39 protein-coding genes are annotated in these 47,196 nt (G+C 55.3%); 20 read left to right on the forward strand and 19 right to left on the reverse strand.

What is annotated here, in order from left to right; translation table 11 throughout:
* Positions 1-250, forward strand: a 250-nt coding sequence (locus tag HW561_RS23745) for a hypothetical protein (RefSeq protein ID WP_211198722.1), incomplete at its 5' end; no start/stop codon positions are given.
* Positions 251-726: 476 nt separating this feature from the next.
* Here HW561_RS23745 and HW561_RS21090 read toward each other — a convergent pair.
* From HW561_RS21090 to HW561_RS21120, 7 genes are all read right to left on the reverse strand, one after another.
* A complete protein-coding gene (locus HW561_RS21090) occupies positions 727-1,383 on the reverse strand; it encodes a L,D-transpeptidase (RefSeq protein ID WP_176867329.1) in 657 nt (218 codons plus the stop codon).
* A 162-nt stretch (positions 1,384-1,545) separates the two neighbouring features.
* Complete coding sequence (locus tag HW561_RS21095) at positions 1,546-2,223, reverse strand: aspartate/glutamate racemase family protein (RefSeq protein WP_176867330.1); 678 nt, start codon at positions 2,221-2,223, stop codon at positions 1,546-1,548.
* Positions 2,224-2,230: 7 nt separating this feature from the next.
* Positions 2,231-2,953, reverse strand: a complete 723-nt coding sequence (locus HW561_RS21100) for an ABC transporter ATP-binding protein (protein ID WP_176867331.1) — start codon at positions 2,951-2,953, stop codon at positions 2,231-2,233.
* Positions 2,954-2,956: 3 nt separating this feature from the next.
* Entirely contained in the window at positions 2,957-3,739 is a 783-nt protein-coding gene (locus HW561_RS21105) for an ABC transporter ATP-binding protein (RefSeq protein ID WP_176867332.1), read from the reverse strand.
* A complete protein-coding gene (locus HW561_RS21110; RefSeq protein WP_176867363.1) occupies positions 3,736-4,707 on the reverse strand; it encodes a branched-chain amino acid ABC transporter permease in 972 nt (323 codons plus the stop codon). The genes HW561_RS21105 and HW561_RS21110 overlap by 4 nt, the downstream gene beginning before the upstream one ends.
* 19 nt (positions 4,708-4,726) lie before the next feature.
* Positions 4,727-5,596 (reverse strand): branched-chain amino acid ABC transporter permease, encoded by an 870-nt coding sequence (locus HW561_RS21115; RefSeq protein WP_176867333.1) that lies wholly within the window; start codon positions 5,594-5,596, stop codon positions 4,727-4,729.
* 95 nt (positions 5,597-5,691) lie between these two features.
* Positions 5,692-6,879, reverse strand: a complete 1,188-nt coding sequence (locus HW561_RS21120; RefSeq protein ID WP_176867334.1) for an ABC transporter substrate-binding protein — start codon at positions 6,877-6,879, stop codon at positions 5,692-5,694.
* A gap of 180 nt (positions 6,880-7,059) precedes the next feature.
* On the opposite strand from HW561_RS21120, the gene HW561_RS21125 reads away from it, so the two are divergent.
* Together HW561_RS21125 and HW561_RS21130 are read left to right on the forward strand one after the other, a co-directional pair.
* On the forward strand, positions 7,060-7,821 hold the full coding sequence (locus tag HW561_RS21125; RefSeq protein WP_235963020.1) for a GntR family transcriptional regulator: 762 nt from the start codon (positions 7,060-7,062) through the stop codon (positions 7,819-7,821).
* Between the two features lie 236 nt (positions 7,822-8,057).
* Positions 8,058-9,743 (forward strand): hypothetical protein, encoded by a 1,686-nt coding sequence (locus HW561_RS21130; RefSeq protein WP_176867335.1) that lies wholly within the window; start codon positions 8,058-8,060, stop codon positions 9,741-9,743.
* A gap of 199 nt (positions 9,744-9,942) precedes the next feature.
* Here HW561_RS21130 and HW561_RS21135 read toward each other — a convergent pair whose 3' ends face one another.
* Positions 9,943-11,298, reverse strand: coding sequence for an MmgE/PrpD family protein (locus tag HW561_RS21135; protein ID WP_176867336.1), 1,356 nt, complete (start codon positions 11,296-11,298; stop codon positions 9,943-9,945).
* A 224-nt stretch (positions 11,299-11,522) separates the two neighbouring features.
* Between HW561_RS21135 and HW561_RS21140 the strand changes: the two genes are divergently transcribed.
* Positions 11,523-12,410: a LysR substrate-binding domain-containing protein gene (locus tag HW561_RS21140; protein WP_176867337.1), complete on the forward strand. Its 888-nt coding sequence runs from the start codon at positions 11,523-11,525 to the stop codon at positions 12,408-12,410.
* A 13-nt stretch (positions 12,411-12,423) separates the two neighbouring features.
* Here HW561_RS21140 and HW561_RS21145 read toward each other — a convergent pair whose 3' ends face one another.
* Both HW561_RS21145 and HW561_RS21150 read right to left on the reverse strand, forming a co-directional pair.
* Positions 12,424-14,871, reverse strand: a complete 2,448-nt coding sequence (locus HW561_RS21145; RefSeq protein WP_176867338.1) for a GcvT family protein — start codon at positions 14,869-14,871, stop codon at positions 12,424-12,426.
* 27 nt (positions 14,872-14,898) lie between these two features.
* A complete protein-coding gene (locus HW561_RS21150) occupies positions 14,899-16,149 on the reverse strand; it encodes an aminotransferase class V-fold PLP-dependent enzyme (RefSeq protein ID WP_176867339.1) in 1,251 nt (416 codons plus the stop codon).
* 264 nt (positions 16,150-16,413) lie between these two features.
* On the opposite strand from HW561_RS21150, the gene queC reads away from it, so the two are divergent.
* The 5 genes from queC (at position 16,414) to HW561_RS21175 (ending at position 21,418) form a co-directional block, all read left to right on the forward strand.
* Positions 16,414-17,115 (forward strand): 7-cyano-7-deazaguanine synthase QueC, encoded by a 702-nt coding sequence (gene queC / locus HW561_RS21155; RefSeq protein WP_176867340.1) that lies wholly within the window; start codon positions 16,414-16,416, stop codon positions 17,113-17,115.
* A complete protein-coding gene (gene queD / locus HW561_RS21160; RefSeq protein WP_176867341.1) occupies positions 17,115-17,468 on the forward strand; it encodes a 6-carboxytetrahydropterin synthase QueD in 354 nt (117 codons plus the stop codon). Before queC ends, queD begins: the two co-directional genes overlap by 1 nt.
* Positions 17,465-18,175: a 7-carboxy-7-deazaguanine synthase QueE gene (queE, locus tag HW561_RS21165; RefSeq protein WP_176867342.1), complete on the forward strand. Its 711-nt coding sequence runs from the start codon at positions 17,465-17,467 to the stop codon at positions 18,173-18,175. Before queD ends, queE begins: the two co-directional genes overlap by 4 nt.
* Positions 18,176-18,195: 20 nt before the next feature.
* Positions 18,196-18,657, forward strand: a complete 462-nt coding sequence (gene queF / locus HW561_RS21170) for a preQ(1) synthase (protein ID WP_176867343.1) — start codon at positions 18,196-18,198, stop codon at positions 18,655-18,657.
* Positions 18,658-18,982: 325 nt separating this feature from the next.
* On the forward strand, positions 18,983-21,418 hold the full coding sequence (locus HW561_RS21175; RefSeq protein ID WP_176867344.1) for a GcvT family protein: 2,436 nt from the start codon (positions 18,983-18,985) through the stop codon (positions 21,416-21,418).
* 52 nt (positions 21,419-21,470) lie between these two features.
* On the opposite strand, the gene HW561_RS21180 is transcribed toward HW561_RS21175, so the two are convergent.
* The 3 genes from HW561_RS21180 to HW561_RS21190 all read right to left on the reverse strand — a co-directional run bounded on the left by HW561_RS21180 (position 21,471) and on the right by HW561_RS21190 (position 24,609).
* On the reverse strand, positions 21,471-22,736 hold the full coding sequence (locus HW561_RS21180; RefSeq protein WP_176867345.1) for an ABC transporter permease: 1,266 nt from the start codon (positions 22,734-22,736) through the stop codon (positions 21,471-21,473).
* Positions 22,733-23,539, reverse strand: a complete 807-nt coding sequence (locus HW561_RS21185) for a taurine ABC transporter ATP-binding protein (RefSeq protein WP_176867346.1) — start codon at positions 23,537-23,539, stop codon at positions 22,733-22,735. Before HW561_RS21185 ends, HW561_RS21180 begins: the two co-directional genes overlap by 4 nt.
* Positions 23,540-23,613: 74 nt before the next feature.
* Positions 23,614-24,609, reverse strand: coding sequence for a taurine ABC transporter substrate-binding protein (locus HW561_RS21190; protein ID WP_176867347.1), 996 nt, complete (start codon positions 24,607-24,609; stop codon positions 23,614-23,616).
* A 177-nt stretch (positions 24,610-24,786) separates the two neighbouring features.
* Between HW561_RS21190 and HW561_RS21195 the strand changes: the two genes are divergently transcribed.
* The 6 genes from HW561_RS21195 (at position 24,787) to HW561_RS21220 (ending at position 33,968) form a co-directional block, all read left to right on the forward strand.
* Positions 24,787-25,761 carry a LysR family transcriptional regulator gene (locus HW561_RS21195; RefSeq protein WP_176867348.1) on the forward strand — a complete coding sequence of 325 codons (975 nt, stop codon included), beginning with the start codon at positions 24,787-24,789 and terminating at the stop codon, positions 25,759-25,761.
* Between the two features lie 914 nt (positions 25,762-26,675).
* Complete coding sequence (locus HW561_RS21200; RefSeq protein WP_176867349.1) at positions 26,676-27,779, forward strand: TIGR03032 family protein; 1,104 nt, start codon at positions 26,676-26,678, stop codon at positions 27,777-27,779.
* 43 nt (positions 27,780-27,822) lie between these two features.
* On the forward strand, positions 27,823-30,636 hold the full coding sequence (locus HW561_RS21205) for a beta strand repeat-containing protein (protein WP_176867350.1): 2,814 nt from the start codon (positions 27,823-27,825) through the stop codon (positions 30,634-30,636).
* Positions 30,623-31,222, forward strand: a complete 600-nt coding sequence (locus HW561_RS21210; RefSeq protein ID WP_176867351.1) for an autotransporter domain-containing protein — start codon at positions 30,623-30,625, stop codon at positions 31,220-31,222. The genes HW561_RS21205 and HW561_RS21210 overlap by 14 nt, the downstream gene beginning before the upstream one ends.
* A 136-nt stretch (positions 31,223-31,358) precedes the next feature.
* Positions 31,359-31,685 carry a hypothetical protein gene (locus HW561_RS21215; protein WP_176867352.1) on the forward strand — a complete coding sequence of 109 codons (327 nt, stop codon included), beginning with the start codon at positions 31,359-31,361 and terminating at the stop codon, positions 31,683-31,685.
* A gap of 225 nt (positions 31,686-31,910) precedes the next feature.
* Positions 31,911-33,968 carry an adenylate/guanylate cyclase domain-containing protein gene (locus HW561_RS21220; protein WP_176867353.1) on the forward strand — a complete coding sequence of 686 codons (2,058 nt, stop codon included), beginning with the start codon at positions 31,911-31,913 and terminating at the stop codon, positions 33,966-33,968.
* A gap of 172 nt (positions 33,969-34,140) precedes the next feature.
* Here HW561_RS21220 and HW561_RS21225 read toward each other — a convergent pair whose 3' ends face one another.
* The 4 genes from HW561_RS21225 to HW561_RS21240 all read right to left on the reverse strand — a co-directional run bounded on the left by HW561_RS21225 (position 34,141) and on the right by HW561_RS21240 (position 41,016).
* Positions 34,141-35,406 carry an O-antigen ligase family protein gene (locus HW561_RS21225; RefSeq protein WP_176867354.1) on the reverse strand — a complete coding sequence of 422 codons (1,266 nt, stop codon included), beginning with the start codon at positions 35,404-35,406 and terminating at the stop codon, positions 34,141-34,143.
* A gap of 73 nt (positions 35,407-35,479) precedes the next feature.
* Positions 35,480-36,664 (reverse strand): hypothetical protein, encoded by a 1,185-nt coding sequence (locus HW561_RS21230; RefSeq protein WP_211198724.1) that lies wholly within the window; start codon positions 36,662-36,664, stop codon positions 35,480-35,482.
* 376 nt (positions 36,665-37,040) lie between these two features.
* A complete protein-coding gene (locus HW561_RS21235; RefSeq protein WP_176867355.1) occupies positions 37,041-38,915 on the reverse strand; it encodes an acyltransferase family protein in 1,875 nt (624 codons plus the stop codon).
* A gap of 256 nt (positions 38,916-39,171) precedes the next feature.
* A complete protein-coding gene (locus HW561_RS21240) occupies positions 39,172-41,016 on the reverse strand; it encodes a GumC family protein (RefSeq protein WP_176867356.1) in 1,845 nt (614 codons plus the stop codon).
* 631 nt (positions 41,017-41,647) lie between these two features.
* Here HW561_RS21240 and HW561_RS21245 point away from each other — a divergent pair.
* Genes HW561_RS21245 through HW561_RS21265 form a run of 5 tightly spaced genes read left to right on the forward strand, consistent with a single transcriptional unit; the run spans position 41,648 to position 45,292 of the window.
* A complete protein-coding gene (locus HW561_RS21245) occupies positions 41,648-42,733 on the forward strand; it encodes a siderophore-interacting protein (protein WP_176867357.1) in 1,086 nt (361 codons plus the stop codon).
* Positions 42,730-43,680 (forward strand): MotA/TolQ/ExbB proton channel family protein, encoded by a 951-nt coding sequence (locus tag HW561_RS21250; RefSeq protein WP_176867358.1) that lies wholly within the window; start codon positions 42,730-42,732, stop codon positions 43,678-43,680. Before HW561_RS21245 ends, HW561_RS21250 begins: the two co-directional genes overlap by 4 nt.
* A 4-nt stretch (positions 43,681-43,684) precedes the next feature.
* Positions 43,685-44,056 (forward strand): ExbD/TolR family protein, encoded by a 372-nt coding sequence (locus HW561_RS21255; RefSeq protein ID WP_176867359.1) that lies wholly within the window; start codon positions 43,685-43,687, stop codon positions 44,054-44,056.
* A gap of 4 nt (positions 44,057-44,060) precedes the next feature.
* Positions 44,061-44,444: an ExbD/TolR family protein gene (locus HW561_RS21260; RefSeq protein WP_176867360.1), complete on the forward strand. Its 384-nt coding sequence runs from the start codon at positions 44,061-44,063 to the stop codon at positions 44,442-44,444.
* A complete protein-coding gene (locus tag HW561_RS21265) occupies positions 44,441-45,292 on the forward strand; it encodes an energy transducer TonB (RefSeq protein WP_176867361.1) in 852 nt (283 codons plus the stop codon). The genes HW561_RS21260 and HW561_RS21265 overlap by 4 nt, the downstream gene beginning before the upstream one ends.
* A gap of 156 nt (positions 45,293-45,448) precedes the next feature.
* Here HW561_RS21265 and HW561_RS21270 read toward each other — a convergent pair whose 3' ends face one another.
* Together HW561_RS21270 and HW561_RS21275 are read right to left on the reverse strand one after the other, a co-directional pair.
* On the reverse strand, positions 45,449-45,709 hold the full coding sequence (locus HW561_RS21270; protein WP_235963021.1) for a cupin domain-containing protein: 261 nt from the start codon (positions 45,707-45,709) through the stop codon (positions 45,449-45,451).
* 279 nt (positions 45,710-45,988) lie between these two features.
* Entirely contained in the window at positions 45,989-47,032 is a 1,044-nt protein-coding gene (locus HW561_RS21275; RefSeq protein WP_408015406.1) for a YeiH family protein, read from the reverse strand.
* Positions 47,033-47,196 lie beyond the last annotated feature (164 nt).

The raw sequence follows: 47,196 nt of genomic DNA on the forward strand, positions 1-47,196 counted from the left end.
CCGCAACCTAATCACGAGAAAGAAACAGGAACGGAGTACTAACACCTCAATGGCCCGGATCAAGGGGCTGGGTCAGTCTGTATTATCTGTCTGGACCTTCAACAGACGCAGCGTATTGGCCACAATCAGCAAGGGCATGCCAATATCCGCTGCGATGCTTGCCCTGATTGGCATCTTGTTGGTGATCGTGGCGATGGCTTTCGGATGGTATGATAGGACCTCAAGATTCCCTGCGGTCCAATGCAAGTAACTCTTACAACAACCAGGGCCTTAAGACCCGTTGTTCAATTTGTTAGCGAAATACAGCGCTGCTCTGCTAAACTAATCTGCGCCATTGAAGCCTGTGGGATAGCAACACTATTGCGAACCTCGCGACAACACGTCGTAATCAAAATTGGACAGAGTATATGCAAATACGAATTTTAACCGTCCTCGCGGCGCTGTCAGTCACAGCCGGGTGTTCCGAGCAACTGTCGGGGGCTGGCAATGCGGCAAACCGGATTGGGAATCTTCCTGAATCCGTTCAAGCCCTGGCCGCACCGGGGCAAAATTTGGCCACCGCGCGGCTTCTACCGCAAGACAACTGTTATTGGTACGAATACAGCGGACCCGTTGAGACTACCTTGATCCCCCTACGTGCAACGAATGGTGGTCCAATCTGCGTCGCGCGTGAGGCATAAGCATCAAGGCGGGCAATCAATCGACCGCCCGGCCCAATGGCGCTTTTCAGCCAGTAACTGTGTCCTCGGCAGAATACAGATAAGCCGTCGAGCCCACTTTGACATTTGGGTAAAGGTCGTTGATGTGGGCCATGATCATGCGGACGCAGCCCGAGCTGGCCCGGCCGCCAATACTTTTGGGTTGCGGCGTCCCATGAATCCTCAGGTAAGTATCGCGGTTCCCGACGTATAGGTACAATGCACGAGAGCCCAAGGCGTTGGTCGGACCGGGCTCCATTCCGTCTTTGAATTGCGCATACTCCGGATTGCGCTCGATCATGGACGCCGTTGGCGTCCAGCGTGGCCATTCGACCTTGCGCCGGATGGTGTAAGTTCCCGGCTCGTACAGATTTCCACGTGCTATGGCGACGCCATAACGCATCGCCGTACCGCCGTCTTCGATATGATAAAGATAGCGCGCTACCGCATCGACATGAATGTCGCCTGGGATCAGCCCATCATTCGCCTGGACCCGTCGAGGCAGAAAGCGTTCGTGCACCCCCCATGGGTTGGACGTAGCAGCATCATATCCAAGTGGCGTGACCCTGGCGTCCCAACTGGCCTTCTGCGAACCCGTGGGCCAGGTGTTGGCCAATACCGGGCCGGACACCGATGCTGAAAACAGCGCAGTGGTTGTCTGGATGAAATGACGTCTCGTCAGCATAATCCCGATCCTGATTCACAATCATGTTGTGCTGGTGGCATGGTCCAGCCATCAGTATCGACTCATAATGCCCCTGATAGCTTGAGCATCAAGAGGTTTCTGATCACGATTGATGCATCCGATCAGCCCTGTGACAAATAACTGTCGGTCAATCGCTGCCTGTCACGCATAAGAACACAACTTGGATGTCGTCAGTTTGGCTTTCACCAACGCTTCGGCAAAGGTGACCGCGCATGCGACGCCGTCAACGACAGGCAGGCCGAATTCTCCCGAAAGCTGCGACATCAAATCGGTCATGCCCGCACAGCCCAGAACAATAGCCTCGGCTCGATCCTCATCAATGGCCGCGCGGATCTCTGCCCGGATCTTGTCGATGGTCTGAGGGTCGTTTTCCTCAAGCTTCAGAACAGGGACATCCGAGGCCCGGACCCGGACACAGCGGCGATCCAGACCATAGCGCAACAGATTGGCCTCTAATCCCGCCAGTGACCGCGATAACGTGGTTATGACGCTGAATTTTGGACTAATCATTGACGCCGCGTGATAGGCCGCCTCGCCTACTCCGATCACCGGCGCCGAGGTGACGCAGCGCACCGCATCGACCCCTGTGTCATCGAAACAGGCAACGACGATTGCATCCACATCCGGATAAGCCGCCACCGTATCCAACAACCCCGGAACGCAGGTGGACACGTCCAGATAGCCCTGAATGCTGGGTGGTCCCTCTTGCGAGTTCGTGGCGATAACCTCGGTTTCGGGATGCGCGACGGCACGCGCCGCTGCTTCAATCTTTCGGGTCATGGAACTGGTGGTATTGGGATTGACGACGAGCAGTTTCACAACATCCTCACACTTCTCCGCCCAGATAGGCGGCTTTGATCCGGGGGTCGGTCAGAAGTTCTTTGGAATTTCCTGAGATCACCACATTTCCGGTGGTCAATGCATAGGCGCGGTGGGAAATGGACAGCGCCATACGCGAGTTCTGTTCGACGAGCAGAACCGAGACACCTTCGTCGCGGTTGATGGCAACAATGGATCGGGCAATGTCCTGCACCAGCTTGGGCGCAATCCCCAACGACGGCTCATCCAACAGCAGCAACCGCGGTTTGGCCATCAACGCGCGCCCGATCACCATCATCTGCTGTTCGCCACCCGACAGGGTTCCGGCCGACTGAGAATAACGTTCCTTCAGGCGCGGAAATCTTGCCAGCACCGAGTCCAGCGTTTGCTGAATGCCTGCCTTGTCTGACCGGGTAAACGCCCCCATCAGCAGGTTGTCCTTCACTGTCATGTAAGGAAAAACGCGCCGTCCTTCTGGCACCATGGCGATGCCTTTGGACACGATCTCGGCAGGGTTGGCCCCGTCTATCTGCTCGCCCTCAAACGCAACCGAACCAGATTTGACCTTGGCCAGCCCTGTGATTGCCCGCAGAATTGAACTTTTGCCCGCCCCATTTGCACCGATCAGGGCAACTGTTTCACCTTGCTCCAGATCGATCGACACACCTTTCAGCGCATAGACGTGATCGTAGTAAAGCTCGACATCCTTGAATTCCAACATCTTTGTCATGGCTCAGATCCCGATCTCGTCATCTGCGCTGCCTAGATAGGCTTCGATGACCTTTTCGTTGTTCTGGATTTCCGCGGGCGTGCCTTCGGCGATCATTTCGCCAAAATTCAGTACCACGATCCTGTCAGAGATATTCATCACCGCTGGCATGTCGTGTTCCACCAACAGCACGGTAACGCCCCTGTCGTCGCGGACTTTGCGCACCAGATTGACCATTTTCATGGTCTCGTCGTGGTTCATACCGGCAAAAGGCTCATCCAGCAGCAGGACCTTGGGATCAGTGGCAAGGCCGATGGCAATCCCCAGCGCCCGCAAATTGCCCTGCGGCAGGTTTGAGGCTTGCTCATTGGCAATCTCGGTCATGCCAAGGAATTCAATCAGATCGTCGGCATATCGCCCAAAGCTGTCGACATCCTCATGCGCCATCCTCGAGCCCCAGAAATACCCCGCCAGAGAGGCGCGGGCCCGCAAATGCTGGGCGACGATGATGCTTTCGCGCACGGTCATCGACTTGAAGATCGTGGTTTCCTGAAACGTTCGAACAACACCCTTGCGTGCCACCACATGCGGTTTCAGGTTCGAGATACGCTCGCCCTTGAACAGTACCTCGCCGGTGGTCGTGGGCAGGAAGGACGAGATCATCTTGAACAGCGTGCTCTTCCCCGCCCCATTTGGCCCGATCACCGAGAGGATTTCGTTTTCATTCACGTTGAACGAGATATCGCTGTTGGCTGTCAAACCGCCGAATTTCCTGGTGACATGCCGGACTTCCAGAAGATGGCTCATCTGTCCGCTCCTTTCTTGCCCGGCAGCCGCAGGCTAAGCAGCCCGTTGGGCAGAAACAGCATCAGGATGATCAGCAGGCTGGAATAGGCCAGCAATTGAAAGCGACCAAGTTCGAACAACAGGTCCCAGCCGAAATACAGCACCAGCGTGCCCAGCATCGGACCAAACACATATCCCAGACCACCAAGGAAGCAGTTCAGCATAAAGTTCACACTGTCCGCGACCTGAAAGCTGGAGGGATAGACCGACTGCGCGATCGATCCAAACATGGCGCCGCCAATGCCGCCCAGAAAGGACGAAATCGAAAACACGATGACGCGGATATACGAGATGTTGACGCCAATGGAACTTGCCAGTTCCTCGTTCTGTTGCATCGACCGACACAGGTGGCCAAGCCGCGAGTTCACCAGCCGGTACATGGCCGCGAAGGTCAACACCATCAGCACGCAGGCCGCGTAGTAAAAGGCCAGCCTGGGGTTTTCCAGCGTTGCAAAATCCGGGATCAGCGTCAGGCCAAAGATTGAGATACCACCTGGCAGCGGGATCGAGGTGATGCCCTTTGCCCCATTGGTAATTGGCAGAGCCAAAGCGGTCAGCGTGACCACCTGCGTCAGCACCAGTGAGATCATGGCGAAGTAGACACCACGCAAGCGCAGGATCGGCACACCGATCACAATCGCCACGGCGGCTGCGAACAACCCGGCCAGTGGCAACGACAGCCAGAAAGACATGCCCGCTTTTGTCACCAGAATGGCCGAGACATAGGCTCCGATCAGGGCAAAGGCACCCTGACCGATATTGATACGACCGATATAGAAGGTCAGCCAGACGCCCGCGCTGGCGATGGACAGCAGCGCCACTGAGGTCAGTGTATAGTACAAATCGGATCTGCCCGAGGCCACGACGAAGGCAGGCACTGCGATAAAGATCGCCAGCAGAAACACCGCCAGCCCGGCCCATTGGATCATATTCAGTTTTGGCACGGCTCTAACCCCACGGCTTGCCCATCAGCCCCTGCGGGCGGATGGCAAGGAAAATCATCAGCGATACAAAGATCAGCAGGTAGGTGATGTCGCCATATTGCGACAAAACTGCCAAACCGATGGCTTCCATAAAGCCAAGGATGATTCCACCCGCAATCGCGCCGGAAATCACCCCCGCACCACCGATCATCACCATCATGAACGCTTTGATCGAGGTCGGTCCGCCCATACCCAGATTGACCCCCGTGATAGTCACCAGCAATCCGCCAACCAGCCCGGCCAGCATCGCGCCCAACGCAAACCCGATCATCGAATAGCGCGCGACATTGACGCCCATCAGCTGCGCTGCGGTTCTGTCCTGTGCCAGCGCGCGCAGGGCGCGACCGGTTTTGGAATATTGCATGAACAGGATGAATGAGACGATCGACAGTATGGCCAAAACGCAGATCAGAATGCGGTCATACGGCATGATCAACTTGAAATCCCAGTTGAAAACCCCGTCGACGATCTTGGGCACACCACGTTGTTTTTCGCCAAAAACCAGCAAGATCACCGCATCGAAGAAAAAGGCCAGTCCCGCCGCCAGCAGCATTGTGCTTTCCTCGCGGTTGGACCTTCGGATGACGGGTGCGAACAGAAATCTCTCGATCAGCGCGCCGAGGACGGCAAGCGTGATGCACGAAGCCAACAACGCCAGCACAAACGGCCAACCCAGTTGCCCATAAAACGTATAAGTGACGAATCCACCCAGAACGTACATTTGCCCGTGGGCAAAGTTCAGCACATTCATCAGGGCGAAAATCAGCGTCAAACCCAGGGCGATCATCGCATATTGCGCGCCCAGGTAGATGCCATTTGCTAGTATCTGTTCCATGATTGTCCCGCGTAAGGTTCGCGTGCCCCGGGCCGTTTATCGGCCCGGGGAGTGAGTTGCTCGTTAGGCTTTGCCCTGTGTCTGGGAGTCTTACCTCAGTCGACTTCTGCGACGAACAGCGTGTCGAATTTACCGTCCTGGTAGACATTCACCACAAGTGGCACCGCGATCTGACGTTTCTGCCCGAACGATGTAGACCCGACATATCGCATCTTTGCGTCACCATTCATAAAGGGGTTGGGCGCTTCGAATGTATCCATGGTGGTTTGGAACGCGCTGACATCGTCAATGCCGGCGGGGTTCGCGTTCAACGTCGCCAGAATGTACTCCAGCGCATAGACCTTGGTGTTCGACTCGTCGTTGTATTCGCCGAACATATCGGTATAGCGCTTGACGAATTCCTTCATGTCATCGGATGCGATTTCCGGTGTCGAGGCGCCGCCGACAGAGATGAACCCGTTGGCCAGGTCCCCTGCCCCTTCGCGCAATACCGTTGCGTCCTGCGCGGTTTCGGTCGAGATGACGCCCTGGAACCCAAGCTCGCGCGCTGAACGGATCAGCTGCGGTGCGTTGGCTGGGGAAACCCCGGACAGAACCAGCAGGTCGGGCTGGGTGCGCATAACAGGCGTCAGGACCGGCGTGAAATCTGTGGTATCCACCTGATACGTGACGTTGTCAGAAACGACCTCTAGCCCAAGTGCGTTGGCGGCCTCGATGCCTCCGTCGCGCTGACTCAGTGGATCGGATTCGTTCGCGGCCACGAAAGCGACTGTCTGAACGCCTTTCTCATCGCGCAGATACTTATAGATTGCCGGACCGGACTGATAGTTTGCGACCATGCCCAGAACCGCATTCGACGCGGGCGCCGTGTACAGTTCTTTTGGGAAAGCATAGGGGAAATACATGATGCCCTGCGCTTCGGCTACGGGGCGCACCGCAGCGGCCCCGTCATCAACGTTGGGCCCAACCACATAGTGGATGCCCTCTTGCGCCATCTTTTCCATACCGGCAATGGCGCGCTTGGGGTCTTTTTGATCATCGAACGAGACGATCTCGATGTCATAAGTGGTGTCCCCGATCTTGTAGCCGCCGGATTCATTGATCCAGTCGGCGCGGGCCTCCATCGAGCGTTGATTGGAGATTCCCCAAGCTGCGGCCGGACCCGATGTCACCCCTACAAATCCGATCTTGAGAACCGGGTTTTCGGCCCATACAGCCGATGCCATTGCGGAAACCGACACGGCCAGCGCAACGGACGTTTTCATCAAAGTTCTGCGTTTCATTTTATCCTCCCTACTGAGGGTTCCACGCCTCTGCCGGACGTTTTTGATCAATTTGCACCATCAGTCGAATCTCGACGTGCAGTTCAATTACCATTTTGTTAACAATCTTTGTCAACACTTTTTATCGACACGATTGTTGCCATTGTCGACGAGGCGCTCATATATTGTCAGAACAGGGCCTTGCAGATATTAGCAATCGTCCAGCCCTTTCTGCCAATATGGATCGAGATGACGAACGACGCCCAACAAAAGCTCAACACCATGCAAACCGACCCCGATGAACAGATGATCGTCGACCGCATCTACTCGGCAGTCATGGAACAAAAGCTCGCTCCGAGAACCAAGTTGAGCGAAGCAGCGTTGTGCGAGACGTTTGGTGTTGGCCGCATGCGTGTCCGCCGCGCCCTGCTGCTGCTAGACAGTCAGGGCATCGTTGATTTACGATCCAATCGGGGTGCGTATGTCGCCTGCCCCAGCGCGGATGAGGCTCGCGAGGTCTTTGCCGCCAGATTGATGATTGAAACCGGCATTGTCCGTGAATTGGCACGCGGCGTCAGCGATACCGGGCTAAGCGCCCTACGACGACATATCGAACAGGAAGACATCGCCCGCACAAAGGATGACCGCACCGAAATGATCCGGCTTTCGGGGGCTTTTCACGTGGAATTGGCCCGATGTCACGACAATACGGTTCTCACGCGTGTCGTCCGAGAGCTGGTGACACGGTCGTCATTGATCGTTGCCCTGTTCGGAGCCAACCGAAGCTCCACCTGTCCCGATGACGAACATGCGTCGATTATCGAAGCAATCGCCGATGGTGACCCACAGGCGGCAGAGGACTCTATCCGGCATCACATCCTTCACGTTCAGAACGGCCTCGATCTTGAACAAAGCCAAAAGGCCGAACCTGACCTGGCAAAGATACTCACCGGCCGCATGTAGGACACGGGCTCCGGGTCTTTCGCAAAGGTCTTGGAGTGTCAGGGCAGACAAGAATGTCGCTGGGCAAAGAGCGTGATGTGCAACACCGATAGTACGCGGACGCCGAACGACGCCTGCTTCCCGAGATTTTCCCGCCCCCAGCCAACCCCGATCTCGTGCCCTTGCAGCGGGATTGCCAACCGATTGTCAAAGTTTGCGACCAACTCCGGTGGAGCGTGCAGCCGCTTCCACGTTCAGTGCCCATCGCCGGTCGACATTTCGTCATTCACAGTATGACAAACATCAAGTGTTGCAGTTCTACGTCACCACCTGAGTTCGGGTGGCGCTCACCTTCATTATTCCATTGTACTGTTGAGGTTTGCGCCCTTTGTTGCTTTTCTTGCGGCTCTCATTGTCAGACCGGTGTTTTCGCTCTTCATGTTAAGGTACTGCATATGATCCGTGATCTTGTGTTTCCGGCCTTGGTTTTGATCTGCGCTACATTTTTGTTGTCTGGGTCGCTGTTGAATCACGATGTCAGTTGGTATCTGATTTCCACGCGGTGGTGGCTAGACGGCACACCCATTTACGAAGAAATCCTTGAGCTTAATCCTCCGCTGACATTTTACCTTACGGTTCCACCTGTTTGGTTGGCAAAAAGCTTTGATCTGTCGCCGACAGCAACCTTCCAAACCTACGTCTTGATCCTGTCCGGAGTCTCGCTTGTGCTTTCGCAGCGTGTTCTGCGTCAGGACAAATCAGTGCCGGATTGGATGCGGATCGGCTTTCTGACTTGCGGGGCAATTGCACTAGCCATTGTTCCGCTGAAAGATTTTGGGCAGCGAGAGCATCTCTTCGTGGTCTTCCTGTTGCCCTACCTTACTTTGGCATTGGTAGACTATGAATGCCCGCGCAGGCAGCGGATAATCATTGCAATCTGGGCTACCTTTGGCATTGCCATCAAACACTATTTTGTACTGGTGCCGTTAGCCTTGGCGTTGCATCGCATGTTTGTCGAAAAATCGTTCCGTTGTGTTTCAAAGGCTGAACACAGCGTGCCAGTCATATTGATGGTCGCCTATGTTGTTGCCGCTCGCTTGCTGCACCCTGCATACTTTAACGACGTGATCCCGCTGGCGATGCAAGTTTATGGGGGCTACGAATCCGAGGTTTGGGCCGTTTTGAGGAAACTGACAGTGCTGCCAGTTTTCTTCGGTTTGATTGTACTTATGGTTTTAGGAAACCACGGAGGAACGCGCGCGTCCTGGGCGCTGATCGCGGTTGTTTGTGCGGCCTTCGCGATCTACGTGCTCCAATCAAAAGGCTGGAGCTATCATCGAGTCCCGCTTGTGGCGGGTCTGTTCCTCGCGCTGAATTGGGCAACATTCGAATTGGCCCGATCCCAAGCAAGGAAACGGGTCTTCGGACTGATCGGGCTGATCGCCGCCATATTGCTGATCAACCCAATTTTACTCTTTGGGACTTATCGAAACGGCAGTACTGCGTATGTGGCTGATTATTTTACCTGCCCCGACGGTCAAAGGACGGTACAGGTCTTCAGCGCGCGTGTGATTCACGGCTTTCCATTGGCAAATTATGCCAAAGCTCAGCCATCAAACCGTGCCCCAGCGTTGTGGTTGTTTCCCGGGGCCGCGCACCAGCTTAGTCTGACATCCGATCCCGAATCTCGCGCAAAGTACAAAGAGACCCTGGATTTTGCACGCAGCTTGGCGATCTCAGATTTCTTTCGCACGAACCCTCAACTGGTTGTTGTGGATACCAGAAAGGACAAGCGATATTTCAAGGGTACACCTTTCGACTACATTGAATTCTTCTCTCAAATTCCAAAGTTTGCCGACGCATGGCAAGACTATGAAAGGGTTGGTCAAGTGGGTGGCCTGACAGTGTATCGGCGCCCTGGATGTGATACCCCGGCCCTGTGACATCACGCCGAAACAAACTTTCGGCAGGAACCGCAGTTTCCTCAAATAGCGTTTCCGCCTAATTTTGGTCTCTAGTTCAGCTATCTGCTGTGACGGCGACGTGGCTAAGCTTGCCATCAGGATCCCAGACATTGAGTTGAGCAAGACTGTCGCTCATATCCCCGGCGATAGTCGCGGCTGCACTCGTTTTGCCTTGATATCAGGTCCTGCCGGCCGCGTCGTAGATCAGCGCGCCAAGGTCCGAGAATTTCGATCCGGATGCCTGCAGCCCCAGAACCGCGTTGCGAATGGCCGCAGCGCGGGATGCACCAAGCGATGGACTGGCAAATTCCATGAACTTGTTCACCACCTCGTCCTGAGACATCGGCGCCTCGGGTCCGCCGCGCGCATGTACATCCCCCGAGGCGAGCACACGGCCGTCGTTCAGAGTTATGCTGACATCGGCACAACGGCATTTTGGGAAGCGGTCCGAATGGCGCGCAACCTCGGCCACCGAAATACGTTCGACAATTGACGCAACCAGCGGATCAGACAGACCGGCCCCGGTGATGTGTTCGACACCGATCCGCCCATGCGCCGCCATCGTGGCGACAGCAAAAGGCAGCGAGTACTGCGCCTTGGAGGTATCATCCGGCATGCCCTGAAACAGACAGGCGCTTTCGCGGAACGTGTTCACCTGAATCGCTGCGATGCCCTGATGCGTCAGGTCGTTATCGCGGATCAACGCGCGGGTCGCATCAATTGCCGCATGGGCCCAACGGCAGATCGGATATGGTTTCACATATTGATGTTCCATCTGCCAAAACGTACCCAAATCCCGCCAATGCGGCGCGGCCTCCTCAGCCTCGATGGTGATCGCCGGGGCCCCGGTAAAGCCCTTCTCGGCCAGCACCGCCGAGGACACGCCCACCAGCGCGCCCCAACCCGAGCCGTCATGCAACATGGTTGGGTTGGCGATCTCGCGCATCATCTGGCTGCGCGGTCCATGGTATTCAGCAATACCCATGGCTTGGCGCATCTGATCAGCGCTCAGACCCCGCAGACGCGCCGCCATGGCGACAACCCCCAGCGCGTTCCATGCGCCAGACGTATGATAGTCGCTGACCGTGTCATGCAGGGAAATCCCGGCACGACCCGCGACCTCGTATCCGATGGTCACCGCTGCCAGCGCCTCGGGCCCCGAGAAATCACCAATGGTTTCCGCCAGCGCCGCCAGTGCCGGAACCACGACAACCCCGATATGACCCTTGGTCGGGTTATACCCGTCATGACCGTCCAGATTGTCGGTCTGTGTCGCAGCGGCATAAGCCGCGCCCGCGACACTGACTCTGCGGCCATCAAACAGCATTCGGGCACCAAACCCCTGCTCACCTGCGCCATAAAGCGCCGCTGCGCTGTCCCGCGCAATCCGCCCGGCCTGCATCGGACCCGCACCGATGGTGATTCCAAGCGTATCCAGCAGCATAAGCGCGGCCGCCCTGAGCGTGCTGTCAGGAAAATCCTCGACCCGGCTGCCAAGGGTAAAATCTGCAACGGTTTCAAATGTGTCTGTCACGGTGTCCTGCAAATGCTATTTCGGATTTCCGGTATCTGTAGAAAACTAGGCATGTTCCCACAGCGCAGCACGAAAACAATCATGGGGCAATGACCCCGGAATATTTGTGGCTATGACCGCGCCCGTTTTTGCGTATGAATTTGGGAAACGATTCACGCGGGAACATCACTCCGAACACTCGGGGTACTTCTCCGGCTTTGTGCCCTGTCTGAGGAACACCTGTCATGATGAACCTGCCCCACCTGACTTTCCTGCGTTCCTTCGAGGCCGCCGCCCGCCACCTGAATTTTACCAGCGCCGCTGTCGAGCTGAACTGCACCCAATCGGCGGTCAGCAATCATGTCCGCTCGCTTGAAGAATTCATCGGTCGGCCCCTGTTCGTACGCCATGCCCGGTCCCTGTCGCTGACCGATGTGGGTGAGGCCTATCTGCCCTCGGTACGCCATGCGCTACAGGAAATCGACGTGGCCACGCAATCGGTGATTCAGCATTCGCACGCGCGCAAGGTGGTGGTGTCCTGCCCAATCAGCCTGTCTGAGAATTGGTTGCCGGATGTAATCCGGGAATTCAACGCGGTGCACCCGGACATCGATCTGACGGTGCATGGCACTGTCTGGACAGATGTCGAGCCTAACGTTTCAGATATCTCGCTAACGATCAATCATGTCGACGACGTTACAGCGGATATGAAACGTCTGTGGGTCGAGAAACTGGCCGTTGTTTGCGCGCCCGGGTTTCTGGTCGACGGCGCCCCCTTGACCGATCCCAGACAATTGCAGGATGCACCCCTGATCCACATCCTGGGTCGCCCTGCCTATTGGGAGCGCGTAGCGCTGCATTTCGGGCTGACCAATCTGAACCAGAAGGAGGGTTTGCGGACAAATGCTTCGAATTTAGCGATGGAGATGGCGGCCAAATCACTGGGTTGCGTCGCGCTGCCAAGATCACTGGCCAACTCATATGTGCAGCGAGGGTTGTTGATCGAACCTTTCAAATTCGATCTGGAAAGCCCGTGGACCTATTTTGTGCAGCTCAAGGACAAACCCATTACGCCACCGGTCAGACTGTTCCAGGACTGGCTGTTCAAGGCCGCCGCAAACATGAGTGCCTGACCGGTGCATCAGGTTATTCGGCCTCTTCCATAAGCTTTGGTTTGACATCACGCAGCCGGTGGCCGGCAGGATCAAAGGGTGGCTCATTCAGGATCTTCGCTTTATGCGATTTGCCCAGGATAAAGACTTCGACCGTGTCGCCGGGTTGCGCCACCTGCGGGTTCGCATACCCAATCGCCAATGATTTGCCGACCGAATAGCCGTATGCGCCCGAGGTGACCCGACCGACCGATTTGCCATCGGGGGTAAAGATCGGCTCGCCGCCGGTGGCATCGGCGTCTTCCGTTACCACGATCTCAAAGATTGACAGCACCTCGCGCGGGGCGTTGTCCTTGACTGACAGATAGGCGTCCTTGTGCAGGAAGTCCTTGTCCAGCTTGATCAGACCGGCCAGACCAACCTCTTGCGGCCAGTATTCCTGAGAATACTCGCGACCCCATGAGCCATAGCCCTTTTCGATGCGCAGCGATCCCAGCGCACGTCCGCCCACCGGGCCGCCATCCAGTTGTTTGGCCGCATCCAGCAGCGCGGTATATAGCCGGGTCTGGTCTCTTTCGGCGCAGTGCAACTCCCACCCCAGATCACCGGTAAAGCTGACGCGGATGGCAAGGCAGGTCACGCCCGCAACCTCGATGGTGGCCGAGCGCATAAAGCGGAATGCCTCGTTCGACAGGTCCGCGTTGGTCAGGCGCTGCAACAGGTCGCGCGCTTTCGGGCCCGCAACATTGAAGCCCGCGATGCGGTCGGTAGCGACCTCAATCGTTGTGCCCTTCGGCAGATCGACCATATTGAAGAACCGCTGATGATACCGCTCGGCCATGCCGGACCCGATCATCATGTATTCATCGTCGGTGACCTTGGTGATGGTGAAATCGCCAGCTACGCCGCCACGCACCGAGATCAACGGCGTCAGGCAGGAACGTCCGACTTCCGTCGGCACCCGGTTGGCGACCAACCGGTCCAGCCAGCCATACGCTCCGGGGCCCTTGATGATGTAATTGGCAAAGTTCGAGATGTCGATGACGCCGACATTCCCGCGCAGCATCTTCACCTCGCGGCCCACCGGATCAAACCAGTTTTGGCGGGTAAAGCCGTTGGTTTCCTGCGTACCCGGCTGATCCGCGAACCACAATGGGTGTTCCCAACCGCAGTTCAGACCAAAGACGCAGCCCATGTCCTTTTGCATCTCGTAAGCGGGTCGGACACGCGCCGGACGGCCCGCGCTTCGTTCCTCATTCGGGAAGTGGATGGCGAAACGGTGAGTATAAGCGTCTTCGACCCTTGCTTTGGTGAAGGCCTTGTCGGCCCAATCGCCGAACCGCGCCAGATCCCACGCGAACATGTCGTATTGCGGCTCACCCTCGATCATCCATTGTGCGGCCAGCAGTCCCAGACCGCCCGATTGCGAGAAGCCAGGGATGATGCCGGTGCAACAGAAATAATTCCTAAGCTCAGGCATCGGTCCCCAGATCGCGTTCGAATCCGGCGACCAGATCATCGGGCCGTTGATCACTCGCTTGATGCCCGCCGTGGCGGCAACCGGCACCCGCTCGGTCGCGCGGATCACGTTTTCCATGATCCGGTCCAGATCGTCAGGGAAAAGGTCATGGGCAAAATCCAGCGGTGTGCCTTCTTCCGCCCAGAACTTCATCTCTTTCTCATAGGCCCCAATCAGCAGCCCGTTGCCTTCTTGGCGGAAGTAGTATTCTCCATCGCGGTCTGCGATCGAGGGCAGACGGCGGCCCAGATTGGCCACTTCGTCGATGGATTCAGTGACAAAATACTGATGCTCGGTCGGCTGCAACGGCAGGGTAAGCCCCGCCAGGGCGGCAACCTCGCGCCCCCAAAGACCGGCTGCATTCACTACCCATTGGGTGTGAATGTCCCCCTTCGGCGTGCGCACAATCCAACTGCCATCAGGCTGTTGTTCCGTGGCGGTCACAGGACAGAACCGTTCAATCGTGGCCCCCATGGCCCGCGCACCAGCCGCGTAAGCATGTGGCACACCGGACGGGTCCACATTGCCGCCATCGGGTTCGTACATGATGCAGCGGATATCGTCGAACTGCGCCAACGGATGCAGTTCCTTGGCCTGTTCGCGGCTGACCTCATGAAAGTTCAGCCCATAGAACCTGGCCTTGGCCTCTTGCAGGCGCAACTGATGCTCGCGCTCTTCGGTCTGTGCCAGATACAGCGAGCCAGGTTGGAACACGCCACAGCTTTGGCCTGTCTCCTGCTCCAGCTCTTTATACAGGTTCATCGTATAGTGCTGGATGCGGGTGATGTTGTTGTTGTCATGCAGCCCGTGAATATTGGCCGCCGCGTGCCAGGTCGAACCGCTGGTCAGCTCATCGCGTTCCAACAGAATACTGTCGGTCCAGCCGAGTTTGGCGAGGTGATAGAGGATCGAGCAGCCGGCAAGCCCGCCGCCGATCACAACTGCCTGTGCGTGCGTTTTCATGAGGGGGGTCCTCTCCCTGTAAATGCCTCAGGCGGCGATGGTTTTCATTGCGCCGAGAAATTGAGCAACTTCGGCAACGCTGTTGTAATGACACATCGAAACGCGCACGCAGCTGTCCATGCCAAGCGGCGTCAGGATGTTGCCGGAATAATGGTCCGCCTTGCGCAGATGGGTGCGGATGCCCTGCTCATTGAGCTGTTTGACCACATCAACCGAGGGCACGCCCGCGACCACCAGTGACACCAGACCTTCTCGTGCCGGATTGTCGACGCCGCCCAGAATGGTCACTTTCTCCATCTCGGCCAGCCCGGGCAGGTTGCCGGTACCGTGGATCATCGCATCGGTCAGTGCCGTTTCCTGCGCGTAGATCGCCTCACCCGCCGCGACGAACTTCGCCCGGCGATCAGTTGTGTCGCTGACCTGTTCGCCCAGCCATTCGAAGTAACCGACCACATCGGACATCGTGGCATAAGACCCGGTGTCGCGCGTGCCCATCTCCCAGTTATCCGCCGGGCCGTCGATCAGGCTGTTATGCGGCAGCTTGGTCAATCGGTCAGAAATCCACGCCACACCAAAGCCATGGCGCGAGAATACCTTGTAGGGCGAGATCACATAGCCATCGACATCGTAAACCGTTAGGTCGATCCGCCCATGCGCGGCGTGCTGAATACCATCCACGATGATATAGCAATCGGGCGCTACTGCTCGGATCGTCGCGGCGACCGCCGCAACATCCACACCCATGCCGGTGACGGGCGAGGTATGAACGATGGTCGCTACTTTGGTGTCGGGCGTCACCTGAGCGGTATACCCTTCGGCCGCTACGGTGCCGGTTGCGTCGTCATGGGCGACTAAGACGTGGTTCTGCCCGGCAACCCCGGCCCAGCGGGCGCAGGCGCTGCGGGTGGCAGGATGTTCCAGCGTTGTGCCCAGAACCTGCCCCTCACCCGTTCCCAGACAGGCATTCATGATCAGGCGGAACAGCAGCTCGGTGCCGCTTTCGCCGACAAAGAACTGACCCTTTGGCGCGTTCATGAACACGGCCATATCTTCCTTGGCCTTGTTGATCACGCGCATCAGTTCATGGCTGCCCGGATTGTCGCGCCCCTGATTGTCAGGAATGGCGGCATAGGTCTGCGAAGTATCGACTACGGAATTCAGCGTCAGCGCACCGCCCGCGTTCTCGAAGAAGATGCGCGGGCCTTGCTGTGGGCAGTGATCAACCTGAGCAAACCGGTCGCGGATTTGCTCAAGCAGTCGAGTATTGATTTTGGCCATCGGGAACCGTTCATGCAGATATGTCAGTCAGACAAGATATAGTCGGCACCTGGCAAAAGTTCTCACAAAAAAAACGGGGGCATTGCGGCAGAAATTTACTCGGATCATCGGCATATTGCGTGGCACAGGAAATGGTATCGCAGAAGCCATGTCGCCATTGTGATCCCGGATCCGTGACATTGGGTCTTGGCAGGCCCAGGTGTGCAAGGTAACAGGTCCCATCCCGGTCGCAGCCTACCCGGGTAACAAAACAAGGGTTCAAACATGAAAACGATCGTAATCTGCTCGGGCGGGCTGGATTCGGTGTCGCTGGCGCATATGGTTGCGCGCGACCACCAGCTGACAGGCCTGATTTCCTTTGACTACGGCCAGCGCCACCGCAAGGAACTGGACTATGCCGCGCTGTGCGCGCAGCGGCTGGGTGTGCCCCATGACATCATCGACTTGCGCCCGGTCGGGGCGGTTCTGACCGGCTCGGCCCTGACCGACGATGTCAATGTGCCCGACGGGCATTATGCCGAAGACAGCATGCGCGTCACTGTAGTGCCCAACCGCAACGCCATCATGCTAACCGTGGCGTTTGGCGCAGCCGCCGCACGCGGTGCCGATGCGGTAGCCACAGCCGTGCATGGTGGGGATCACTTTATCTATCCCGATTGCCGCCCAGCTTTCACCGAAGCGTTCGCGGCGATGCAGAAACAGGCGCTGGACGGCTATGCCGATGTGTCGCTGTTTACGCCGTTCGTGCATCGCAACAAGGCGGATATCGTCACCGAAGGCGCCCGCTGTGATACGCCCTTCGCGCAGACATGGTCCTGTTACAAAGGTGGCGCGGATCACTGCGGGCGCTGCGGCACCTGCGTCGAACGGCGCGAGGCGTTCCATCTGGCCGGGATCAAGGATCCGACCTGCTACGAAGACCCCGATTTCTGGGTCGCGGCCACAGCGCAGAAGGAACCGGCCTGATGTATCGGATCACCAAAGAGTTCCACTTTTCAGCCTCACATCAATTGGCGCATCTACCCGAAGATCATCAATGCGCGCGGATGCATGGGCATAACTACGTGGTGGTGGTCGAGTTGGCCGCGCCTAATCTGAACACGGACGGTTTTGTACGGGATTATGGCGAGCTCAAACCACTCAAGTCTTATATCGACGATACGTTTGATCACCGGCATCTCAACGATGTGATGAACATACTGACCACAGCGGAAAACATGGCGCGCCATTTCTATGATTGGTGCGCCGCGCGCTGGCCGGAAACCGCTGCCGTCAGGGTCAGCGAGACGCCCAAGACCTGGGCCGAGTATCGCCCATGACCCGTCTGCGCATTGCCGAGATTTTTGGCCCCACGATCCAGGGCGAGGGTGCGCTGATCGGAGAACCCACCATCTTTGTGCGCAGTGGCGGCTGCGATTATCGTTGCAACTGGTGCGATAGCCTGCAAGCGGTCGATCCGGCCTTTCGTCGTGACTGGGCGGCCATGTCGACGGGTACGGTATGGGACCGGGTTCGCGAATTGTCGGGTGGGCGACCGCTGACCGTATCCCTGTCGGGCGGCAACCCAGCCATTCAGGATTTTGGCCCGCTGATCGCGCAAGGCCGGGCCGAAGGGTATCGTTTTACCTGCGAAACCCAAGGGTCGGTTGCCAAGCCATGGTTTAGCGACCTCGATACGTTGGTCCTTAGCCCGAAACCGCCGTCCAGCGGGGAGACTGTCGATTGGGGTAAGTTCACGGACTGTTTGGACGCAGCACAGGAAGGGCCGAAGGTCGTGATGAAGATCGTGATCTTTGACGAGACCGATTACAACTGGGCGCGTGCTGTGGCGGATCGCTATCCGATGCTGCCCCTGTACCTGCAACCGGGCAACCCGGTGGTCGATCCGGATCTGCCCATTGATCCACAAACCTTATCGGACCGGCTGTTGTGGCTGGTGGGCAAGGTCACCGCCGATGGCTGGTTCACCCCTCGGGTTCTGCCACAACTGCACGTCCTGCTTTGGGGCAACAAACGCGGGGTCTGACCCTTAAATAGGAGCACGAGATGGAAACCATTTACAGCGACCTGACCCAACTGGGCGGCAAAACCGAACTGCCCGCCTCGCCCGAAGCGGCCACGCTTGAGCGGGTGCAGAACCCGCAATCAGACACCGATTACTGCGTGCGCTTTACCGCGCCCGAGTTTACCTCGCTTTGCCCGATGACGGGACAACCGGATTTCGCCCATCTGGTGATCGACTATGTGCCGGGCGACTGGCTGGTGGAATCGAAATCCCTGAAACTGTTTCTGGGTTCGTTCCGCAATCACGGTGCCTTTCACGAAGATTGTACTGTGTCCATTGCCCGCCGACTGGTTGAGGTCCTGACGCCCCGGTGGCTGCGGATCGGTGGCTATTGGTATCCACGCGGCGGCATTCCGATTGATGTGTTCTGGCAAACCGGCCCCATGCCGGAACATGTCTGGATACCAGATCAGGGCGTACCGCCCTATCGCGGGCGGGGATAAGCACCTGAGGATAGCACAACGCCGCCGCCATTGTCGTGACGGCGCGTTCCGATCCGCTCAGGGACAACATCATCGGGGTCCAGTGTTGGCTATGGGTTGAGGCCTCGATCAGTAGACACGTGGATCATCAGACATAACGGGAGCGGTGTCTTGCGCGATCAAATAACCGCACCTCACCGGACACGTCGGTCGGATACGCGACCGGGAGGCACAATATTCCCAAATTATCGCAGCTCTCTTTCGATTTTATCTGACACGCGCGCGCGACATTGCAAGGCAGCACGTTTCGCTTGCTAAGTTCAGCAGGGTTTTCGGAGGTACGGTGATGAAATCGCAGACCGGGGTGGTTGTTATCGGCGGCGGCATTGCCGGATGTTCGACATTGTACCACCTGGCACGGGAAGGCTGGACTGATGTGGTTCTGGTCGAGCGGAACGAACTGACCAGCGGGACAACCTGGCACTCGGCGGCTCAAGTTACAAATTTTGGGATGAACCAGACAATGGTGGGTCTGAAAACCCATTCAATCAATCTGTACAAAGAACTGGCCGAGGACCCTGAGTATCCGATCAACTACCATCATGGGGATGGCGGCATCCGTTTGGCCAATACCGAAGCGCAGATGCAGGCCTATCGCCATTTCACCTCAATGGCACGGGGGATGGGCGTTCATTTTGAGGTGATAGACGCCGACGAATGCGCGCGCCGTCACCCGCTGATTTCCACAGAAAACCTGATCGGCGGCCTGTGGGATCCGCTTGATGGGGATATTGATCCTGCCCAACTGTGTCAGGCGCTTGCGCGTCGTGCCCGTAACGCTGGGGCCGAGATCTATCGTAACACCCCGGTTGTTGGCCTGACCCAGCACAAAAACGACACTTGGACCGTGCATACTGAACATGGGGACATTGATTGCGAAATCGTGGTCAATGCCTGCGGCTACCGGGTCAATGAGGTGGGCGCGATGATGGGCGTACACCACCCTGTTGCGTCGATGGAGCATCAGTATTTCCTGACCGAAGAAATTCCGGCGATCAAGGATGCGGACAATCGCATGCCCCTGATCCGCTGTCCGATCAGCGACTACTATTGCCGTCAGGAAAAGAACGGGCTGTTGGTCGGTTTCTACGAACAGGACTGCAAAACCTGGGGCATGGACGGGATTGATCCGAATTTCGTCAACGCCTTGTGTCCCGACGATCTGGACCGCGTGACCGATGTACTGGAGGGCGCTTTTGCCCGGATGCCCGCGCTGATGGATGTTGGTATTCACACCGTAGTTAATGGGCCCATCACCTATACGATTGACGGCGCCCCGCTGGTCGGGCCGATACCTGGCAAGCGCAATGCGTTCTGTATTATTGGCTTGCGCGCTGGTCTGGGAGAAGGCGGTGGTCACGGATGGTTGCTGGCACAGCAGATTGTACACGGTGAGGCCTGTTATGATACCTGGGCTCTGGACCCACGCCGCTTCACGGGACACGCAAATGTGGAACTGACCGCCCTCAAGGCAATTGAAGATTATCAGAACGAGTTCCGCTTTCATTTTCCCCATGAACACCGCCCGGCTGGACGTCCGGCGAAAACAACACCGCTGACTCCGGTACTTGCAGCTGAAGGGGCAGAATTCACTGTTGTGAATGGATGGGAGCGGGTCGACTACATCAAGCCGTCCCCTAACTTTCACCCCTCGCTCAGCTTCAACTTCGACGAGGCCTTTGATGTTGTGGCCGCTGAAGTAAAGGCTGTTCAGGAGGCAGTCGGCCTATGCGAGGTCAACGGATTCAACCGGTTTGAGATTACAGGCGCGGACCGCCTCACCTTTCTTGATCGGATGTTCTGTGGAAATGTCACCAAGCGCCAGGGGCGTGTTGGGCTGGGCTATCTGTTGAACCACCACGGCATGGTCAAGGGCGAAGCAACGGTAGCAAATATTCCTGTTAGCGACAGAGGCCCCAAGCGGGTTTGGTATGGATCAGCGGCAGCCAGCGAATTCCACGACATGGACTGGCTCTGCCAGCATGTTCGCGATGGCGAAGATGTCCGGATCCGATCCCTCACCAACGACCAGACCATTCTGGTACTGGCCGGCCCTCGGGCACGAGATGTGTTGTCATCATGCGCGCGTGGCGATTGGTCGAAAGAGGCTTTCCCATGGCTGAGCGTACGCGAGTGTTTCGTTGGCATCGCCCCCGCCACAGTGATGAGCGTCAGCTTTTCGGGCGAATTGGCTTATGAAATCCATGTTCCGAACGCATCGCTTTACGCTGCCTATCTTGGCCTGCGTCAAGCAGGTGAGGGACATGGGATGAAACTGTTTGGCGCACGCGCAGTAGAGTCGATGAGGATGGAAAAAGGGTTTCTACATTGGAAAGCTGATATCATCACCGAGTTCGACCCGTATGAAACAGGGCTGAGCCGCTTTGTGAAGCTAGACAAACTCGACTTTGTCGGCAAAGAGGCACTGATGAAACGCAAGGCCGAAGGGCCGCGCCGCAAGCTTGTGACACTTCGGATCGACTGCAATCATGCGCCTGCGTACGGCGGCGCGTCTCTCATGCGCGGTGGTCGCGTGGTGGGCACAGTGACATCGGGTGATTGGGGTCATCGCACCGCCATGAATCTGGCTTACGCGTTTGTCGAGCCTGATCTTGCTGAAGCCGGGAGCAGCATGCATTTGGACCTTTGCGGCGACATGGTTTTAGCCCAGGTCATTGCGCCTTCGCCTTATGATCCGGAGTTTATGAAGATCCGCGGTTAAGTAGAAAACCTCGGACGACCGTCCGAAGTTATCTATCTCTTTCAGATCAAGATCAGCTTTGACCCTTCCAGGGGACCAACCAGCTCTCGGCTTTGCGCATCAGGATATCAATGCCATAGCCAATGATCCCAATCATCACGATCCCCATGATGACAATATCCGTCAACTGGAACTTGGACGCTGCGATGATCATCATGCCGGCACCTTTTTGCGCCGCAACAAGTTCCGCCGCAACAACCGTGCCCCAGCAGACCCCCATCGCAACCCGCGCGCCTGTGAAAATCTCGGGCAGCGAATTCGGCATGATCACATACCGCATGATCTGCCACTTCGACGCCCCAAGCGAATAAGCGGCGTGGATCTTTGAGATGTTTACGCCGGACACACCCGCACGTGCAGCGATTGTCATGATCCAAAGAGCCGCGAGGAACAGAAGAACAATCTTGCCGGTTTCCCAGATGCCAAACCAGATGATCACCAAAGGGATCAGCGCGAGTGGTGGAACCGGTCGCATGAACTCGACGATCGGATCGAACCAGCCCCGGAACCAGCCGGACAAGCCCATCGCATAGCCAAGCGGAATACCAACAAGAGCACCGGCCACAAAGCCAGCGACAACCCGCAACAGCGACCATCCAAGATGCTCCCACAGCGAAAAGTTCTGATACCCCTCACTGGCAATTTCAAAGAACCGGGCGACAACGGTTTCAGGCGCCGGCAACCAGATCGGGTTCATCTGCAAACCCTGTTTTGGCGTAAAGCTGATTGCGCCCTTTCCGGTCAATCGGACGGCACCATCCCCCGTATCCACCTTGATGTCAGGACCTATGGGCATACCGTTGATTGCGATAATTTTTGCGCCGTCCTTGCGCTTGGCCTCGTCGTTCTTGTCAAACAGGATCGTCGATGACCGGCCTGCCGGGGCGGCAAAAGCATCATCCTTTGCAAAGCCGCTACCAGGCTCGACCTCGAATTTCTCAGCTTCTTCGCCAAAGGCTGGAACGCGAACGAATACTGTCGCCTCGTCAGTGCTGCCATCAGCGTTTTCCAAGGTGTAGGTGAATTGTGTATCACCCACAAACGGGCCCGGAACATGAATGGGAAACAGCTTGGATCCCGTGAACGCGGCCCAGATCACAAAAATCACCAACACCGATATGATCGACGCGGCCCGGTCGGCACGCACGGCACTTTCGTCGCCGAAAGTCACTGTTTTGAGGCTGGTGAAATCCTTACGGGCATGCAGTCCACGGCGCAAAGTGTAGACGATGAAAAATGCGCCGCCGAACAGTCCGATATAGAAAAGAAGTACAATCATCCCGCCTGCTCCGTCCGACCCATAATTTCTTCTTCCATCTCCCAGATCATCGACAGGATCTCATCGCGCATTTCTGCAAATCCTTCGGATTTCTTGACGTCGCGCAGATCGGCATTCACGCCACGCTCGGCAAAAGGCAGGTTGTATTCGCGGTGTATCCGACCGGGCCGTGGCGCCATCACAATCAGGCGCTCACCCAGCAACAGGGCCTCTTCGACCGAGTGTGTGATCAGGATGATGGTCTTGCCGGTTTCCTTCCAGAGCTTCAGCACCAGACCCTGCATTTTCTCCCGGGTCAGGGCGTCCAACGCGCCAAGGGGTTCGTCCATCAGGATCACGTCCGGCTCGTTCGCCAGACAACGAGCCAGTGCAACACGCTGCTGCATGCCGCCTGACAGCTCGTAAACCGCCTTGTCCTTGAAATCCTGCAGCCCCACCACGTCAAGCAGATGGCCGGAAATCTGATCGCGCTCGGCCTTTGGCATTCCCTTCATGCGTGGGCCGAAATCGACGTTTTCGCGCACGTTCATCCATTCGAACAAAGCACCCTTCTGAAACACCATTCCGCGTTCGGCATCCGGGCCTTTGACCAAATGACCATTAAGTTCAATCTTGCCGGATGTCGGCGCAAGAAATCCCGCCACGATGTTCAACAAGGTTGTCTTGCCACAGCCCGATGGACCTAGAACGGACATCAGCTCACCTTCTTTCAAGTTGAGCGAGACATCCTGAAGCGCCTGCACAGACGAGCCATTGGGCAAGTCAAAGCGCATGGACAAATCTACAATGTCCAATTCAGGCATCTTATTTCCTTCCTGCATGCATAATCGACGACCGGCCCGACTCGGGGCCGGTCGCAATACGTGTCCTGCGTGCCTTAATTCTGCGCGTCAGACAGCGGCTCTGCGTTCACAGCACCATCATAGGAATCCAGCGCGGATTCTATGCTTCCAGCTGTGACGAATACGTTGGCGACACCTTTCATGAATTCCTGTGCGCCACCGCCCAGCCATTTCTCGGACAACTGTTCGTCAACCGATGGGAAGGTGAAAGTTGCGATGGTCGCCTCGGCATCCGCAGGATCCATACCGGCATCCTTGGCGATCACCGGCAGCATTTCGTCCTTGCTGTCACCGGCATTCCATTTTGCGTTCGCATCTGCGGTTACCTTCAGGAACTTGGACAAAAGCTCAGGCTCTTCTGCAATAAAGCCAGATGGCGCACTGGTGACGTCAAACACCAGAATGCCCAACTCTTCTTTCTCCGCACCCGTCAACAAAATGTTGCCGTGTTCGGTCATACGACGTAGCGCGCCACCCCAGCCGCAAACCATATCAAGGTTGCCCTGAGCAAAGGCCGCCGCACCGTCGGCGGGGGCCATATCTACGATCTCCATCGAGCTAACATCGACACCGAAGTGATCCATCTGAGACAGGAAACCATAGTGTGCAGCCGTGCCGATTGGGACTCCGACCTTCTTGCCGCTCAATTCGCCGGCATTGGCTTTGTCGACTTCCAGCGCTTCGGCAACGACGCAGTTGTCATTGTCCGAGTAGCTGACAGCTACATCAACAATCTGGATATCCTGACCTGCCGACGTGGTCACCACGAACGGTGGAACACCTTGACTGACCGCAATCTGAACGTCACCGGACGCCATCGCTGCGGACATTGCCGTGCCAGTATCGAAGGAAACCCAGTTGATTTTTACGCCAAGTTCTTCCTCATAGGTTCCATTGGCCTTTGCATACTGGAATGGCATCGGCCACTCTAGGAAGTATGCGACAGTCAGTTCATCCAGTGCCGCAGCCTGCGAAGCCGAAAGAGCGGTAATCCCGGCACATGCCGTTGTGAGCAGATATTTCTTGATCATTTTGACTATTTTCTCCCTGTTGGTCACGTTTGTTTGTGTGTGACTCTTCCAAGTCTGGATCAGTGCCCAAAAACATAGACGGAGGGCCTGAAAAGAGTGAAACAAATATTTTGTTGCGACGAAAGCGAAACTTTGTTTCGATTTTGACTGAAAGATAACAACTTCGGGAACAGGTCGGTGGCAAAAAAATCGCTCAGCCTAAAATGGCTGGAGATCTTCCAGCTTATTTCGAAACTCGGATCAGTCCAAAAAGTCTCGGCTGAGACGGGTTTGTCCATCAGTACTGTTTCCAATCATCTGCGCAGCCTGGAAAACGCTCTTGACGTCGACTTGGTGGATCATAGTCGCCGTCCGATGGGTTTGACACCTGCCGGCACAGTCTTTGCCAGACATGTTCGTGAAGGGTTAACGGCCCTCAGACGTGGAGAAGCCGAACTTCGTTCGGGCAGCTGGCAACATGCTACGGACCTGCGGCTGGCGCTCATTGACGACTTTGACAATCAGATCGCACCCGAACTTTTCCGCTTTCTGTCTGCAACCTTGCCGCGTTGCAGTTTTCGCCATTTCACGCGCCCAAGTCACGAAATCATTGAAAAGCTTCAGGCGCAGAAGCTGGACGCTGGGGTCGCTACACGGCCCACTGGAAATACTGAAGGGCTTGTCGAGTTCCCGCTTCTGCGAGACCCATTTATTATCGTGCTACCACCCGCGTTTAACGGCGACGTGCAGGATCTGAGCAGCGCCGAATCCCAGTTGCCCTTCCTGCGCTATTCACGGGATTATACCATTGGCAAGCTGATAGAAACGCAACTGACACGAAGCAAAATCAACCTGCCAAACAGGTTTGAACTGGAATGCAATCAGGCAATCATGGGGCTGGTGGCAGAGGGCAGCGGCTGGACGATAACGACAGCCGCCAGCTATTATCGCGCTCGGCGATTCCATGAAATGACCAGGGCGTTACCGTTGCCGGGTAAGAGCTTTGCGCGCACTGTGTCGCTGTTCACATCCAATGTCTATCCGACAACAACCTCGCGGCTGATCCACCAAACTCTGCAAAATCTGATCGATCAGCACTTTGTCGAACCTATGACGACACGGTTCCCTTGGCTCGGCACCGAGTTTCGATCGCTTCCGTCCAAATCGGCTTAACTGAACCACGCCCATCGCTTTGCTGTTCGATTGCGACGGAAGTGCCATATCCTGCTTGAAGACCGGACAGGTTGTTACAACACCAACTACAATCAAAACGGCAACGTGTGTTGCACCGCCTCCAGGGTGTAAGCACAACGAAATTCCCCGGTGGTCACGACATGTCAGCCGAAATGGCGTGTGCCGCAGCAGAGGAACGCGCAGAAGAGCACAATGCCTACACATCTCTGGCAGCTGCTCGATTCCACCGGGCGCCTGAGGGATATGTAAACTGCGCTCGGAAGTTCTGATACTGGTTGGCAGGTTAACAATGCGGGGTTGGAGATTGATCGCGCCTAGGATGGCACGGATCACCTACCCTTAGGATCACCTGCAACACGGCCTATCATTGCGCGCCCAAAATCGCGCAGGCCGTTTCCATCCCACTTGATGAGTATGGTCGAATTGTCAGCGGGCAGGGTTGCGTCTCGTACGCTTAGATCGGAGGGCGCCTGTTTGCACATCAAAACCCAAAGCGTAGCGGTTCTGGAAGTTGGAAACAGACCCAATTGCAGGCTGGTTTATTGCAAGAAACACCTCGCCGAAGCTGGCGCGCAATCTGCAGCGGCCACTTCCTGATTTTTCAAGAGTCCAACTCGCGTAAAATCGTCCGTTTCATAGAGACGTACGCCAGGCACACCGAGTTCATAAGAGATATCACAGCGTCCAATTTCAGGCATTTCCCGGGCCGCTCTGTTGCAATGATTTTTTCGATCGCCGAACTGAAATCAAAAGAGTTTGAGGTTTCAAATGGCTCGTGGCAGTACATTCAAATGTCTCAACGGAATTGCGTTTGCCGATCTGGGTGCGATGCAGCGGTCCCGGCGGTTTCGGCAAAGTAATCTCAAGCCTGACTGTCTCCTGAGAGTTTCACAATGAGTGATGCGACCACTTGGCCTGAACCACTGGATGCTGCGACTCCGGAGACAGAAGCAAAAACGCCGAAGGATCTGGCCAAGACCGATTACTCGGTCTCTGCTGGTTTTTCAGCACGCCTGTCTGGCCTTGGGCTTTCCCTTGCGTTTTCGTCCTACCAATCAGGGTTACTCTACATGGTCGGCGTCAAGCCAGACGGTGGGGTCAACATCCACCAGATGGCGTTTCCTCGCCCCATGGGTCTGCATCGGCATGGAGCGCATGGGCTTTCGTTAGCGGCTGATGATCAAATCCTGCACCTGCAAAACGTGCTGGATCCTCAGGAACGCGTGAACACCCTGTTCGATGCCGCCTTCATGCCTCGGCAGAGTGAATTTACAGGCCAGTTGGATCTGCACGATCTGGGCGTTGACGAAAGCGGCAACTCGATTTTTGTCAACACGCGCTACAATTGCCTTGCAACGCCTGACACCCGTCACAGTTTCCGCGAGGTCTGGCGGCCTCCGTTTATCTCTGCGCTTGTGGATGAGGACCGCTGCCATCTGAACGGGCTGGCTATGCAGGACGGCCAGCCACGCTATGTCACTGCCGTCAGCCGGTCGGATACAATCGACGGGTGGCGCGACCGACGCGCGGATGGCGGGATCGTCATCAACGTCGAGACGGGCGACATCGTGTGTGACGGCCTGTCGATGCCGCATTCACCCCGTCTGCATGGTGGCCGGCTGTGGCTGTTGAATTCCGGGCACGGCGAGTTGGGCACTGTTGAGTTTGACGAGGACAGCAAAGGTCGTTTTCAGCCGCATGTCTTCTGCCCCGGGTTTGCGCGGGGTCTGTCACTGCACGGGCGCTATGCATTCGTCGGCCTATCGAAGCCCCGCTACAAGCGGTTCGAAGGGCTGGCCGAGGCCGACAGCGCACCATGGTGCGGGGTGCAAATCATCGATCTTGAAACGAAGACTTGCGTCGACTGGCTCAGGATCAATGGGGCCACTTCTGAACTTTACGATCTTGAACTTCTTCATGGCCATCTCTGCCCGATGGCAGCCGCTCCCGGCTCGCCCGAGGCGGCAAATCTGATCACCACGCCGAAACCGGCGTGACGTCAAGACACATAAAAATAACAATAAATTTAGTACGGACATCATGACAAAAATAGAGCGCAGCACACGCAGACCGCAAGATCAGGACGTTCTTGTGCGTGGCGGGCGGATGACAAAGCACAAAGGTCAGGTGGCAAGCTTTGCTCCATCACTTGGTCGCGTGCTCTCGGGGGTCTCTGCCGCCGCTCTCGGCACGGCTATTACGTTGGGCAGCAGCACCGCGACTGCAGGAAGTTGCGCCGGTTTGATCGCTGGTTCCGGCAACCTCCTGTGTTCTGGTCCGGCTGATCCGGTCAACGACATCAGCGTGGGGATCATCAGTATCGCGCCTGTTGACGTGGAAACCGCGCCCGGCTTTGGCATCGAACCGTTCAACGCCCACAACGCAATTGACATCTTCAGCAGCACGCAATTGACGTTCACTGACACAAATCAATCTTCTATCACTGGCAAAAGTGATGGCCTTCGCGCTGTGGTCTATAATGGTGGTGATGTTTCAGTGACCACGACCGGTGTGGTCACGGGCGGCAATTTCGGCATCTACGCGCGTAACTATGGTACCTTTTCGACCAGCGGTGACATGACCATTTCGGCGGCAGATGTCACCTCGGGTAGCTCTGATGGGATCTTTGCGCGCAACAACGGAGCCGATCTGACAATCACCACATCCGGAGTGATCTCTGGCGCCAGGCGCGGCATCGAAGCGCGAAATACCGGTACGGGTGCGCTCTCCATTTCGACGGCGAATGTCAACGGGGCCGGAGGAGTGGGCATTTCGGCCACCAACAACGGCACCAATTTGTCGATCACGACCACCGGGACTGTTTCTGGCGGATCCAATGGCATTAACGCGACAAACTATGGCACCGGTGCGCTGACGATATCGGCGGCGGACACCACCGGAACCACCCGTCAAGGGATCAGAGCAACAAACTACGGCACAGATCTTTCAATCACCGCATCGGGAGTGGTGACTGGGGCCCGTGAAGGTATCTACGCGGGCAATCATGGCTCTGGGAATCTTACTCTCACTGTGGAGGATGCGGTTAGTACGACTGACGGGTTTGGCATAAACGCCCGCAACTTTGGTGCGGGTGATCTGACGCTTTCGGCAAATAATGCCACCGGTATTGGTGATTATGCAGGCATTTATGCATCAAACACCGGGAACAACCTTTCGATAACGACGACAGGTGCCGTGAATGGTGATCGCAGGGGGATTTTGACCACCAATAGGGGAAGCGGCACGCTCAATATCTCGGTGCACGATGTAGCAGGTACCAGATTTGAGGGGATCAGCGCACACGGGTTCGGAACAGACCTTTCGATCTCATCTTCCGGGTCGGTCAGTGGCCAGACACGAGGCATCTATACGCAGAACTTCGGTATTGGGTCACAGACAATTTCTGCTTCAAATGTCACGGGAGTAACCGGGGATGGGATAGACGCGCGCAACTTTGCTGACAGCACTAATCTCTCAATTAGGACATCCGGAATGGTTTCGGGGGCTGCTCGGGGTATCTATGCCCGAAACGCAGGCAGCGGCATAACATCGGTTGCTGTATCGGGCGCTGTTTCCGGCGGCACCGGAGCGGGCATCGACACACAAACCAATGCTGGCGGGCTGAGTGTGATCACCCTCAACAGCGGTGCGTCGGTCTCGGCCACATCTGGAGAGGCGATCACCAACAATGAGGGCAACAGTCAGGTTATCCTGGCGGCGGGATCGGCGGTTGCCGGGGCGGTTCGCCTGAATGACGGCGCTGATGCTCTGACGATCAATGGTGGTGCAGATATCAGCGGTGCGACCCTGTTCGACGGCGGTGCGGGCACGCAGGATCAATTGACGCTTTCTGCCTTCAGTGGTGCCATCGACGGAACGCGCTTCACCAATTGGGAAACCACTGTTGCGGACAATGGCAGCGCCCTCACCATCACCGGCACAGCGGCAGATTTTGGCGTGCTGACGGCTCAGAACGGTTCCAGCATCGCTGCGGGTGATGCGAACCTGGCTTTGGGCGGCGCACTGCAGATTGACGCGACCAACAGCTTTAGCGCCGGGTTTGGCGGAACGGGTGCTGTTAGTATCGGAGGCGATACGCTCAGCAATGGCCTTGTCAGACTGGATGACGGTCAGAGCGGTGATCGTTTGACCTTTGGCGGCAATCTCTCGGGGGCGGGAACCGTCGCGCTTGATGTGAACTTTACAACCGGTGCCAATGACCAGATCTTCGTGACTGGCGACAGCGCGGGGGCGCAGCAGGGATTGCAGGTCGAGAAGGCTGGCAACGGCAGCGGCAGAGTGCAGAACTTTACGCTCGCTACCGTCACCGGCACCAGCACCGCCAGCGATTTCCGCCTGGTGGACGGGGACTTCGTGACCAAGAATGGCCAGGATGCAATCAATGAAGGGTCTGTCGCCTATGTCCTGAATTACGACGCGGCAACGGGGGAGTTCATTCTGTCCCCCTTCAATGCAGATGGTGAGGTGAACACCAACCCGGACAGAGCCTTCCTTGCAGCATCGGTGCAACAGTTCAGCGATCAGATCGCCCTGGGCGGAGCGCTGCGCCGCCTGTCAGGCCGCACCGGTTCGTCTGATACCAATACCGTCAGCCGATCCCTGATCGACCTGAGCACAACCAATCAGCCGTTGTTCTGGTTAGAGGCCGAAGGTGGCCGAGATCACTACACCAACGGGGATCGTACCAACGAAACATCCGGCGGCGGTCTGCGTGTTGGTGCCAGCCTGCCGATTGCAGAGCTCGGCAATGGGTCATTGATAGGTGGTCTTGAATTCGGGGCAACGACGCTGTCCACAAACAGCGAAACGTCGCTCGCCAGTGGAACTGGTTGATACGGACGCGTACGACCTGACGGCAAGCGCGCTGTGGCTGGCCGAAAGCCAGCTCTATCTCGACAGTCAGGTCCGTTACGCCTTCTTTGACAGCACAACCCGGCTGGCAGGTGGGCAAGAGGTCGATACCGATGGCGATGGATATGCAGCGTCCATCGAGATTGGTAAGTTCTACCGCCTGAACAACGGTCTGAACATTGTTCCACAGGCGCAGCTTATCTACAGCAGCGTTGATGTCGATGATCTCAATGATGTGACAGGCGGCACTACCGGTACGGTTTCTGACGGCACCACTCTGCGGGCGCGCCTTGGTGTGCGGGTGGAACGGGACTTTGGTGACACCGGAGCTTTGTTTGGCCGGTTTGACTACTACCGCGCCTTTGACAACGAAACCGGCGTTTCATTTGGCGGCGACACAGTCATTACGGAGCGCGGCAAGAACAACCTTGAACTGACGCTTGGCGGTCATCTGGAAATCGCGACACAGACGACGCTGTTTGGCGAAGTATCGGCCCAGAGCGGCTTTGACGGCAGCTCCGATGACTACGGGTTTGCCGGCCAGATCGGATTTGAACTCCGGTTTTAAACCATCATCAACAACACGATAGAGCCAGCGCCCTCCAGAGCGCTGTCTCTTGTGGGTCACCGCACCGCTCACTCACAAATCCCCCTCAAGTCGGTGACCCACAATAATTTTCTGTTCAAACAAAGGACCCAAACCGATGAAAATGACATTCTCAGCACTGTTGGCGCTCGCCGAATTCGCATCCCAGTCCCCGGTCTATGCGGAAGACCTCCAGTTCCGGCTCGTCAATGACAGCAGTTCTGCTCTGGTCGGCTTCAATGTCTCTCCGACGTCTTCCCAGTTTTGGGAAGAAAACCTGCTGGCAGGCGATCACATCGCGCCGGGTTATGAAGCTGGCATTACCATTGCGGACGGGTTGACCACATGCACCTACGATATCCGCGGCAGCTTCGCGGATGACTCCGAGGCTGAGGACTTAGGCTTGGATCTATGTGAGTTGGGCGAATACACCTTTATCGACTGAATAAGCACCGAAGGTCGGACACACGCAAACCAGTGAAAGCTCCAGACATAAATGGCAGAAAGGTTGCGTCATACGGATGCGCGACACGCCTTTGAGAAACAGGATCAACCAGACAACGCAATTGTGTTCGTCTGGCATCAACCAGGGCGCGACATTGAGGTTTCATTTGGCCAGTTGACCGTCTAAACTTCTGGTTCCGGCGCCTACCGCCATTATGGAGACACTATGCGCGTCAGCGTAGGGATCGCTGTTACACTGCTTGTTGCCCTGTCGATCGGCGTGTCGACTTTCGTTGTCCATTCCCTGTGGTGGACAACAGCGCGAGAAAACAGTCGGATGCTTGCGGCCGAAATCAACAGTCAGATCGCCAATACCGTTCGCATCGAAGTCGGACTGACACTCAGGTCGGCAGAAGCAGCCTGGGCTGCGGTCCGCACCATCTTTGTTCAGAACGTTATTGCAACGCGACAAGCCGACAAGCGAGAGTTTGTCTTCCTGTCTCAATTGCAGGCACAACCCAACATTTCATGGATCATCTTCGGCTGGTCAGACGGGAACTTTTTTGCGGCACACCGGCTCGGCGATGGCGGTCTGGAGATGATCGAAATCGACGATGAAATTCGGGATCGGATGCTGCGTACGGATCGATACATCTTTATTCCCGGCGACATCCAATTTGAAGAGCGAGAATTCACGCCCACAACCTTCGATCCGCGTGAACACGCCTGGTTCGGGAATTCGATAGGGCGGAGCACACCGGATTGGATCGAAGCCCGTGACTTGCCGGGTACTCAAAAGACAGTCTACGCGTTTGCCGGGCCGGTTGATGTGAACCGTACGCGGCAGGGCGTATTGGCAGTTGTCATAGAAACGGATCGACTGTCGCGATTTCTTGGTACATTGCGACCGGGCGAATTTGGCGCCGCGTTTATCCTTGATGCTGACGGAAACGTGATCGCAGCGCCTGATCCGAATGCCGATGAGATTACGCCGGCACGGATGGGTGAAGGCAACCTCTATGAGGTAGCCAAAATGTCCGGTGAACAATTGTTGGGAAAGACCGCGACACCTGCGACCATGAACTCGACAACCCGGATTGTTAATGATGGTGTGCCCTATGCCGTGGCACTGACACCGTTGGGTTTTTATGGCTGGCGCGTGGCAACAGTTATCCCGGAATCGGCATTCCTGTCTGGAATCGACAAGACCTTGGTAGATCTGATTTACGTATTGATCGGAGTCGTGATTGTGGCAACCGGATTGGCGATCTGGCTTGTTCGAACGGTCGTAGCCAGACCATTGGCACGCATCGTCGAGGACCTGAGCAAGGTTGAACGCTTCGACATCGAACAGATCGCACGACGGCCATCCAGACTTTCAGAGCTATCGAACCTTTCCGCGGCGACGGCAAACATGGCGGCAGGTCTCTCGGCCTTTCGCAAATACGTCCCTACCGATCTTGTTCGGATGTTGGTTGCCGAGGGTATCGAGACACAGCCCGGTGGGGACATGAAGGTAATCTCGGTCCTGTTTTGCGATGTTGCGGGTTTTACCGGTCTGTCCGAGAAACTCGGACCGAAGATCGTTCAGCTGATGGAACCCTTTTTCGACGCGGCTTCGTCGGCCATCGCACGTCATGACGGAACGATCGACAAGTTCATGGGCGATGCCGTTATGGCATTCTGGGGCGCACCACGTCGGGATGTAAATCACGCCGAGAATGCATGCCGCGCCGCACTGGATCTTGTCGCGGCGGTTGCAGAGGCGGACATCAAGGACGATACCGGAACCCCCCTGGGCATCCGGATCGGATTGAACAGTGGTGAAGCGCTGGTTGGCAACATCGGATCCGAGCAACGGTTGAACTATACGGCAATCGGTGACGTTGTTAATGTCGCAAGCCGTTTGGAAGGGACCAACAAGGCCTATGGCACATCAATCCTGATCGGCCCGGAGACACGGCGTGCAGCTGGCGACACAATCATCGTACGGGAACTGGACACGCTCGCCGTGTTCGGCAGAACCGGTGGGCTTGTCATATACGAGTTGATTGCGATGGCCGATACTCTCGAAGGACCACAGGCTTGGGTTTTGGCCTACGAAGAAGGTCTACGACATTATCGAAACAGACGTTTTGACAAGGCGATCGCCGCTTTTGAGACGGCCGATGAGGCGCGCGGCGGTGATCCGGCTTCAGCCATCATGACAAAACGTGCTTCCACATTCCAAACCAAGCCGCCACCAAGTGACTGGATGGGTGTCGCTATTGCGGACACGAAATGAACTGTCCAAATCCCATAAGTAGGCGCTGTCGTGCTAACCAGGCTCTGAGCGTGTTCGGTAATGACGTTCACAATGTGACGGTAGCTGTAAATGCAATGGCTAATGGACTACCGTCTTGATCCGCCCCAATTTTGTTGGAGAGGATCACGTCCATTTGTGCAGTAAATTCGCCTCAGGTGGATACCTTTTTCAAAGGTAACCGAATGCGACTGTAGTGGGATAATAGCCCTATAGAAACGATCCATGGAACCAAATACGCTCTTTGGTAGACATGGGTAAAGTTCATCGCCAGCGCGGCGAAAGTCAGAGTAATTGTGATGACGGTTGTGCGACCGGCGACCCTGTTCGGTGTCTCGGGGCCGGCAAGTACCGCGCTTGTGACAGCTGCGAGGAAGATCAAGAGCAATCCCATAAGCGCGATAAGACCACCTTCATTCGCCAACAACAGATAAAGATTATGAACTGGCAGGTCGTGCGCACTCAATTCTCGATAGCCCCCGGCACCCATTCCGATCGCAAAGTAGTCCGGCAAGAAGTACCATGCCTCGACCATCAAGTCGGCGCGATCATCGAATGTTCCTGCGTTCTCAATATCACCCTGTTGTATCGGATTGAGAACACGCTCGACGAAGGCTTCAGGGAGAATCTGATCAGCGAAAGTTAACCCGATCCAAAGAATGACCACGAAAATGGTCGACCAGATGAAGAACACGCGAAACTTCCCAAGCAAGAACAGATAAATCACTCCGCAGATAAACGCACCAACCAAACTTGAATTGGAACTGGTGAAAATAAGTGTGATGAACGTGATTCCGAAAAAACTGGCGAAAACAAGCGGGCGGAAAGCCTTAGTTAGTCCCAGATACCAAATCACGGGAAACCAAAGGTCGATGATACCGGCAAGCCCGTTGGGATTATCGGTAAGACCGGCCACCCGCCCGTTCCCGGTCACCAATGCAAATTGTCTGGCATCCCCACCCGAGTGACCTACGGAATATGCTCCCATTCCAACGAGGCAATTGATGACAATCGACAAGACACCAATTTTCGCCAGAGCCACAGCCTCTTCATAAGGGCGGCCCAGTATCGCCAAGGGTAGTAAAACAAATGAAAAGAAATATTGAACAAGTACAATGAACGCCTCACCAGGATCACCGTTAGCTACGCTACCTACCAAAAGCCCGCCGAGGACCATGGCAATTCCAACCCACCAAAGCGATGTTGCTGACTGCAAAGGATACTTTGGAATGCAGCGAATACAGCGAAAAAGCAGTGAAAAAGTAATGAAAAAATCACTGGCCGTGAAAGACGCGATAGGGTGGCGGACGGAAGAAAATGTACTTAGCAGGATGCCGAGGAGCAGGCAGAACATCTCGGCGTTCTCCAGCGACGATCTTGGTCGGGTAATTGTCCCCACTCCCTCCATTTTGTCTGACATCCTTCGACTGATCCGCTAACCGTCCACTGCTTTAGTCCGAAATTTGGCCCTGGCAGATAGAAATTTCTTTCACTTACTTTCCCATACCGGCGCCATCACCAGCCATTTCGTGCAGAAACTCCTCCAGATTGGTCCAGCCGTCTTCGTCCTGGTCATCGATCCCATCGAGCGGGTCACTTGGGTCCAGTCCCCATTTGACTTCCCACTCATCATCCATTCCATCCGTATCAACATCCAGATAAGGTAAAGCAATGCTCAATTCGGGCCATCCCCCTACCTTTTCCGGGTTCCTCTTCAGGACACGGCCGGACCGGTTTCGAACCTCTTCGATAACACGCTGATCGACAACATCCCGCATCGGACGTGTTGCGCCTGCATTTTGAAGAACTGATTCATAAACCGAGGCTACGGGATCGGCATGCACCAACGGAGTAACGACTGGTTCACTAACGACATAATTTCGGTTTTCAGGCGCAAGCACCAAGTCTTCGGGAAGATCGCTGGTCTCACGATTGTCTTCGTCCAGGTTGTCACGCAAGTAAATTTCGAACCCAAATTCTCCGTAGTCGAATAGATGGACAAGCCTGTCTGACGCTATGTCTTTTCCAGTCAACTTTAAATTGCCAATAATGTTGGCGGCAACTTTTCCGCGATTGTTCATCAAGGATACCACATACTGCCATTGCGGCGAGTACATCAGGTTGTTCACAATTTCAGTTGTTGTTCCGGGTGTCTCAGGTGCGATTTGTGGGTTTCGAAAAATACCGTGTGAAAACAGGTTGTGATGCACACTAAAATCGCCCCCGCGCGTCAAAAGCATATTGCGCGCCCGGGTACTTTTCCCCGGGCCGCCACTGTACAATGGCTCACTGAAGATGCTCCACTGTACAGTCAGCCGTTCAGCATATTCCGAGTCCATCGTTTCATCACTGCCCCAGCTGGCTGAAATATGATCAAAAATCACGTCTCGACTTGCGCGCTTGTAAACGCCGATGGCACCAGAGCAGCAAGATTTCAATTCGTGCGGGCCCGGGCGAATACGCAGATGTCTGACAATTACATCATGAGTGTGGATCTCAAGCGACGGCCTGAGCTGTCGTGGGCCATTGCGAATTGCGATACCGCCTCCGGGGGCGGTCTCACCTGCAATTGTCAGGTACGGATTTGACGCGACCAGCGACTGCTTTTCTAACACAATCGTACCACTGACTCTGAAAATACAGGTTCTGGGACCCGCTTGCTGAATACAATCGCGCAATGAACCCGAACCAGCCTCGTTCGTATTTGTCACGTAGATAACCCTACCCCCGCGACCGCCTTTCGCCGCGGCACCGTGGCCTTCGGCCGTCGGAAAGGCCCGCTGCGCCCCATCTGGTAGAAGCGGCGGGAACGCTCTGCTTTCGATCTGGGCATCCGCTGGAATTGCCAGTGAGAAAGCACTGGCAATCAGTAAACTAAAAGTGCGTAGAAACCGCTGCCCTCGACCTGAGATTGAACTGTTCGTCGAGCATCTCGAGCGAACGATGGGGTTACCGGTTCGGGCTGCAATGACGGTCATTGAGAGGTTAACTCCTGAAACATCTTATGCGGATAGATCTAGGGCATTTTCTAAGGATCGTATCATTCACTCATCCTCAGGGGCTAATCTTTAGTGATGATAGGGTGGATTGGAGTCTCACACCTGCCTCTATAGCGCCCTCTTGGGTCAGGTGCTCCCCGTCTACGGACATTAGCAACCCAGAGTCAGTGAAAACCTTACACCGCTCCAGATCCCCGCCACACAAGTCATCCATAATTGGATAATAATACTCATAAGACTTGAGCACATCATCCAGACGATTTGCGATCTGGATTGAATATTCGCGCACCGGTTGCGTGTGCGTAGCCCTGTCCTCGTTGGAGATCGATAGCGCCTTGATAGAGTTCATTGCGCCAAAGTCTTTGTTTCCAAATACTCTTATCGGCTTGCCGTACTTCTGATCCAGATTTTTCAACGACGTGGGCAGCAAATCAACCACCCATTCCTCCCAGGATGAAACCAGCCAAATCTCATCAGCGTTTGTAAGGATGCGATCAAAATCATCACCCTCATAACGGCCAAGCACCTTACAGCGCTCTGCTCTGGCTCTTGGTATATTGACTTGAATTGCATCATAGTCAGTGAGCAACAAGTTTCCGCACTCGGAGTTCACCTGACGTGTGGAAAACTCAAAATCCGTAAACATGCCACTTTCAATCAGTACATTCACGAAATCCTTGGCATAGCTATCTCCAACTATGACCACTTTTCTTTTAGAGTCCGGCGAAAAAGACCTAAATTGCAGTGAGTCAAATTGAACTTGATTATACCCTTTGTAAGAAGCCAACTGGGCAAGAAGTTTTTGATCGGCAACCGCGTATCTGGATGGAAATCCATTTTTGAAAACAATCACACCTCCGAGCGCGACAATAAGAACAGTCCCAACAACGCCATATGTAATGAGCGTTGTCAAATTTACTCTGCGCTTATTGCGAAATGGCTTTTCAACAACGTAGTACGACGTCACTGAAAGAACGATCGTTACGGCTATTAAAATCACTACGTTGTTTTCAAATAAGCTGAGATGGCGAGCCAAGGCGAACAGGGGCTGATGCCACAAATACAACGAAAAGCTTATCAGACCTATGTAAACCACTGCCGATAATGACAAAAGCTTGCGAAGCAGAACAGAATTGGTCGACGAAATTATAAAAATTGCGGTGCCAAGTGTGGGTATCAATGCGTTGACGTAGGGAAATAGTGTTGTGCTGTCAAATGTAAAATATGCAAACGCTATAAAAGCTAACCCAAAAAAACTTAAAGCCTCGGCAAGTGGCTGTGGAATAGAAACTGTTTTACGAAAAAGAAACAACGCGCAAAAAGCGCCAATGAGCAGCTCCCACGCTCTCGTAAAGGGAAAGTAAAAAGCGGTATCAAAATGTATCAATGTTACATAGTAAGACGAAATTAGTGACAAAAGGAAAATCAAGAAGAGAGTCCAAGTCAGATACCTGGACCCAAGCTTGTAAATCAATAGGAGCAATGGGGGAAAGACGATATAAAACTGCTCTTCGACGGCCAGACTCCAGGTGTGCACCAACGGTTTAAGCTCCGTTGCGCCGCCAAAATAACCTCGCTCTGACCAAAAGAAGAAGTTTGAAGAAAAAATTGGTATCGAAATCGCACTTTTTGCCAGAGAAACCAAATCCTCGGGGTAGAGGACAAACATAGAAACAATCAGTGTTGATATCACGACCAAATAGAGAATTGGAAGAATTCGCCGTGCACGTCTTTCGTAAAAGTTGACGATACTAAATTGATCTTTTTCAATTTCCTCAATGAGGATCGTTGTAATCAGGTATCCGCTGATCACAAAAAAAACGTCAACGCCTACAAACCCTCCACTAAACAACTCGAAGCCGGCGTGGAATAGTATGACCGGCACAACTGCAACAGCTCGCAAGCCGTCAATTTCGGCGCGATACTTCAAGTCAGCAATCCCTCAAATGAATGAAAGATGAATTTCTTGCAATGTATACACAAGAGAATTGAATGGCGGAACGGATCATTGCAGAAGTGACTGCCATGATTAAACTGATGGCGTCGGAATAGTCGTTCGATATAATACGCTTGTCCATTTGAGAAACCTAAACTTATTAATCACACACCGTTACAATTGGTTAACTCAGAGACTCTCAAAATATTGCACGTAGAGAGGTAGGTCTCTCGGCGCGTTTTTTCGGAGTCTACTTGTAGTAGTCATAGTGCCCATAGTAACCTTCATACCCAATCCAGCGGAATTTTTTAGGATCCACGTCGTTCAGAACAGTCCCTACGACATGGAATCCAGATTGAGCCAATCGCCTGCTTGCCGTTTGAAGAGCGTCTTGCGGAGTTTTACCCCACCGCGACACCAGAAGTACTGCGTCTACCAAAGCGTCATTTCGAAAAACCTCGTCCATCACCAAAGCTGGCGGGGTGTCGATCACGATGAGATCGTATTGTTTCGACAGAGTCTCTTTTACCCTTTTTAGTTTGGCCTCAGCTGCACTCGTGAGTTCACGCGTAGGAGAAGCGACCGTCATCAGATCCAATGTTCCGGTCGCTTTTTGGGCCATGGGAACAGGTTGAACGACCAGATTATCGGAATATAGATCTGTTTGCTGGAACTTGACTGAATCTGGAACCAACAGCTTGGAAGCACCCCGACGGTAAGTGTCGAGATCAATCATTAACGTGTCCATTCCGTCAGCAGCTGCAGTAGTAGCCAAAACTGAGCTGAGAAATGATTTGCCTTCGTTGGGCAATGCAGACGTGATCAACAGTACCTTGGCATCTTGAAACTTGATGCAGTTGGTCAATATCCCGCGTGCGGCTTCAGCTAATGGTGAGTTGGGATTCTCAATAGGTTCTGCGACCGTAGCTTGGTTTTTAGTGGGTTTGACTTTTTGTTTGACGAAATAACCTAGATTTTGAAGGCCGGTCGCCTTGAATATCTGTTTTTCAGTCTTGACGGTCCGATCAAGCCCTTCCCGCACCAGCGCAAGCACAAAGCCTATAATGACGGACATGGCGCCCGCTAGAAGGACAGCAAGGAGGCGGCTGGGTGCATAGGCTTTGAGTGGAACTCGGGCAACAGATACTTGAGTTGTCCCCGGGTCTTCCTGTCCTATTCTGGTCTCAAGTAGATTAAGTTCGTCGACTGCTGACTGGTAACGAGACCGAAGAAGTTCAGTCTCTCTCTCTTTGGCCAGGAGCGACAGTTCCAAACGAGTCCGCGATTGCAACCGTTGTTCTGCATCCGCCAATTCTTCGCGCATAGCTTTTTCTTCGTCCGGAGGAACCTGCTGTTCCAGTCCAGCCTCCAAGATTGTACGCGCTCGTTCGACGGTGTTTCGCAGTCGATTCAGTTGCTGTTCGTCATCAAGGTTATCATTGCGAATGAATTCTGCCAGCTTGGCTTCGGCTTGTGTAAACTCTTCTCCCAACAGCCCTACCCGGCGGCGCAAGTCACCAATGGATTTTTGCAGCCTGTTAATCCGGTTGTTAAATTCATTATTGATATATACGCTTATGACCGTGTTGGCGAAGGCTGCTGCGAGATCCGGATTGGTTGATCTGCCTTCGACTGTCAAAGCCAAACTTTCACCCTCACGAGTCACGCTATAGGACGCCAACACTTTGTCTGTGACGGCTTGGCGCCGTAATTCCTCACTCACAGGGAGATTTGTTTGAGGATCAATTCCAGAAACGAAACTATCGTCTTCAAACAGGCCCAGTGTTTCCGCAATTTGCTCAGCAAAGTCACGTGACCGAAGTTTTGCCAGTTCAGTTTCAACGCTTGAACGACTCAACTCGAAGGTCTCCAAGTTTCCGGTAGAATCGCTGAAACGGGTTTCGGAAAGCGCCAAAACCATCTGCGCATCGGTACGGTACCTGTCAGGCACCGAGCTCATATACAGTGACGTCAAAAAAACTGCGACTAAAACAAGGATTGCAACAGGAAGCATGTTGCGGCGCAAAAGTAGCCAAATGCTAACGAATTCAGCAGATTCGCTCTGGCTGCTCGTAACGCCATACGTAGATTTCACAGGTATACTCCATACTTGCTAACACAGTCATTGCGACATGAAAAAGGTCCCGGAAACCAACAGGTACCTTAGGCGCAGTTGTATCGTCCCTTTACTCGTCTTGGTAGACTTATCTGGCTTTGTTGCACAAATCTCCTGAAGGCGGGCTTATCCTAAGGGCTCTGTGAAAGGTATGCCAAGTGCGGTGTAACTATTATGCGAGCTTGGATTGCCGCACCCTGTCTGTCGATATCCCTGACCATGAGCGACTGACCGAAGAAGTTTCAGACACCGCTTCTCACACTCTCGTCCCGCACATGGCTCGCAATTGCCGAACCTCGTGCTGCGCTACGACAACGAACTCGGTACGAACAAAGACCAGCTTAACAAGCTCTCTACTGACCCAAGAGCCACCTCTTGGGGGTATAAATTCGGTACGACCACCCGGGTTTCACCCAAACGTCAATGTTGACAAAATCGATTGGGAATTTTACGGCAAGGGTTAAGACGGGCCGAATTCCCTGTCAGCCAGATCGTGCTTCTTCCCTCGAGTTGCCGTGATCCAGCCAAACCTCATGAAAATCAACAGTGCCAATGCGACACAGTACATCCGCAAGGGTGTCGTCCGCTGGCATCTAAGATGGATGGTCCAATGGCGCTTGCAGACCCGGCCAGAGCTAAAGAAGCGGTGACCTTGCACCCTGATTTCCCGCAACGCTCGGAAACCTACATACGCGGCCTGACCTTCAATGCAATCCGAATGCACCTCCGGCACGAGGCCAGCACCCGTGATCTGAAGGTCCACACTGATAGCGACGCAGGCATTACGGTCCAATTGGCGCGCGGGCTGCTGTCCTTTTCACGCGCAGGCGCAGGTGTTCAGGCTCGCGTTCAGGCCCCCCGCCCCGAATGGCTGCAGGTTCTAAAAGAGGGGCTGGTGGAACGGTTGGGTCAGGTAGCCCCGGATTCAGTTGATGGGTTGCGGTGGTCCGGTTCGGACCAAGCCGGCAAACATCCTGCCAACTTCCATTTTGCCCGGGTTCTGTCTGTCACACCGCTGGGTCGTGCTTTTGTGCGTGTGAGGGCATCGGTCAAGGACCTGTCAGGGTTTCAGGACGATGCCATTCATTTCCGTCTGGTCCTACCGCCTGAGGGGGCTACTGCCGTGCAGTGGCCAACTCTTGCTGCGAACGGGACAGCTGTTTGGCCCAAGGGCGATCAAACCCTGCATCGCCCGGTTTACACCGTCCGAATGCTTGATCATGCGACAGGTACACTGGACTTCGACGTATTCCTGCATGAGGGCGGACGTGTCACAAACTGGGTGCATACCGTTCTGCCCGGCGCAACGTTTGGCATTTCAGGGCCGGTCGGCGGCGGCATTCCGCAAACGGCCCGACTGCTGGCTTATGCCGACGAGACCGCCTTTCCCGCTCTTGCCCGTATTCTCGAAAACCTACCGTGCGACTCTGTCGGCCAAGTAACCCTTTTTGCCGACGCAGGCGCGGAATGCGCTTACCCGATCCATTTCCCGGATGGGATATCCGTGAAATGGCACATTCGGGCGGACGGGACGGATCTTGCTGATCTGGCACTGGCTGATCACAGCAAAAGACCAGACCACTTTCTTTGGGTTGCCAGTGAGAAAAGCGAAGTTCAGCGCGTTCGTGCGGCCTTCAAAGACAACAACGGCGATCCCGCCCAAGCCTATATCTCGGCCTATTGGAGCCGCCCATGATCAAGAGACTTACACTTCTGGCTGCCCTTGTCGTGGCCCCCGCTTGCCTTGTTGCGCAGGAAACTCCGTCGCAACCGGCGCCCGAATTGCCCGCGAACAGCCCTGCATTTGCAGACCCCTTGCCATCAATCGAGGAGCCAGAAGGAACGACATCTCCTTTGACGCCCGAGCCTGAGGTTCCGACGGCTGAGACACCGGCTGATCCGATCACCTCAACTGACCTGGCAACGCCCGAAACGCCAGAGGCTTTGCCACCCTCCGAACCTTTGAGCCAGCAGGAAGAACTGATGCTGGCCGCGCAGGATGCGTCGATCAAAGCGACCGAGTTTTTGAAGAACGGTGGACCGTCGATCTGGGCTATTGCAGCCTTGTCAGTGATTACAGTTGCGCTGATCCTGTGGAAAATCTGGCGACTGGCCTTGATCGGCGCGTGGTCACGGGGCAAAGCCGGAAAAGCGTTGGACCTGTTCGAGAACGGTCACACCGATGCCGCCCTGGCCACTGTCATGGATCGCAGAGGTATACGGTCCAAAGTGGTTGCACACGCAATCACCGCGATCCGGCAACTGCCGGAAGAACACGCACGTGAGGAAACCGCCCGGGTCGCAAAGCGCGAAATCGCACAGGCGGGCACCGGGTTGCGAGCGCTGGAATTGATCGCCACCATTGCGCCTTTGTTGGGTCTGCTGGGTACTGTTCTTGGCATGATCGCTGCATTTCAGGCGCTGCAACAAGCTGGCAACCGGGCCGATCCCGCATTGCTGGCAGGCGGCATCTGGGAAGCCCTTTTGACCACGGCGGCCGGTATGGCGGTTGCAATCCCCGCTTCCGCCGCCCTGACATGGTTCGAAGCGGTGATCGATCGCATTCGGCGAGATGTTGAAGACGGGGCAACGCGGTTGTTTGTGGCCCAGAAACCAGACGATCTGAGACTGGTCGCAGAATAGACTCATGCAATTCGCCCCACCCAGCAGACCCCGGCGCAAGCCCAGTCTCACCCCGATGATCGATGTGGTGTTTCTTTTGCTGGTTTTCTTCATGCTGGCATCTCGGTTCGGAGCGGATGCAATTCTGCCGCTGCCACTTGCGTCAACAGGTGGTGAGTACACCGGACCCCCACGCCTGATCGATGTGTATCCTGACATGGTAAGACTGAATGGCATCGAGACGGCTGACCTGCCGCAGGCCCTTGCGCCCCTGATGCAATCCCCGACGGACATGCTGGTGCTGCGCGGCAAGGATGGCGCAAGCCTGCAACGCATTGTTACGGTGACTGAAACCCTACGGCAGGCCGGTTACACCGCGACGGTTTTGGTGGAGTAGCGTGATGGATTTCTCTGCCCCACCCCGCCGACCGCGTTCCGAGTCGATCGTACCGATGATCAACGTGGTGTTCCTGTTGCTTATCTTTTTCCTGATGACATCCAATCTCACCACGCCGGAGCCATTTGATGTCACTCCGCCCAACGCCACGTCTGAAATCGAGCCAGAAATGGAGCGCATCTTATACGTCGATAAAACCGGAAGAATCTCATTTGAGGGAACCGAAGACACCGCTGCCCTGAGCGCGATCACGGCCATCAGTTCGACCGATCAGATCATTCAGATGCGCGCAGATGCCGAGCTGGAAGCCAGCGTACTGGCCGGTTTGCTGCAAAAACTCGCAAGCGCCGGATTGTCCCGGGTCGAGTTGATTGTGACAGCACAATGAAACACGGGATTGAAATCTGCATATTCGTGATCATCGCCATCACGCTGCACGTGTTGGCGTTCGCCCAAGGCCCCCGATCCGGGGTGCAGGCCGGGGGTAGCGGTGGCGATGCGATGGTTTCCATTCAGGCAGCGGCACCCACTGTTGTTGAGATGGTCAAGTCATGGGAGCGCCCACCAGTCGTCACACCAGAAGTTCAAAACGAACTTTCACCACCCGACGTCGTTCCAACTGAATCCCTGACTGTTCCGCAGATCGATCTCACCCTTGCTCCGCGCGCAGAAATACGCGTGGCGATCAAGCAGCCAGATAGTTTTCAGGAAATCGAGATCGATACGACGCCACCCCCTCCTCCACCTCCGACGGACCCTCAGCGTGATACTGAGGATATTCCCGACACGCGCCCTAAACCCAGGCCCGTGCAAGAAAACCCCAAAGAGGGGCTGAAAGCTGAACAGGCATCAACAGGACGGGCTAAAGAAGTCGCGGCAGGCTCTGGCGGGTCGGCGCAGGCCGGTGCCGGACGTAACAAAGTCACAACCGGCGATCCCGGCAAAGCGGCCAAACTTCAGGCGGTTTGGGGCGCTAAAATCCGGGCGCGCATCGAGCGCAACAAGCGCTACCCGCGCGGATCAAAAGCAAGCGGAAATGCAACGATCGAGTTGCGGGTGTCGCGCGACGGTAAACTGGTCAGCTATCGCGTAAAAAAATCGTCTGGTATTCCCGAGCTTGACGACGCCGCGATGAACGCAGTCGCCCGGGCCAAGCGCTTTCCAAAAGCGCCCAAAGATCTTTCGGGCAACAGCTTTAACTTTGCAGTGGCCATCAAACTGTCAGCGCGGCGATAGTCAGCAACCTGTGTCAGGACCGGATCTGCGATGACAAAATGCCCTCGGCCAGTCATGCGCCAATGGGCAAAAGCTGGCAACAAAACCGTTCGCAGGTGTTTCCGCGAATAGCCAGTCCCGAAGCACGCGACCTTTCTTGAATTCAGCCCACATATCTCAATCGACCGGCGTACAGTCGCGGATCACAAAGTGCTTTGTTGTGGTCTCCATGACCTCCCAAAATCCACGAAACCCGTTTGGAATCATAAAGCTGTCCCCGGTCCGAAAGTCTTGCCGAGTCCCGTCTTCGTGGATCAGTGCACAATGCCCTTCGATGATGTAGCAGTATTCGTCCTTGTCCGTGAACGCATGCCATTTGCCGGGTGTTGAAGTCCAAGTGCCAGCCGACAAAGACTCATCCGGGCTGGTAAAGTGCATTCCGATCTTATGGTACGGATCCCCCTCAACAACCCGATCAGGCAGATCAGCAAGTCGCCGCTCGCTTCGGTTTGCCGGTTCATTGAATAAGTTAATGACATGTCCGTTCATTTTGACACCAGTTTAGCTAGGGTTACGATTGTGCCGCACGTCGATTTGCATCATTCCAGTTGGCCCACCTCAATTGCCGTTTCGGTCACAGAAAGGTGGGAACAATCCCTTTCTGTGACCGGACTTTCTTTTTGGGTGGGATGGCCTGCAATTTTACAAAGGCTTCCATCACATATGCAAAAAGTAGACACCTGCCAGCACGAACAGTGCAATAAAGACCGTCTCGGCGACGATCAGGGCAATGGCCTGACCACCGACGTCAAGAATGCGTTTCAGCGAAGTTTTCATCCCTACCGCAGCAATTGAGACAAGCAAAGCCCAGCGGCTAAGGTTCGCCATGCCTTCTGACACCACTGCCGGGATCAACCCAAGTGAATTCAGTATAGCAAAAATCAGAAATCCAACGACAAACATGGGCAGAATTGGCGGTCGTTTGCCTTCATCTTCATCGCTGAACTCAGCGTGACGCCGCACGAGGACCGAGATAATCAAAACCACCGGGGCCAGCATGGCGACGCGGATCAGCTTGACCAACGTAGCGACTTCGCCGGTCTCATCCGAAACCGAAAAGCCCGCACCGACGACCTGAGCCACATCGTGGATCGTACCACCCAGGAAGACCCCGGAAACCTCGTAATCGAAGGCGAATGTTTCGGTGAGGATCGGATAGGCGATCATCGCAACGGTCGACAATACCGTAACCGACAGAACAGTGAAGATCAGGTTGCGCTCCGAATGCTCGTTCTTGGGCAGAATGGCCGACAGCGCCATAGCAGCTGACGCACCGCATATCGCGACTGAACCACCAGTCAAAATGCCAAAACGCCAGCCGCGGCCAAGCAAGCGGGCACCGAGAAGTCCGAACAGGATAGTCAGGATCACACCGAAAATTACGACCGCAATCAACTGCGGGCCTAAACCAACCATTAGTTCGACAGAAATGCGCGCACCCAAAAGTGCGACGCCAAAGCGCAACACAGTCCGAGCGGTGAATTCGATGCCCGCTTTACAATCGCCCTCATCATCTTCTGCAAGAAAATGAAAGGCAATGCCGAGCAACAGCGCCATCAGCATCGCAGGGGCGCCATAGTGTTCCGACAAAAACTGCGCGGCAGCAGCCACAACCACGGACACCAGGAATCCATGACCATTTTTGCGCACGAAAGAGCGCGCCCAGGACATGGGCGATTGAGATGCACTTAACGCCTGCATCGTTATTCCTTTACTAGATTAGCGCCTTCCTTATGGAAGACGCTCAAAAAGCCTGGACCTTTGGAAGGCCCAGGCAACTGTTGGGTTAAGCCCTTACGCCTGTTTCATGTGCGCCATGTCGTTGGCTGAGACGCCTGCGACAGCGACGGGTTTTTTCATGGCGT

Origin of the sequence: Ruegeria haliotis, assembly GCF_013377785.1 — a bacterium.
In the GTDB taxonomy this organism is placed as follows: Bacteria; Pseudomonadota; Alphaproteobacteria; order Rhodobacterales; family Rhodobacteraceae; genus Ruegeria; species Ruegeria haliotis.

Coding starts and splice junctions, on each gene's coding strand:
- HW561_RS21090 (WP_176867329.1), bottom strand. CDS start 1,383: ATGCTGACGAGACGTCATTTCATCCAGACAACCACTGCGCTGTTTTCA.
- HW561_RS21100 (WP_176867331.1), bottom strand. CDS start 2,953: ATGACAAAGATGTTGGAATTCAAGGATGTCGAGCTTTACTACGATCAC.
- HW561_RS21105 (WP_176867332.1), bottom strand. CDS start 3,739: ATGAGCCATCTTCTGGAAGTCCGGCATGTCACCAGGAAATTCGGCGGT.
- HW561_RS21110 (WP_176867363.1), bottom strand. CDS start 4,707: ATGATCCAATGGGCCGGGCTGGCGGTGTTTCTGCTGGCGATCTTTATC.
- HW561_RS21115 (WP_176867333.1), bottom strand. CDS start 5,596: ATGGAACAGATACTAGCAAATGGCATCTACCTGGGCGCGCAATATGCG.
- HW561_RS21120 (WP_176867334.1), bottom strand. CDS start 6,879: ATGAAACGCAGAACTTTGATGAAAACGTCCGTTGCGCTGGCCGTGTCG.
- HW561_RS21140 (WP_176867337.1), top strand. CDS start 11,523: ATGATGAACCTGCCCCACCTGACTTTCCTGCGTTCCTTCGAGGCCGCC.
- HW561_RS21145 (WP_176867338.1), bottom strand. CDS start 14,871: ATGAAAACGCACGCACAGGCAGTTGTGATCGGCGGCGGGCTTGCCGGC.
- HW561_RS21150 (WP_176867339.1), bottom strand. CDS start 16,149: ATGGCCAAAATCAATACTCGACTGCTTGAGCAAATCCGCGACCGGTTT.
- queC (WP_176867340.1), top strand. CDS start 16,414: ATGAAAACGATCGTAATCTGCTCGGGCGGGCTGGATTCGGTGTCGCTG.
- queD (WP_176867341.1), top strand. CDS start 17,115: ATGTATCGGATCACCAAAGAGTTCCACTTTTCAGCCTCACATCAATTG.
- queE (WP_176867342.1), top strand. CDS start 17,465: ATGACCCGTCTGCGCATTGCCGAGATTTTTGGCCCCACGATCCAGGGC.
- queF (WP_176867343.1), top strand. CDS start 18,196: ATGGAAACCATTTACAGCGACCTGACCCAACTGGGCGGCAAAACCGAA.
- HW561_RS21175 (WP_176867344.1), top strand. CDS start 18,983: ATGAAATCGCAGACCGGGGTGGTTGTTATCGGCGGCGGCATTGCCGGA.
- HW561_RS21180 (WP_176867345.1), bottom strand. CDS start 22,736: ATGATTGTACTTCTTTTCTATATCGGACTGTTCGGCGGCGCATTTTTC.
- HW561_RS21185 (WP_176867346.1), bottom strand. CDS start 23,539: ATGCCTGAATTGGACATTGTAGATTTGTCCATGCGCTTTGACTTGCCC.
- HW561_RS21190 (WP_176867347.1), bottom strand. CDS start 24,609: ATGATCAAGAAATATCTGCTCACAACGGCATGTGCCGGGATTACCGCT.
- HW561_RS21200 (WP_176867349.1), top strand. CDS start 26,676: ATGAGTGATGCGACCACTTGGCCTGAACCACTGGATGCTGCGACTCCG.
- HW561_RS21205 (WP_176867350.1), top strand. CDS start 27,823: ATGACAAAAATAGAGCGCAGCACACGCAGACCGCAAGATCAGGACGTT.
- HW561_RS21215 (WP_176867352.1), top strand. CDS start 31,359: ATGAAAATGACATTCTCAGCACTGTTGGCGCTCGCCGAATTCGCATCC.
- HW561_RS21220 (WP_176867353.1), top strand. CDS start 31,911: ATGCGCGTCAGCGTAGGGATCGCTGTTACACTGCTTGTTGCCCTGTCG.
- HW561_RS21225 (WP_176867354.1), bottom strand. CDS start 35,406: ATGTCAGACAAAATGGAGGGAGTGGGGACAATTACCCGACCAAGATCG.
- HW561_RS21245 (WP_176867357.1), top strand. CDS start 41,648: ATGGCGCTTGCAGACCCGGCCAGAGCTAAAGAAGCGGTGACCTTGCAC.
- HW561_RS21250 (WP_176867358.1), top strand. CDS start 42,730: ATGATCAAGAGACTTACACTTCTGGCTGCCCTTGTCGTGGCCCCCGCT.
- HW561_RS21255 (WP_176867359.1), top strand. CDS start 43,685: ATGCAATTCGCCCCACCCAGCAGACCCCGGCGCAAGCCCAGTCTCACC.
- HW561_RS21260 (WP_176867360.1), top strand. CDS start 44,061: ATGGATTTCTCTGCCCCACCCCGCCGACCGCGTTCCGAGTCGATCGTA.
- HW561_RS21265 (WP_176867361.1), top strand. CDS start 44,441: ATGAAACACGGGATTGAAATCTGCATATTCGTGATCATCGCCATCACG.
- HW561_RS21270 (WP_235963021.1), bottom strand. CDS start 45,709: ATGCACTTTACCAGCCCGGATGAGTCTTTGTCGGCTGGCACTTGGACT.
- HW561_RS21275 (WP_408015406.1), bottom strand. CDS start 47,032: ATGCAGGCGTTAAGTGCATCTCAATCGCCCATGTCCTGGGCGCGCTCT.